The organism is Paenibacillus sp. NPDC058174 (assembly GCF_042883865.1).
GTDB lineage: Bacteria > Bacillota > Bacilli > Paenibacillales > Paenibacillaceae > Pristimantibacillus.
In genome coordinates this window covers 115,344-173,014 of record NZ_JBHVUY010000004.1, presented here as the reverse complement: position 1 = coordinate 173,014, position 57,671 = coordinate 115,344, and the positions used below count along the sequence as shown (strand labels likewise).

The following is a 57,671-nucleotide window of genomic DNA, read 5'->3' as shown; positions in this document are numbered from 1 at the left end:
CGCTCCAACACCTGATTGCTCACCATTCCAGACGAAGGTCGCAACAGCGCCAGCGGGGAGAGTGTACGTAAAGCTTTGCGTTCCCCATCTGGTTTTGAAGGTTTTGGACTGCTTGGCTGAATTGAGTACCAGCAGCGCCTTAGAGCCGTCCGGGTTGCGATACGCCACATTCTCAATGCTGCCTGCTCCATACGTATTCGATTTGATTCGAACCGCACCTGGCAGCACGAACCGGCTCGCCTGTCCGAATGCATAATACTCTTCATTGTACTTCACGGAGTCCGTCTCCTCGTCGATTGTGACGATGCCGCGGCAATTCGCACAGCCGCCTACTCTTGGGCCATGCTCATTATTAAGCGCGATGTTCCATTTCAGCGACGTTTTAGCCCAGTTTCGCGTAGCCCCAATAATTAGATTTTGCACATCCCATGCCACATTGGAGCCAAAATCCGGCGCAAACTCGCCGCCTGAGCTCTCTGTGAAATAGATGTCCTTATCCGGATGAAGATCATGCACCTGTGCCTGATTCTCCACCTTGCCTGCATAGCCGTGGAACGCCGAGCCGGCAATGTACTTTTTCGCCTCCGGATCGTTCAAGATGTTAATCGGGTAATCGGGTTCATCCCAGTTATGATCCCAAACCAAAATCTTGGTCGTGATGCCCGCCGCTTCAAAAGCCGGACCCAGATGCTTAGCTAGCTCCGCCTGATCCTCAGGCTCCATTCGCATGCCGGGATAGTTGGAAGCCTCGTGATGCGGCTCGTTCTGAAGCGTAACGGCGTCAATCGGAATGCCCTCCGCCTCATAAGCCTTAATAAACTTCACGAAGTAATCCGCATATACGCCGTAATATTCCGGCTTCAGCTTGCCCATGATCAAAGAACCGTTGTCCTTCATCCAAGCCGGTGCGCTCCATGGCGAGCCCATGATTTTGAGCTGCGGGTTGATGGTCAGCGCTTCCTTCAGCACCGGGATAATGTATGCGCTGTCATGTTCGATTGAAAAACGCTCCAAATTCAGATCCGTCTCTCCAGCCGGAATATCATTGTACGTATAAATGCTTCTCGCAAAATCACTGGCTCCCATCGGCAGCCGGACATAGCTCATGCCAATTCCGTCGTCAGTCCGGCCAAAAAGCTTGTTCATCAGCTCGCTTCTAGGCCCGTCTTCCATCCCGTGAATGAGCCAAGCCGAGGAATCGGTCAGCGAGCCCCCAAAGCCGTCTATACTTTGATAGCTTGTCCGCTCATCTACATTTACAGTGATCGGCTCCGCTTCACGGCCGCTGTCGGCTCCGAAAGCGACGTCCGGCTGCTGTGTCAACAAATTGGTTTTATCGCCAGTCGTCATCCATACGCTGACAGGCGTTTCCCCCGCCGCTGAAGCTCTCGGAGCGGCTGCGCCGCCAAATCCGGTGAACAACAAGCCCAAAACCAACGTGTTGACCGTGAATTTTTGCAGTTTCCCTGCTTTCATGACTGTTTGTACCCCTCTCCATTGATTGATTCTAACCGCCTGTTACTTCGAGTTTCCACTGCTGTACCGCGCACCTTCCGTTCAGGCAGGCCTATATCCGATGTCATCTCATGCAGAATTGTCTGAGTGGATAATATCACCTTTTGAAATCGATTTCAATAATTATTTGAAAACGCTTTATTGTTTATATCGTTAACAAAGTTAGTATAGTAAAGGGAATACGGCGTTATTCCTGCTTGATTAGAATCTATTCATTTTTGAAATCGATTTCTAAAATGGATGCACGAAGTCCTCGAGGTTTGACCGCCGACGTGCTACCGAGCCCCGCGTGCTGCGATGGCACCGGCGCTGGGTGATGCGTGTTTGTCTCTGACTTTGCAGCGGGGGTTGGCTATGCTTGAGCTGCCTGGCAGCTTGAAATGCATGCGGAAACCCGCAGCAAAGCGAAATTCGCTAATTGCGAGACATAGTTCACTATTAGCTATCTCGTGAGCTGCCTGGCAGTTGAAGACAAGTGAGGCCTCCGCAGCGAAGCTGCTTCGCTAAATAGCGAAGCGAAGTTCGCTGCGCAGCGTTTCAACATCGATGGGGAAAGCTACAGCGAATCTAGCTTCGTTAATTTGCGAACCAGCTTCGTTCACTTTTTTTCAGCAAGTAGAACGAAGAAAAACTAATAAACTCACACAAGAGCTCGCCCTGCTGCTGTGATATGTCCACGCACTTACCTCGTTGCGAAACATAGTTCACTGTTAGCCCTACTAAGCTGCATACCCTTTTTGAGATGGTTGCTACATTTCGCAACGAGGCACCGTTTAGTAATAGCTATTCATTCTTGAACTGACTGACCGCTTGAGACGAATATGAGATCCCGCAGCGAAGCTGCTTCGCTAAATAGAGAAGCGAAGTTCGCTGCGCAGCGGTTCACCATCAATAGGGAAAGCTACAGCGAATTTAGCTTCGCTAGTGGTGAACCTAGGTTCTCGACTAGCGAAAATTGGTTCGCTAAACTGAGAATATGGAGCTTCCCCCTTCAAACAGCGAACTTAGCTTCGTTAATTTGCGAAGCTGCTTCGTTCGCACCTTAACTGTACATTAGTGAAACAGCTTCGTTCGCTCCCTAACTGGACATAAGCGAAGCTGCTTCGTTCGATCACTAATGGACATAAGCGAAGCAGCTTCGCGCGTACTAAGCGCGCATTACCTTAAGTGCTGCCCAAATAACCGACGCGGCAGCAACGGCGGAGCTTCGAGCCAATGAGGTACTACAACTACAGCAACAACTCCGCGAGCTCGGCATAGCTCTTCACCGTATGATGCGGCTGATGCGCCGATTCCGGCTCCACCCCGCGGTGATTGAACCAAATGACCGTCCAGCCGGCCTCCGCCGCCCCAATCACATCATTGCGCCAGGAGTCGCCGATGTAGAAGCTGTTCGCAGCCAGCGTGCCCGTCGCTTCGTTGACATGGGCGAAAATCCGTCCATCCGGCTTGTCCCAGCCGACGACGCCCGAGACAAACTGATAGGCAGGCGGGATCAGCCCGTCCAGCTCCATTGCCCGGATTTTATTCATCTGATGCTCGCCCGTCCCGTTCGTAATGAGCCCCACCACATGACCTGCGCGGACCAGCTTCTCAATCAGCTCGCGAGCGCCTGCGAACATCTCAATCTCATACTGGCAGCCGATGTAGGCGGCCTGCATCTCCGCGGCCTGCTCCACGCTGAGCTCGATGCCAAACTCCGCAAGCGACAGCACGAACCGGTTCCGCCGCATCTCTTCCATCGCACTGCCCGTACCCATTGCACCTGCTCCGCCAAGCTCAAGCGACAGCAAATCACTGTAATAGCGCATCCGATGATACGCCGCTTCGTACGGGAAGGCATCGTTCACTCCCGCCACTGCCTCGACCGCCTTACGGAAAGGCGTTAAATGATCATAAAGCGTATCGTCCACGTCGAAAAAATAACCAAGCTGTCTCTCGTCCATCCGGCCCAACACTCCTGTCTCTCTATTCGTCTTCCATTCTACCATTCCGCCCCAAACAAAATAACCCTGACTGCATCCACACGCAAGAATACGCATGAACACAGCCAAGGTTTAGCGGCAACTAATTGCTTAGCATAAAAGGATTTAATCTAGGATTCGTCGTCTTGTTTTCTAGCCTCTTGAAGCGCATTCTCGTTATGGTGAAGCTTCTTCAGCATTGATTGATAGACATTGCTCTCGTACACACTAAGTCCCTGCCTGTTGTCCTTCAGAATCATCCGGCCGATGTTGCGCTTCAGAATCGCGCTTCTGCGTCCCAACACGTCTTTGTAAGTCATGTAACTCATGTCCATTCACCATCCTTTTTCATTCCCTATCTATTATATCGGAGATGAAAAAACATGGAAAACCGCATAACGGCGCGGGATTTCTGAAAATTCGCATGCTAGCAGGAGTACGGCGCCTGAATAGGAAAAATTCGGAGTGATACACCCGGATGCTCCCCGATACGCCGCGATATTGCCAAACCAAAGCTTACATCCCCCGGTAGCCCTCCGGCGTTACGCCTGCAAACTTCATAAATACCCGGTAAAATTGGCTCGGACTGGAGAATCCGACATTATAGCTAATATCCGTCACCGTATGCTCGCTCATCCGCAGCTGCCTTTTCGCTTCTTCAACCCGCAGCTGCAGCACGTATTGATAAGGAGTTACGCCTACTGCCAGCTTAAAGGAGCGGATAAAATGATACCGGCTTTGCAGCGCGATAGAAGCAAGCTGATCAATATCGAGCTGCTCAGTATAATGGGCGCGGATATATTCCAGCACCTGCAGCGCGTTCCGGTCGGATAGCCGATCTGCTAGCGCAGCCGGTTCCTCGCGGCGATGCCCGCCTGCCGCCAGCATGCCCTGAAGGTCCTCAAGAGCAAGCGATTGCGTCTCCTGCACAGCAAGCGGGTCCATATGCTCCAGCGCCAGTATATTCGACGCCCAGCGGTGGAAATAACCCAGCATATCTGCGGGATCGAACGGTCTCAGCTTCGCCGGGGTACTCTCGAATGCACGTCCGATCCGGTCATCCTTCGCAATGACGATGATGATGCTGGAATCGCTCCCCATATGAAAGGAATGACGGTCAGCGGGACTGAGGATCAGACCTTCTCCCGCGCCGAGCGCCATATCCCGGTTCTCGTAATTAAAATCGCAGCTCCCTTTGACCGGCACGGTAATCTGATACTGGCTGTCGTGGGAATGCGGTTTATTGTAAAACTCATTCTCTATTTTATGCAGCTCTAATTCCGGCAAAATAATTTGCATCTGCATTTGCATGGCGCTCACCCTGGCGTAATTATAGCAAATATTGCGCGAATAGAAAGCAATTTTCGCGTCGATAACCCTTCCAATATCGGCTAAGATGAATTCTAAATCTACAAGATAGGAAGTTGATATGCATGTCGCAAGCCGTAGTGGCCGGAAAGGCCAACCAGACCGCGATGACGATCCTGCTCGGCGTCAGCGCGGCGCATCTGCTCAATGATGCGATGCAGTCCGTCGTACCTGCTGTTTTTCCCATTTTCCAGCAGCAGCTGCAATTAAGCTTTGTCCAGATCGGATGGGTAGCGTTCACGCTGAACATTACCGCATCCATCCTCCAGCCGCTTATCGGCCTCTATACGGACCGCAAGCCGCTCCCGATTCTGCTTCCGCTCGGCATGGTGTTTACGCTGCTCGGAATGGTCGGGCTCGCGCTCGCTCCGTCTTACGCTGTTCTGCTGCTGGCAGCCGCATTAATCGGCGTAGGCTCCTCTGTGCTTCACCCTGAATCATCGCGTGTCGCCCATCTGGCGGCAGGCAAAGGCAAAGGCTTCGCCCAGTCCGTCTTCCAGGTAGGAGGCAATGCCGGTCAGGCACTCGCTCCGCTTATGGTCGCCTTTATTATCAGTCCAAGAGGACAGTTAGGCTTCCTGTGGTTCACGCTGCTAGCCGTCGCCGGCATTCTTATTCAATACCGGATCAGCAAATGGTACCGCGAGCAATACCGGGTCGCCGCCGCTGCCAAAAAAGCAGCCAAAGTGTCCGCCGCTCCTGCCGCCAAACGCTTCAGCAAGCCTTTTATCGGCTTCGTGCTGGGTATTCTCATTCTGATGCTGTTCTCCAAATTCGTTTATTTGGCCAGCATGACCGGCTATTATGCCTTTTACTACATGGACAGCTATAACTTGCCGCTTGACCGCGCTCAAATTGTTCTGTTCGCTCTGCAATTCGCCGGAATGGTCGGAACGTTCCTGGGTGGTCCGCTGGCAGACCGGTTTGGCAGACAAAAAATTATCTGGTTTTCCATTCTCGGCACGGCGCCGTTCTCTCTGCTTCTGCCTTACGCCGGACCTGTAGGCGCAATCTTCCTGTGCATCGCCATCGGTCTCATTCTCATGTCGGGCTTTTCGGTCATCATCGTCTATGCGCAGGAGCTGCTGCCTGGTCATGTCGGGACGATTGCCGGCTTGTTCTTCGGCCTGTCTTTCGGTCTCGCCGGACTTGGCTCCGTCGTAATGGGCTGGCTAATGGATGCGCATGGCGTTGAATTGATGGTCAAGGTTTGCGCTTTCCTGCCTCTGCTTGGCCTATTCGCGCTCTTCCTGCCGAAGGATTCGAAAATTATGGGACAGCAAGTCTAACGTTTGCTTGATTCAAAGAGCTATGCTACACTGTATTCAATTCAGGAAATGGAACGGAGGGTTACGTGTGGTGGACTTTATCCGAGTTAGAACTTTGCGCGGCTAATTAGCCATGAATAGCGACAAAGCTCTGCCTGTGGCAGAGGACTCAGGATTAGTCTGTCTACATGTTGACGTAACCCGCAGACTTAACGTATAAGTTAAGTCTTTGCAGCCCATGCTGGGGAACGGACTGCGGCTTGCCCGCAATGTCCGTCTCTTTCAGCTATGGGAGGATGCTGCGCCTTTTTTCACAGGCTGCGGTTAATGGCGTCGATTGGACTTTTTCCGCTGATATCCTCTCGCCAACACTGTGTACACAGGCAGATTTCTCTGGCCTGTGTTTTTTTGTTTTTTTAATATGTGTTTGGAGGATGATAGATCTATGATGGAAAACCAAACCTTGCTGCAGCAGCAGCAAAAAGCGATTATTGTCGGCGTTCAGCTGCAAGGTCAAACAGACTTTGCCTATTCCATGCAGGAGCTGCGCAATTTGGCGTCAGCCTGCTTTATTGAGGTTGTTGATGAACTGAGCCAGAAAGCGAGCCGCATCAACCCTTCCCACTATATCGGCACCGGAAAAATCGATGAGCTTCGTGCGCTTCTGCACGGTCATGAGGCGGATGTTATCATCTTCAACGATGAGCTGTCGCCTTCGCAAATCCGCAACCTGGAATCCGAGCTCGAATGCACCGTTATCGACCGGACGATTCTTATTCTGGATATTTTCGCGGAACGGGCCAAAACAAGAGAAGCCCAGCTTCAGGTTGAAGTCGCACGGCTGCAATATATGCTGCCTCGTCTCGTTGGCCTTCGCGCATCACTTGGACGGCAAGGGGGCGGCTCCGGCCTTAAAAACAGAGGTGCGGGCGAAACGAAGCTGGAGCTCGACCGCCGCAGAATCGAAGAGCGCATTACAGCGCTGCAAGCCGAGCTTGAGAAGCTCGTTGCCAGACGCCAAATTCAGCGGAAGCAGCGGAAAAAGAACGAAGTGCCTGTCGTCTGTCTCGTGGGCTACACGAATACAGGCAAATCCAGCATGATGAACGCGCTCATCGAGAAATTTCATCCGGAGAGCGACAAGTTTGTTTTTGCCCAGGATATGCTGTTCGCTACGCTGGAGACGTCGGTGCGAAGCATCGAGCTGCCTGACAACAAAAGCTTCCTGCTTACCGATACAGTCGGCTTCGTAAGCCAATTGCCCCACCATCTCGTCAAAGCGTTCCGTTCTACACTAGAGGAAGTCACCGAAGCTGACCTGCTCGTTCATGTCGTGGATTATGCGCATGAGGATTACGAGCAACTGATCACGGTCACCAATGACACGCTGAAAAGCTTGGGCGCGCTCGACATTCCGATGATCTACGCCTACAACAAATGCGACCTGACGGATCATCCGTTCCCGCAAACAGTCGACGGCAACATCTTCCTCTCCGTCCGGGAAGGCGCGGGGCTCGATGAGCTGATTGAATTGGTTCGCGGCGAAATCTTCAACGACTATGTGCAATGTGAGCTGCTTATCCCGTACACTCAAGGCCGGCTTGTGGCCTATTTCAACGAACATGCGCATGTGCAGTCGACGGACTATGAGGAAGAAGGAACCCGGCTCGTTATGGAATGCCGGAGAAGCGACTTCGAGCGTTACAAGGATGAGGTAACCGTGCTTCAAACCTCTTAATTGATAAGGTATATCAAACAAGGCACGCCCCTGCGGTAACTGATCCTCTTGTTTAAGAGAGAGTCAGCCCCCGCGGGGCGTGCCTTTTCTTGTTCACGTGCTAATCTCAAGGCTTCGCGTATGCCAAAATAGCGACAGCAGCCCGCTCCCTTCGCTCTGCATCCTCGCTGTACAGCGCTGCCTTCAGAATGTCCAGCGCCGCTTGGAGCGTGGCAGCGTCTACGGGCGCTTGATCTATTGCAGAAGCTGCTCCAGCTTCGCTGCCTGGCTCCGTTATTCCAGCTCCTGAAAGCCAGCGCTCCAGCGTGACCTTGTCTACGGGGCGGTCCAGCCAGGCGATGGCCCGCTCCTCGTGCAGCAAGCGCTGCAGCTCAGGCGCAACCAGGACCTCAGCGTGTACCGTCTTCAGCCACGTCACACCGCGCCGATGGCAGGTGCCGTCCTCCGGCGTATCGGCATCCTCCACATAGTAGTAGTCGCCGAGATCGCCGACATGGATATCCTTCCCGTCCTTGACGAGCACATAATCGCCATCTGCCATTCCATACGCAAACATACTGATTTCCTGCATCCGGTCGGCGAGTTCCTGCCCTTCAAGACGATACACTTTCGCCAGCGAAGCCATCGCTTCATCCGGCTCCATCCGCTCCAGATCGCCAATTCCCGGCCAGCCGATGCAAATATAATGATCCTCGAGAAAAGCCGACATTCTGCCAGCCTTGAGCAAATCCGTCTTTAAGGCAAACAGCTGCATGCTTCGCACTCCTTCTCGTTTTTACAGAGCTCCATAGTCATTGGGATTGGACAAAAGCTACCATTTGATCCGGCGCAGAAGCTCAAGCATCTCCATTCGTTCACCCGACCCGATGTTCCAGTCCTCTAGCTCGGAGCGAATGCGCTCCATGCTCGTATAGCCTTTCGCCAAGCCGTTAAGCCGGGCTGCGAGCGTTGAACCGTACAGCTCCTGCTTGTCTGGATATAGGGCTGTCAGCTTGTCCATCGCATCAGGGTATCTCTGCAAATAATATTTCTGATGTCTGTCCTCCGCCGGGTAAAACGCTGCATAAGCTGCTATCCGTGTCTCCGGCTGATCGTATCCCTGCTTAATCCGGTTCTCAATAACCTGACGGATGACTTCCTCTTGTTCCTCATCATGATAGAACAATAACGACATATACTGCGTTCCTTTATAGCCATTAATATTAATGGGGTTATGGCTTTGCCAGAACAACTCGACCAACTGCTGAAAGGCCAGCTGATTCGGATCGTACTGGAGCTGCACCGTCTCCGAATGATCGCCCATCTCCCGGTAAGTGGGGGCAGGCGTTGTCCCTCCGGCGTAGCCGACTGCCGTGCGAATGACTCCGGGCAAATGCCCAAACAAGGCTTCCGGACTCCAAAAGCAGCCCATACCTAAAGTTGCTGTCCGCAGCGCCGCATCCTTCATCTGGCTATTCAGCCTCCTTAAGAAGGCTGTACAAATAATCGACGGAACGCATTGCGTATTCAAAACGAACGGGCTCGCCGTCTTTCACCATCACAAGGCAAGGAACGCTAGTAATGCGCCATGCCTCGCGCAGCTTGGGCGAGTAGTTCATATTCATTTTATAAAGTGTGGCTGGAACTCCAGCTGTATCCGCGATTTCGAGCATTCGCTCAGCGACCTTGCACGTCCCGCAAAACGGCGTCGAGAACAGTATCGCATCCATTCCGGAACCAATCCGGTTCATGCGAAGCCAATCGTCTTCTGTAATAGGTTGAATAGCCATATCGATATTCCTTTCGCTTGCTCCTGTTGAGTGCCTCTCCTCTTAGTATAAGCGGAGCCGCCGGGCCTCACAACCTGAGCTGTGCTACACGGAAACAGGAAAGCCGAAGGAAAACTGCGCGCCGCCCTCACGGCGGTTATCCGCTGTAATCCATCCCCCGCAGCGCTCCACAATCGCTCTGGCAATAGCCAGACCCAAGCCAGAATCACCGTCTTTTCCTTTTACAAACCGGTGGAACAGGTAGGGCAGCAGCTCCTCCGGTATGCCTTTGCCGTCATCGCTAACCGTCAGACGGATCTGGCCTTTTTCCACACTAGCATGAATATAAATATTCCGGTCGGCATGACGAATGGCATTGGCAACTACGTTGATTAGCGCTTGCAGCAGCTTGTCGCGATCAGCCGTTATGCTCAACTGCTCCAGTTCATCGTATGACGCATGCAGTTGAATGTCTTTTTTCACCAGCTGCGGATTCATTCTTTCCGTCGTTTCCAGTATGAGCTCCTTTAAATTGACGGGAGACGCTTTATAAATGTCCTCCTCGCTGTCCAGCTTCGCCAGCAGTGTCATTTCGGTCACAATATTTCGCAGGCGGCCGCTCTCGCTCAAAATAATGTCCAGCCCCTTGCGTACGCTGTCCCCTTCAAACACGCCGTCCCGAATGCCTTCCGCATAACCCGCTATCGACATCAATGGAGATTTCAGTTCATGGGATGCGTTCTGAAAAAATTGCTTTTGCGCACTGTTGAACCGATTGAGCTCGCCTGCCATGTCATACACCGTCTGGGCGACGGAGCCGATTTCCCCGCTTGCCTTCACGAGCTTCACTTTGGAAAATTGCCGCCCCTTCACCTTCTGCAGCTCCTCTTTCAGCCGCATTAGCGGCTTGATCAGCTTTCTCGTAATGAGGAGGCTGAACAGCAGCATGAGCAGGCCGCCTACGCCAAACACGAGCAGCAGACGAACTAACAGCGCCTGCTCGATTTCTTTAATTTTGCTGACCGGCGTTAGCAACGTTAGCTTGCCTTGCGGCAGCGTGCTGACTTCTACCAAATACCGGCGGTCTGAGCCGGTCCACAGCTCCTTCAACCCCACGCCAGTCACAGGCTCTCCTTGAATGGATGTCACGGCTCCAGCTACCCCGGGCGCCTCGGTAAAGGACGTACTGATGTCCGTCCTGCCTGTTACCAGAGGTTTTGCAGCCGTGGTGCCTTCCAATGCCGTACCATTAGATACAATATTGCCGTTCTCATCACTGACAATCGCTTGAATATTGGCATAAGCAGGGGATAATTGCCGGATGCTAACAGGCAGGGCCTCGCTAACGGTCAGCGTGGGGGAGTGAACCTCTTGCAAATTCGCCGAAAGATAGCTGCCCATCGTCTTCATGTCCTGCTTCTGTGTCCCGATAAAATGATCCAGCAGTACATAATGAATCAGAACAGCCGTAATGGACAAGACGAGCACCATCGCCACTCCAAAAGCGATATTAATTTGATGGACCAATTTCATTCGCCTGCACGCTCCCTTCCGTTCTCATGCGGTAGCCATGCCCCCATACCGATTCGATGGGCAGCTGCTCCATTTTTTTACGTACACGTTTGATCAGGTGATCGACTGCGCGATCGCTGCCGAAATAATCATCACCCCAGATGAGTGTCAGCAGCTCTGACCGGGTGAACGCCCGGTTCGGATACTCGGCAAATACTTTTAGCATCGCAAATTCCTTGCTCGTCATATCGATCTCTTCGCCGTGCCAGAACACGCGCCGTTCATCCAGTATCAATTGCAGCTCGCCGCGCTCAATCCGTTCTGCAGGAAGCAGTGCTGAGGATACGCTGCTCTCATCCGCATTCCGGTATTTATACCAGCGCTGCAGCTGCCGCTTAATGCGGGCAACCAGCTCTCTCGGACTAAACGGCTTTACCATATAATCGTCGCTGCCAAGCTCCAGCCCTAATATTTTATCCACTTCATTATCTTTGGCGGAAATCATAATGATCGGCACGTCTCCTTCATTGCGGATACGCCGGCAGAACTCATACCCGTCCATTCCCGGAAGCATGACGTCCAGCACCCATAGATCGGGAGGGCTCGTCCGCCACAGCTCCCAAGCCTCCTCTGCGCTTTCCATGGCGATCGTCTCATAGCCTTCTCTGTTCAAATAAACCTCTACCAAATGCCGTATATGCTGATCATCGTCTACAATCGCGATGCGGTAATTGTTGTTGTTAGGCACGCCGAATACCTCCTGTACATTGCTGCTCTAAGTATACCAAGGCGGCAGGCGGTATGGGGGCGTGCCATCGTTTTTCCACAAATCAACCAATGTTCTGCCATACCTGTCCGGTAAAGTAGTCCCTGTAAGACAAAACAAACCGCGAAGGAGTGTGTTCCTAATGAACCACAAAACGATTATTTCCCGTGTAGCCCTGTCCGCCCTGATCATGTCCAGCATCGCTGGCGCAGCTATCGCCAATGCTGCAACCGACACAGACAAACCTTTTAACATTACTGGCAGATATGTGGCTTCGCAAGACGGCAAACTCGACTCGGCTAAAACAGTGTCCGTCGTAAACAGCTTCACCAACCCGCTTGAACTGGCGAAAAAATATGCACCGGAAACCGAAAATGACTGGAAATCGATTCTGGCTGCGTACGACAAAGCGATCAGCAATCGTTTTGCCAATGTTCAAGTTGGAGAAGCAGTTCCCGTAGAAGACGGTTCGGTCTCCGTAAGACTTCAAGCGGTGGACTCCGTAAATGTTAAAGATTTTGACCTCTCTAACGTTAAAGTTCTCGACGCGAAGGATCTGAAGGTTGTAGGCGAGGTGAAACGAGTTGAAGGAACTGCAGCTACAACGGCAGCTGCCGGTGATAAAATCGTCAAAGGTGAGTTTATTGAAGGCAAAGCGATCGATCCCGACAAGCTGGCCGAGCTTTCCAAAGACGGAGCAGTCTCGCTGACGCCAGCAGCTGCTCTGGAAGCAAGCGAAGCGGATCAGTCCTTCCTCCGTGCAGAAATCGCGCTGGCTAAAGCTGTTGAAAGCAAAGACGGAGCAGCAATCAAAGAATCGCTTGCGAAGCTGTATGAGCAATACAAGCTGCAAGTCGAACAGCTCGAAGCTGCTGCTGAATAATTGGGGCTGGTGATTGATCGATAGGCTCGTGACGTACAAACATAACTTTAACCCGGGAAGCTCCGCCCAACGAACCTGCGTCGTTAATTAGCCAAGTCAAGCTCGCTCTGAGCGAACCCCGACTTACGCTAATCGTGACACAAGTTCATCCAATAGCAATAGCGAACCTAGATTCGCTGCAGACTCTCGAACCTACACGAGCAGATCTGCAGCGAATTTTGGTTGGTTGTTGGCTGTTCGTTGTTGGTTGTTGGTTGTTGGTTGTTGGTTGTTGGTTGTTGGTTGTTGGTTGTTGGTTGTTCGCTATTCGTTTTTCGTTTTTCGTTGTCCGTTGTTCGCGGTTCGCGGTTCGCTGTTTGGCTGCTTCTGATGTACCCCTGTTATTTTAGTTCGTTAACTATTGTTGGATTTGCTCGACTTGATTTGTTCACGCTCCCTTATCGCAACCGCCCTCCATGCGCATAGTACAATCACGTACACCGTGCTCGGGCACACTTAGGGCGGTCAGACCTCTAAACTACTTTTTCAATTTATGTTACATGGGAGTGCTAACGATGTTTAGACGTGCTCATTTACTTTGGAGCGTTAACTGCATGCGGACGTATATAAGTTACTCTAGTAAACGAGAAACAGACAGTTACGACCGTTGTAAAGTTACTTTAGCGTATTAACGAAGCTGCTTCGTTAATTAGCGAAGTCAGATTCGTTGTGGGGTGAAGAGGAGAGCACCGCCGTTCCATTAGCGAACCTAGCTTCGCTATCCGTGAACACAGGTTCACCAATAGCGAAGCTGGATTCGCTGTCGCTTCGCAAAGCCATCACTGCGCTGCCTACAGCGAATTTCAGTTCGCTATTTTGCGAACCTGCTTCGCTCGGAGCTGCTCAGCCTCCACAGCACTGCCCACAACGAACTTTGGTTCGCTATTTTGCGAACCTGCTTCGCTCGAGGCCTCATCTCGTGAGTCAACACACAGTTAAGGCCGTTAAAAAGTTACTTTAGCGTATTAACGAAGCTGCTTCGTTAATTAGCGAAGTCAGATTCGTTGTGGGGCGAAGAGGATAACACCGTCGCTCCATTTGCGAACTTAGCTTCGCTATCCGTGAACACAGGTTCACCAATAGCGAAGCTGGATTCGCTGCGGCATCGCAAAGCCATCACTGTTCTGCCTACAGCGAATTTCAGTTCGCTAATTTGCGAACCTGCTTCGCTCGAGGCCTCATCTCGTGACTCAACACACAGTTAAGGCCGTTAAAAAGTTGCTTTAGCTAATTAACGAAGCTGCTTCGTTAATTAGCGAAGTCAGATTCGTTGTGGGGTGAAGAGGAGAGCACCGCCGTTCCATTAGCGAACCTAGCTTCGCTATCCGTGAACACAGGTTCACCAATAGCGAAGCTGGATTCGCTGTGGCTTCGCAAAGCCGTCACTGCGCTCCCTACAGCGAACTTCGGTTCGCTATTTTGCGAACCTGCTTCGCTCGGGGCCTCATCTCGTGAGTCAACACACAGTTAAGGCCGTTAAAAAGTTACTTTAGCGTATTAACGAAGCCTCTTCGTTAATTAGCGAAGTCAGGTTCGTTGTGGGGCGAAGAGGATAGCTCCGTCGCTCCATTTGCGAACTTAGATTCGCTATCCGTGAACACAGGTTCACCAATAGCGAAGCTGGATTCGCTGCGGCATCGCAAAGCCAGCACTGCGCTGCCTACAGCGAATTTCAGTTCGCTATTTTGCGAACCTGCTTCGCTCGGAGCTGCTCAGCCTCCACAGCACTGCCCACAACGAATTTTGGTTCGCTAATTTGCGAACTTGCTTCGCTCGGGGCTGCATCAGTCACCGCTGCGCTGCCTACAGCGAATTTTGGTTCGCTAATTTGCGAACCTGCTTCGCTCGGGGCTGCATCAGTCACCGCTGCGCTGCCTACAGCGAATTTTGGTTCGCTAATTTGCGAACCTGCTTCGCTCGGGGCTGCATCAGTCACCACTGCGCTGCCTGCAGCGAATTTCGGTTCGCTATTTTGCGAACCAGCTTCGCTCATGGCTCTTCAGCCTCCGCTGCGTTACCTAAAAAAAACAGAGCACCTGCCCGGTCCAACTGGACCAGGGCAAGCGCTCTGTCTCTTCAACATTCACACTGTCATTATTAAGCTGCCGCAGCAGAAGCGGTTTGGCGCTGATGGCGTCTAAACGCAAAAAACAGCACCGAAGCGATCGTACACAATCCGCTTAGAATCAAATACAAGTAATGGGCGCCCAAGCCGTCGACAATCACACCGCCGAGCGCACTGCCAATAATGCCGCCAAGCCCCCATGATATGGCCGTGTACAACGTCTGCTGTGTCGCCTTCGTTCCCTCCGAGGAAAGACTCTGCACCACCTCAACAGATGTGCCGGCAATGAATGCGAAGGCCACTCCGTTCAGCAATTGAAGGGCAAGCGTCATTGAGACGCTCTCGAAAGCAAACATCATAAAGTACTGCACGCCATATATGGCAGAAGCCAGACAGAGCAGCTGGTACCGCCCCATTCGTTTGCTGAGCTTAACTGCCACCCAGAACATCGGCACCTCGATCAGCGCCGCAATAGCGAACGCGCTGCCGATCCAAGTTTTATCGAAGTTCATTTCCTTGAAATACAACGGCAAAAACGTCATATTCATGTTCGCGGACATCATCATCAACATGCTGGTCACAACAAACACAATGTACGGCCTGTTCCGCATAACCTCCCCGATCTGGCCAAACAATGGCGCACGGCTGCGCTTCAATTTGGCTGAGGGCAGGAATACGATAACGACACAGATCAACAGACTGAACACCAAATAGTAGTTGAAAATGTTATCATAGCCGTATTTTTCGTACAAAATGCCTGTTGCGAATGTGCCAATAGCGTAACTAAGCGCTCCCCATAACCGGACGCTTCCGAATGAGAATCCGCGCTGGCTGGCGATTTCTACAGCGATGGCATCCCCAATAGGCCCGCCTGACGATTGAAACCAGGCAAAGAAGACAGACAGCACGAGTACAGCCGCAATACCGTTCGTCCACTGAAAGCCCATCCCCAGCAAAGGCGAAACGACTGCACATAGAATCATAATCGTACGGGGATTGCCGATCCGGTCATTAATAATCCCCATCACCGGCTGAGCCACTACGCTAACCATTGCCCATAGCGATAAAATCAGACCAACCTTCGTTGATGTGTATCCCTGTTCACTGAAGTATAGGCTCGTATAAGGAATCAGTACCGAAACCGCACAATACCAAACAAAATAATAAACTGCTAAAATTCTCACCGGCTCTTCTCCTCAGGCGCATGCCTATGTTGGCGCAAGACACTTCTTATCACTCAATTACTCTGTTGTTCTGTTGTTCTGTTGTTCTGTTGTTCTGTCACTCTGTCATTCAATTACTCTGTTGTTCTATCACTTTGTTGTTCTATTGTATTTCAATATCACTCTATTGTATTTCAGTATCATTCTACTATACTTCAACGCTGCTCTATTATTCTGCTGACTCATCCTCCACAATTTCGGCCGGCCAGCCAAGCTGCCTGCACATTTCAGCTGCCCGGCGCAGGTCGCGGCGTGCCTCAATGCGCGTTAACCCAAGTCGCGCAGCCGTCTCTGCCGCCCAGCGGAAAATATAAACCAGCGTATCCGCTTGCGCTTCCTTCGCCGCATAATCCAGCAGCACGAGCGTATCGCCTCTCACGCCCATACGCACGTAGCTCCAGTGCGTTCCTTCGAAGCTGCGCAAGCCGAACAGCTCACGGTCCTCCGTTGCGCCATGCGCTTGAAGCTGCTGCTGCAGGTAAGCCATCCATTCTTCACGATTGCTCGCATGCTGCTCGTATTGCGTAAGACTCCACTCCAGCGTCTGGTCGGCAAGCTCAGCAAGCTGCTCCTCGCTTTCCAGATAAGACCAGTGTTCGGTCGGATGATCTAGCTCCGCAGGAACTTCAATGGAGATGTTCCAGCTTCTGTAGTTCGCTTTTACGCCAATTGATTCCAATATAGCAGGAACTCCAACGCCCTCAAGCCCTTTCTGCTTGGCCAATCGGATTAATGACCGCAAGCCTTCAGGCGAACCGATCGCAATGTCATTGCTGTGCATGACGACAATCGCGCCTTTTTCGAGCTTAGGCTCAACTTTAGCGAAAATATTTTCCGCTGGAATGCCGGCCCAGTCACCGGAGTCAATGCCTTCAATATCTATATAATTACGCTCGGCAAGCCAGTCGAGATTTTCTTCCCGGAATGAACAATACGGAAACCGCATGAAAGTCGGACACGGAAGTCCGGTTGCATCTTGATAAGCCAGCTCGGTCAGCTTCAACTGCTCCAAAAATACAGGCTTCGGCACCTGTGCCATTCTGCGGTGATGATAAGTATGAGGAGCGAGCACATGGCCGCGGGAGAGTATCAATCGGGCGCGATCCGGATGGCGGTCCATCCACTCGCCGGTGAAGAAGAATGTGCCTACTGCGCCTTCCTCGTCCAATACGTCCAGCCAAGCTTCAATCGGAAGACGGGAAGGCCCGTCATCAAATGTAAATGCGCAAATATTTTCATTCTCATTGCCATTCCAAACTGCTTTAATCGTCATGCTGCAGCCCCATTTCCGTTTTGAGATAACAAGTATTATAAAGAGAAAACGCATACAACTCTACTACTGTTCTCCCCTTCTATAATACAATCTTACTAATCTATCCGATTTTTGGGACAAAATCCGGCTTTGCTGCCAGACAAACCGTTCACAAATGGACATTTCCAATAAAAAAAACGTCCAGATCCGACATAGCAATCCAATTTGTTATTGACTATAATGGGTGATAATGATTATCATTTTAAAGTAGAGAAGGGGAAACACAACATGCTTAAGGCTTGGAACAAACAATATTTGCTGCTTATTCTGGTGCTTATGGTATCGGTTCTGGCAGCTTGCGGAAACAGCAGCTCGAACTCGAATTCAAATGCGGCCAGCCCGTCACCAACAGCAGAGGCAGCGGCGGAAACTGCACCGCCAGCAGCTGAAGAAGCGGCTACGCGAGTATATAAAGACGGCTTGGGACGCGAGGTTACGATCCCAACTCATCCGAAGAAAATCATCGCGCTGCAATATTTGCCGGAAATGATGGCTTTGGAGACAAAACCAACAGGCGTTGCTTCCCACCTTCTGAACGGTTTCACTTATATGAAAGATCAAATTGCTGACATCCCTGATATCGGTCAAACGAATGAGCCGAATCTGGAGAAAATATTGGAGCTTGAACCCGACCTCATTATTACGGCAGAATGGAGCAAGGATCAGGTTGAAAGCTTGAACAAAATTGCTCCTACTATTGTGCTGACATGGGAAGGCCTGGATGCTGTTGCCCATTTCAAAAATGTAGCGGACGCACTCGGCCAAAGCGACAAAGCGGAAGCTTGGCTGCAAAACTTCAATAAAGAAGCCGAAGAAGCTAGAGCAACACTTGCATCTAAAGTTGAAAAAGGCGAAACGTTCGGCGCTGTCGTAATCGGCGGTTTCGCGAAAGGCCAGCTGCGCGTATATGGTGACGGCAACGTCGGCTATACCTTGTTCAACACGCTGCAGTTCCCGATGACGGATTTTGTGCAAACGGAGTGGAATAAAGGCGATAACGAGTTGGGCATCAACCTTTCGATGGAAAAGCTTCCTGAGTACGCATCTGCAGACCGCCTGTTCGTTGTCCGTTTCGACAATGACAAGGATTTCCTGAAGCAGATCGATGAAAGCTCGCTCTGGCAGAACCTTCCTGCCTACAAAAACAAGAAAATTTACACCGTTGATTCCAGCCTTTGGTTCTCTTATGACGTATTATCGTTCCAAGCTCAGCTTAAAGACGCTGTACGCTTGTTGTCCGAATAGTTTAATCCACAATATTTAACGCAAATACTTGCAGAGAATAGTTCTTCGACAGCCGTCGGGGAACTCTTTTCTGTTTTTAAGCAGGAGGTGACTGCCAATGATCTCATGGATGTATGTATGGAGAGACTCGCTTTGTTTTACATGCGAAGGCATGTCTGGGCAAGTGGAAAAGAAGCCGGAGCGCTACGCCCTCGTCATCGCTGCTGAGGGCGGCGGCTCGCTCTGGATTGACGAGAAGGAGTATACGCTGGCTAGAGGGAGATGCTTCATTATCAAGCCGGGAGCAGCTATGCGTATTGCCAACCGTTCGGATGACCAGACCTTTGTCCATATCATTGAATTCGACATATTGCCGACCCGTACAGACGCTGGCGGTCCAAGCAGCCTCGCTCCTGACAGCTTGCCCGAAGGAGCTATTCAGCCGCGTCCTTCCTCTCGTATCCTTCAGCTGGCGCAAACGCTTTATGACCATCGCAAAAGAAACAACGAGCTGGAGGAATACGAGAATCATCTCTGGTTCCAAGAGCTGATTTTCAAATTAATGAAAGCAGCAGACGAGAACAAAGAGCTGCAGGCGATACAGGCTGTAGAGCAAGCTATCCAGCAGATGCGGGATTCGCTGAATGATGATTTTACGCTGGGGCAGCTAGCGGAGAAGGCGGGCTTGTCGCCGCGCCATTTTTCGCGTATTTTCCGATCGCTAACGAATAAGAGTCCCATCGACTACCTCATCGAGCAGCGAATGAGCAAAGCGAAGCAGCTGCTTCTGGACTCCAAGGATACGATTCACGAAATCGCCAGCACTATCGGCTTCCGTGATCCGTTCCATTTCAGCCGCAGCTTCAAACAGCATACGGGCGTATCTCCCCGGCTCTATGTGCACATGCGCAAGCAGCCGCCGCGAGTCGCTTCCCTGCAGTTTCTGGGCGAGATGCTCGCCCTCGGCATAAAACCTGTAGGAGCACCCAGCCAGTTGCTCACCAGCCGATATTACCAGACACAGGTTGAGGGAATCCAGATCGTTGGCAGCACCGTCGTAACCCCTCACCTAGAGAAACTGAATGAGTTGAAGCCTGATGTCATCGTAACCTTTGACGGCTATCACTACTCCGAATATTCGAAAATCGCGCCTACACTGGACGTATCTTGGTCGCTCCCGTTCTTTGAGCGCTTTCGCTACATTGCACAGTGGATTGGCCGCACCGACGAAGCCGAGCAATGGATGGACCGTTACCGGATTGTCGCGGAGCAATCCAAGGAACTTATCTCCCATTCCGGCCACGAGAAGGAAACGGTATCCTTCTTCTGGCTGCGCGGACTGCCCCAGCAAGTTGAAGTGTATTATGACGTCGGCGTCTTGTACCGGGATTTGGCTTGCCAGGCACCACCCGCTATTGCCGCCGGACAAGCCCGTGAAGGGCATCCGTTCAAAGAACGCATTGACGCGTCGGAACTGCCCTTGTACGCTGGCGATCATATGTTTGTCGTTGTATCGTCCGATCCGGAATCAGAAGCCAAATTTCGGGAGCTTCAAAGCACCCCGATGTGGCAAGAGCTTCCTGCTGTCAGGAACAAACTCTGCTACAGATTGAATGAGGATTGGCTGCGCGAAGATCCTGTCTCCATGATGGGACAGCTGGTTGATGCAGCAAACACGATTCGCCGTTCAGCCTCGCTATAAAAGGGAAAAAGAGGTATCCCGGTTCATCGGAGATACCTCTTTCCTTTTTCAGCGTCTGCCTGTCGGCTGCGCTAAGCTCCAGCGCCCGCGCTCTCCAGCATCGCGCATGCCTGCTCCTCCCTTTCCGCAGCCGTCATGCGGGGACAAGTATAGCATTTTACGCCATTCTCCCGGCGGTCGTACATGCAGCAGGACGATTGGATCTGCCACTTTTCCTCCGGATTTAGCGGATTCTCCGTATAGCGCGGCTGATGCACAAACGGATTGCGTCTGCGCTTGAACCATTCCGGCTCTATCTGTTCAGCCAGTGTCCGGCTGTCCTCCTCAAACTTGCGCAGCACATCTGCTCGTGGTTCATGTTCACTCAGAAACTCTTTCAACAGCGTCAGTTGGCCGCCGAATTGCTGCCATATCGCCTCTGCCTTCAAGCCTGCTCCAGCAGCTATCGCTTCAACCGATGGCGTAATAAATTCCCCAAAGAAGGATTGCCAGTGCGCGATCCAGAACGCTTCACGCTGCTCCAGTGACGAAGGGATCGGAGCAGAACGCAGCTCCTTGATTTTGTAGCCCAAGTGCGTGTGATCGCCATGCCTTTCTATCTGATAAATCAGATTGTCCGCCGACAAGTCGATAAGCCGGTCATACTGGGCAGCAAACAACAATTGAATATTGCCAAGCTTGCATAGCGAGGTTCCGATGAAAGATCCGGGAAGCGCGTTCGATATCGCTTGAACCGTTTGTCCGCTTGTGTGCAGTGCCGCCAGCAAATCTTCCGGGTTCATAAAGCGGGCCGCCGGAAGCTCATAGATCGGACTATCCGCACCTTCCGGAGAGATATGATAATACCTTTTGACAACTGTAAAATCGAATTCCGTATCCACAAGAGCTCCCCCGTCCTAATGCCGTTTCTGTTAGATCCTATGGATCAAGCAAGACCAGCCTCTACGGCCTGTATCCGGCTTCTCGTTTATCCTTTGTCCAAGCTATTGACGCAGGGGCAGCCCGAGAATAACTCGTGTGCCCTTGCCCAGCTCGCTTTCAAACTTCAAAAAGCCTTTATGATGCTCCATTATATTGAGACACATCATGAGACCAAGCCCCGTCCCCTTCTCCTTGGTGGAATAGAACGGCTCCGTCAGCTTCGCAAGCTGGGCGGGCGTCATGCCCTCCCCTTGATCAATCACCTCAACTTGAATTCCGTCCCCGTTAGACTGAACGGCCCGGACCGTAATTTGTCCGCCGTGATCCATCGCTTCAATCGCATTTTTCACCACATTAATAAATACCTGCTTAATCTGATTGTCATCGCATTCAATAACAGGGTTGTCAACAATCTCCGTCACGATCTCGATGCTCTTCATGACAGCCTGCGTCTGCAGCAGCGCGATAGCGTATTCAATAATGGCACTGACTTCGGTTTTAATAATGCGGTCATTATGAGGCTTAGCGACGCCGAGCATTTCATTCAGAATAAGCTCAATCCGGTTGAATTCATCATTCATAATCTCAAAATAATGCTTGCTCTCGATATTCGCCTTCAGCTCGATCAGCTTGGTGAAGCCTTTGAGTGACGTGAGCGGATTGCGTATCTCGTGTGCAACGCCTGCGGCTAATTGGCCAATCATCGACAACGCTTCCGAGCGATTTAACGAGGATTGGGCTGATCTTAGCTGGCTAATATCTTTAATTACAACACCGTATGTAGTTATTGTCTTCGTTAGAGGTGTTACAGACACCAGAATAGGCAGCTTCCTCCCATCCCGGGTCACCCCTTCCATTTCAAAATTACGGACTACACTTGCTCTCATAAATTGCTCGATCAGCTTTATTTTCATTTCTTCCGTCACGATCGGAATATTGTAATAAGGCGCGCCCTGGAGTTCCTCAAAGCTATAGCCGAAAATCGCCTCGACAGATTTATTCATTTTGAGCAGACAGCCGCTTTCATCGAAAAAAGCAATGCCGTCTGAATTGTTCTGAATGAAAATGTCCAGCTCTTCCTGATTGGCGATAAGCCGCTCCTGATCCTGCTTCTGGGCAGTGCGATCAGCCACGACAATAATCCAGCTGTCTACGTGGTTTCGATCATTGTAAAAAGGAGTTACCGACAGCATAACGTTTAGCGTTTTGCCGGATTTCGTCTTGCGGACACACTCAATAGCCGACAGCGCTTCACCGCGCATCACCATTTCATGCAAGGACAACAAATTGCGCAATTCTTCCTCCGGAAGGAATTCGCAATGGATAGCCGACTTTCCCTCAACCTCCTGCTTGCTGTACCCCAGCATCTTTACGAAGGCCGGATTCACACGTGTAATAACACCTGCAATGTCCAGTACCAGGATCGCGTCAAAATTGTTGTCGATAAAAGAGTACAATCTCCGCCGCGCGGATCGCGCAGATCGGAACAAGAAATACATAACCGTCAAACAGGCAAGAAGTCCCGACGCATACATCCAAAACAAGTTAAAATCCCACCCCGTCTTTAGGATATAACTCCCTTTAACCGGCCAGCAGTAAACCATATTGTATGTCAATTTCTACATATTCCGTTCGATTCCTTCTGCCTCGCGTCTTTTGCACTATATTTAATGAGTACGGGCAATTTTAAATGCGTGGTTCGGTAAAAAAACCGCAAGGAGATGGCTCTCGATGCGGTTAGTTGGCGGGCTATTCTTCAATCGGGGACGGCCCTGCGTCGAGCAAGATTATTTCCGTATGCGCGATTTCCCTTCCGTTGACCAGAAGGACAATCCGATGCAGGCCGGGATAATGGCGTCTCGTTGTCAAATCCGCCCATTTATGCGTCCGGGTGCCCGTAAGCCGGGACCCGCCGGGTACCGTTTTGTCCGACCACAGAAACAGCTTGCGCGATGTCTTGCCCTTCGATTTAACGAAATCGATGCCGTATTCGACGCGAATACGAACCGGTTCGCCGTCGCGGATCTGAAGCACATAAGCCAGCTCGCCGCTTTCGCCGATGCGGATTTTTGCCGGGTCAGCGAGAAGATTCGCCTGCACGGCAAGCGAAGACTCCTCCGAGGCTTCGGAATAACCAAACAGCGCCAGCGCCTCAGGGATAGCCTTCCGGACCAGCGTCCGGCAGCCGTGGCGAATAATCCAATCGGTATGAGGATCATTGCCTTGCCAGCGCCGGGCGGTCTCCAGCACGAGCTCAGGATGGTCCTTGGCAATATCATTCAAATTATTCGCTACGCTCTTCCTTACATAAAGCGAAGGATCAGCCTTCAACCGCTCCAGTATCGGCATAATCGGAGACGGGTCCTTCTTAAAGAGCGGGAGTGCCTGTCCCCACGGCAAGCGGGGACGGCAGCCTTCGCTCGCTAGACGTCTGACATGCTCGTTCGGATGCTCCGACCAGATGGCCATCTGCTGCATCCCTTTCTCCGGATTGCGAATAAGGAACCATCTGATCGCAAATTCAGCGGAGGAGCTTTGCGTAAATTTCTCCAAGGCATTCATCGACAGCTCCCAGTGCTCGTCCGCTCCGCCATATACCTCTACAAAATCAGGGAAAAACAAATACGGAAAGCCGGTGCATGTGCCGTACAGCTTCAACAACACGTTCAGTGCATCCTCATACTGTTCCGGCAAATATTGCCCCAGTACGGTAGAAATCCGCCTCGTCCGCCCTTTCAGCTCCAGGCCGTCCCAGCTCTCGTCCATCACTTTGCTGACAAAACCCGTTGAATCAAATGAAGGATGTACACGTTTAACCTTATCGCCGAAGCCTTCTAGAAAGGCCTGATTATATAAATCCTTTAAAGGTTCCGCCATTATGAATCTCCTCTTTCTAACTAGACTCTGCTGCTAAAGTTAAGTATACAACAAACCCCGGCCGTCTTGCGGCCGGGGTTGCAGCATTTTCTACTTTGCTTCTAGTCTTCGAAGGAGGTCACAGCGATGCTGGCGATGCGCAGCTCGCCGTTGCCGCCGGTAAGCTTAACACTATTGACGGCACCTGCTTTGAAAGGAACCGTAAGGTTGGTAATGCCTGTATAATCGGACAGGCTTCCTGTCGACAAAGCATTCAGCAAGGAGAAATCTTCACCGTTAACCGTCAGATTGATTTTCGCCAGACGCTCTTCCGTTGCATAGCGGATTTCGATCGAGGTTCTTCCGCCGCCTAAGCCGTCCAATTGATCAAATTGGCAGTACGCGCCTTCTCCGTTCAAAGACCCGATCACGGCATTGCCCTGATCGTCAGACAGAAGGGCAGCGCCCCCGTGTACAGAAGCTTGGTCCGCTGCATAAACGATTTGGTTCGGATTAGCCGCTGGGCTTGTTCCTACCGGCTTAATTCCGCCCTCTCTCGTCTGTACAACAGTCTGAATTGTACCGTCTTCATTGAAATGCAAGTAGTCGATGCACACGCTTCTGAGGTTGCCTTGGTCGGAAATGTCCTGATTATGATAGAACAAATACCATTGCCCTTTGAACTCAGCGACAGAGCCGTGGGAAGTCGAACAGCCTGTCGGCTCCAGGAACACGCCTTTATACGTCCAAGGGCCAAGCGGATTGTCACTGATCGCATAGCGCATCTGGTTTAGACCGTCCAGGTTATCTGAATACGTCAAATAGTAAATCCCGTTTCTTTTGAATACCCAAGTCGCTTCGTGGAAGTCTTCCAAGCCTTCCATTTCAATGGCATCATGCTTCATCGACATCATATCGTCGTTCAGCTCGCCGCCCGCGCATTTGCTGCCGCCGCCATAATACATATAAGCGCGGTTGTCGTCGTCAACGAAAACGCACGGATCGATCATTGCAAAGCCGCCAAGTCCTGTAATATAGCCTTGATCGGTAAATTCGCTTGCAGGCTTCTTGCTTGTCGCCACCCCGATTTTCCAAGTGTCATTCCAGTCGGAGCCGCTTGGATGCGGGTAGTAGAAATAATATGTGCCATTCCGGTAAGCTGCGTCAGGCGCCCACATAAAGCCGCCCTCCGGCCGGCCCCAGGATACATCGTCGGAGCGCAAAATTTCACCTTCGTCTACCCAATTGACCATATCCTCAGAAGAGAATACATGGTAGCGGTCCATTAGATCGCAGCCTCTAGCCGGATCCATGTCATGAGAGGCATATATATAGACCTTTCCATCCTCCCATACGTGGGCGGAAGGGTCAGCTGTAAAAATCGAAGTAATAATCGGGTTTTTCATATTATTATAAACCTCCAATAGCAATTCATTTTCGGACGGATGCGTCCGGTCAGTTTAGCATAACCGGAATGTTGGACAATAACTATGAGGCGATATTAACGTATGCAGGCGATCTTTATCGCATTCGGGGGACAAACAACAAAAAACCGGCCTATTGAGGCCGGGTAGTTAGTGATGATGGATTTCGCAGCGAGCTGATGAGCAGAATCAGCCTGGAAATACCGAAGGCTAGAAGCATGATCGAAGCGATTAGCAGCAAATGACTGATGCCGGGCATAAAGGCCAGCGCAATTTCCCATGTCACCTGGAGCAGATTAGGCGCTGCAAAGAGCAGGAACAGAGGGAGTGCCAGATGCAGAATACCTATGGATAGCGAGTGTACAATAATCGAACGCCGCTCTGGCCGGACGTCTCGTCTCCAGCGCACTGTAACATAAATAGAACGAAGAACAAACAAGAACACCAGCAATGAAATGACCCGGACCAGCCAGTCGCTGCCGCTTTCGGACGGAATGGACGGCGGCTCTTCTCCTTTAAGAATATTGCGGATCCCCTCCGTTATGACGCCTACGGATGACCCGTTTTTATTCAGCAGCAATACGATACCGGTGTCACCTTCAATCAGCATGTTGGAGCTGAAGTTTTCCACGCCTCCATCATGCGTAATGATATGGCCGACAGCAATCCAGCCCATTCCGTAAGTTGCTCCCTTCCCCATCGGAGCGCCATCCTGCCCATGCATGAGAAGCGCGCTTGCTTCCGATACGACCCGCTTCTCGTTATAAACGCCATTATTCATTTGTGCAATTAAATAATGCGCCATATCCTCAGCGCTGGACATGATGTAGCCAGATGGCACATCAACCGGCCGCTCCGGGGGGTTAGCCGTCCTCACCCATCCAAAAACCGACTGATGCCCCTGCGACAAGCCATTTTGCTCGGCCAATGCTCTTGAAGTAAAGCTATGCTCCATACTTAACGGTGTGAAAATATGCTTCTGTACATATTCGCCATAGGTTTGCCCCGATACGGCCTGAATGAGTGCTCCCAGTACATTATAGTTGGTATTTGAATATTCGAATTTAGCACTGTCCGCTCCTCTGAGCTTCATGTCTTTCAATGTGGCTGGGTATTGCTTGAGCGACAAGTCTGAGCTGTGCAGCTTCAGCCCGGCGATTGCCGGAATGCCGCTCGTCTGGTTCAGCAGCTGGCGGACGGTAACAGCCGCAGCGCCTTGGGCATTAGCTGCCGTAAACTCCGGCAAATACGTTTGCACAGGCGCATCCAGGTCAATTTTACCTTCATCGGCCAGCTGCATAACCGCCAGCCCCGTGAACGATTTGCTCGTCGACCCCAGAATAAACGGCGTCTGAGGCGTAACTGCCTTCCCGTTTGCATTCGTCTTGCCGTAGCCCTTCGTGTAAATCTCTCCGTCCTTGCTAACAATTCCGATAGCTGCTCCCGGTATATGAAGTCTGTCAATCGCCGTCTCCATGAAACGGTCGATTTTCTCGCTGTCCTGTTGCTCCAACAAAGCCGCAGTCGAATGATCCGGGAGTGTCGGGCTAGCCAGGGCCAATGTTGTATATTCAGAGTTTGTTTGACCTGCGAGCGCCATTGCTGCACGCTCCGGTACGAGGCCATAACTGACAAATCCTGCGGCAATCGTGCATAACAATACCGACATGCAAAATGCTTGCCTCGTCTTTGATCTCATCATCATCATTATGGATTCACCTGTTTCCTTATCATTCACCTGACTCTCATTATAAAGCGTATAAATGAGGGGGAAAACGGCCGCGGGGTTGAGGAGAACACTAGACCTTGGTCGGGTAGATGCTATGCATGGCGCGAAGAACATAACGGGAGATAGTTTAGAGCGGTCTTCTTTTACCCATGCTGGCTAATGAGGTGAACTTAGAATGACAATAATCATCGGTATCCTGTTAGCCGTGGCGTCCTTCGCAGCAGGGTGGATCGGATACCTCAGCGCAATAGCCCGCATGGTGCTAGGCGTTCTGGCTTCCATCGCGCTATTCCTTGCTTCTACTGTAATTGGAGCAGCGGCAACCCGCACGATCATGGATGATACAATCTTCATGACAGAGATTCATTCCGTGCTGCAATCCGCCACATTTTTAATAAGCGTCGCATATTTAATGGTGTACGGGCTATCCCGAATCGCCCTTCAAGCCGTTCGGCCGAACGCAGGCCGCTAGCCAGGCACATACAGACTACTTGTGGCAACATTAAATGCTGTATTGCATTGCACCACTACATCGTCGGTGGAACCATTTTGGCTGTATAGTAACAATTGAACCCGATTTAACACCATATAACACTCTTCCGCAGTAGTTGTGGTAACATCCAAAGGTGACAAAATGCAAAAGTACAGTTTGTTTCCCCAAAAATAGCCCAAAACCGCCATCAAAATGCAAAAGTGCAGTTGGATTTGGCCAAATCGGCCTTTTTGGACTAAAAACGGCTTCTCAAAATGCACTTTTGCATTTTGAGCCCGTTTTACAGCGATTTCTCCAGTTTCAAAATGTACTTTTACATTTTGAAGCTGGCGAAGCGGGATGAGAAGAGATTTTCAACTATCCACCAACAAGTCGGAAGGTTAGCTATCTGTTTTGAACAACAGCAGGCAGAATGCAGAAGGCCCGCCAACTATGCGGCCGACCACCGCCATGCTGCAGAAGCTGGAAACATATACCTATCTCAGCTTACAGCCATTTCCGCCTGTTAACCGAGCTAACGCCCACTCACGCGTAACGGTCCACTGCTAGCATTCCCAGGCCATCTTCGCCCACCATTAGGCGTAGCTTCTTCTTGGCGCGATGCAGCTTGGATTTGACCGCACTGACTGTTGTATTCTGATACGCCGCGAGCTGCTCATAAGTAAAGCCTTGCTCATAAACGAGCAGCAGCGATTGCCTATATTGCGGCTCCAGCGTGTAGAGCAGCTCATGCAGCGCACTTTTTTCAGCTAAGCTATCCGTCTCATCCTCAACAACGCCTATGCTTTCGATCAGATCATCCAGTATTTCATTGCGGACCGCTCTTCTCCGGTAGTAGTCGATCGCTTTGTTTCTTGATATCGTTTTGATCCAGGCGGCTTTATTCTTCTGCTGACGGATCGTATGCAGGTGGCTGTATACATTGATGAACGTTTCCTGAACGACATCCTGAGCCATGTAGGCGTCATTGAGCACCTTGTAGGCGGTATAGTAAACGAGACTATAATATTGATGGTAGATACGATTAAACGCTTCTTCCTGATCACGCTCCAGCACCATCATTCCACTCCTTCAAAATATTGCTTCAGTCCGTCCACAATAGCCTGAGCCGCCTTGATCTGCCCTTTTTCACTCAGCAGCACCGCTTCCTCCGCTCCATTGGTTAAGTAACCTGTCTCTACCAGAACAGCCGGCATCTCGCTGAGAGACAGCACCTTCAAATGATTTTCCCGTACCCCCCTGTCCTCGAAGCCCATCGCTTCCACAACCTTCTGGTGAATAGCCATCGCTAGCGGTATACCGTTCTCATAGCGGTAGTAGGTTTCCGTCCCTGAAATATTTCCGCTTTCGTAGGAATTTCCATGAATCGAGAGCATTACATCCGCCTTCCATTCATTAGCCATCGCCGCCCGTTCGTCCAGTTCCACAAAGGTATCGTCGCTTCGGGTCATCCGGGGATCAAACTGCGGATCCTTGAGCAGCAATTCATATACTTTTTGCGCGATGGCAAGGTTGCTGTGCTTCTCTTCAATGCCGCTCCGGCCCTGTGCGCCAGGGTCCTTGCCTCCATGTCCAGCGTCGATCATAATTCGATAACCATTATTGGATGAGGTCAGACGAATATTTCCCTTTTCCTCCGCACTGCTGGACAAAGCCTTAGTCATCATTCTAGAGTCTTTCGTGTAGTGGCCTACCAGAAAAATAACCGTTCCTATTATAACGACTAGAAATAGCGGCAGTACCGCCATATTCGCTAGTTTTCTTGTTTTGTAACGCCGGTTCATGATCATCCTCCTTGAAGTAGAATCAATATTAACTACCTCTTAGTTATAACGTCCGGACATCACAACCACGTCTACAACTTGTCACCAATTTGTCTCTAAAACTAGCAAACAGGATTTACAAGAATCGCCCGCATAAAAAATAACGGTCGAACCGTCTACGCCGGCCCAACCGTTATTTTCAATAGCGTACACGCACCCCGTCGATAACGGGCTCGCTGCTGCTGACAATTACATTCTGCTGATCGAACAGCCCTCCGCTGACGGCTGTCGTTGTCTCATTGGCATCGGCAATTTCAATGGGCGTCCGCTTCACATAATAGGCATTGCCCAGCGGACCCTGATGTTCTTCGACTGTGTACACATAAGCACCATCGACGTCCTTGTGGACAGCATCATTCGGTACCAGAATAGCTGCTTCGCTCTTCACTTTGGAGAGGTTCAGCAAGGCACGCTCGCCGCCCTTCACCCCTTTGCCCTCGACACCTAACGTAACCACCGTGGTCGAGCCCACTCCTTGTCCCAGCCCTCCAGTACCCCCACCTGCAAGCTCACCAGTATTGCCGCCTGCCGAATCGGATTTCATCCCGGTAATTTTGCCTTCCATGATTCGCCCTTCATCACCAGTCAGCTGCAATTCCAGCTTATCTCCCTCGCTCAACAATTCGGCAATCGTCGAAGGAATCTGCATCTCTACTCGAAAACCCTTAGCCGCATTCGTCAATTTGATATCGGGAACGACAGAAGACCCCAAGCCTTCCGTCGCCCCAATTTCTGCTACGACCCCGTCAAAAGGCGCAACCAGCTGCCGATTCTCCGCCCTGCCTGCTTGCTGAAGCTGTATGCGCTGCTTCTGATCGGCGATATCCAGCTTAGCCGTTTCAATCGCCAGTTTGGCGCTTAGCTTGGCGGATTCATCGCCGTCCGTAACGGCCTGAATATAGCTATGCTCCAGCCCTTCCATCGACAGCTGCAGCTTCTTCAAAGCCGACTGAGCTTCGGCAAGCTGCTGCTTCGCCTCGGAATCGTCGTATTGTACGAGCGCCTGCCCTTTGCTGACCCGATCCCCCTGCTTCACAAGCACCTGAGCAACCTTCCAGCCTGCCGGATTTACAAGTTCCCTGATCTCGGCCGGAACAATTGTCCCCGAGCCTTTAAAAGCATGGGCAAGCTCGCCCTTCTTCGTCTGAGCCGTATAAACCTTGGGCATCGTGAGCGCCTGCAGCGTATTGCCTGTCAATGTCAACACGATGAGCAGCCCAAAAAACAGGGCGGCGATCAGGCGAATCCTTCGTTTCCGCGATCGTGCTGCCGTCTCATCCAAATCCACTATCATCACTCCTGTACTATCCTTTAATGCCCGACAGCTGCACGCCCTCGATAAAATAAGATTCCGCATACAGGAACAGCAGTACCATCGGCGTCATGTAAAGCGCTGAGGCAGCGAAACCAATGCCTCGTGCTTCCTTGTCGATATAAGCGAGGTACAGCGACAACGGCTGCATGGCGGCATCCTGCAAAAAAATAAGCGGCTGCTCGATCATATTCCAGTAATCGACGAAGAGCAGCACCGCCAATGCAGCGAGCCCTGGCTTGGCAAGCGGCAATATAATACGTGTAAAAATTGTCCAAGACCCCGCACCGTCGATCTTCGCCGCTTCGGTGTAAGCAAACGGAATATGGGCCATAAACTGCCGCAGCATAAACACGCCAAACGCCCCGAAAATACCCGGAAGAATGATAGCCGCAGCGCTGTTCATCAAGCCAAGCTTATCAACGACCATGTAGTTCGGAACGAGCGTCACTTGAAAGGGCATCAGCATCGTCATCAGATAGAGCAGGAATAGCTTGTCCCTTCCGAAAAACCGCAGCTTCGCAAAAGCATAGGCGGCAAGAGCAGCGACGGCAGTCTGTCCGGCAATAATCGGCACAACCAGCGCCACGGAGTTCCAGAACATCCGCAGAAACTTCGGAGCCAGCACAAGAACGTGCAAGTATTGCTCCAGTGACAGCCAATCAGGTAAAACCTTCAAATTCACAAAAGCATCCTTGCCGCCCGCCGCAGCGTCCGTCATCTGTCCGATCAGGTCATAATTCAATCCAATCTCCTGCTCCGTCATCAGCGAGTTCGTAAACGTAAGCACGATGGGCACCAGCATAATCGCGGCCAACACCCCAAGCCCAACCGTCAGAAGCAGCTTGGATATCCATCCCGGCCTCTTCATATCCGATTCTCCTTCCCGTCACTCCATATTGTCACGGAACCGGCGCTCCGCCCGCAGCAGCCCCGTCACGAAGAGAACAATGCAGCCAACCATCAGCGCAGCGGCTGCCGTCAGCTTCTGAATATCGAGTGAAAAAAACATATTGTTCATATAGTGCTGAAGCATATAAATGCGGTCATACGGATAATCGCCGGCCAGCAAATACGTCTCCCTGAATACTTTGAAGGAATTAATAATGGAAATCAGGACGACGAAAAACATCGTAGGCGTCAAATAGACGAGCGTAATATGAACCAGCTGGCGCAATCGGCCAGCCCGATCCTTGCCGTCTCGTAATAGTCCTGCGGAATCGATTGAAGTCCGGCCAGAAACAGAATCATGTTATAGCCGATGTTCTTCCATAGATACATGACGACCAGAATGCCCATCGACCAGTCCGACTGCAGCCAGTCGACCCGCTCCTTGCCCCAGTGATGCAGCCAAAGATTAAGCGTGCCGTTCCAGTCAGCGAATATTTGCCAGATCAAGACGATGGAAGCGACCGGCACAACCAATGGCATAATAAAAGCCGTTCGCAGCCCATTGCGGAAAAACATCGGCCGGTTCAGCAGCAATGCCAGCGACAGCGACGCCGCAATCAACAACGGAACGCTGATCCCGGTAAACAGCATCGTATTCGCCGCCGCCTTGCGGAAGGAGCCGCTAGCGAGCAGCTCCTTGTAATTGTCAAAGCCGACAAAAGAGCCGCCTAGCGTACGATCCGTGAACGATTCATAGACCCCCATAAGAAACGGGATAATGTAAAAGATTGCAAACCCGATCAAGCTCGGCGCCAGAAAGAGCAGCGCCAGCATGCCCTCCCTGCCGAGCCAGCGCTGCAGCCGGTTTCTACTCATTGATATAAGTCGTCACTTTGTTCTGAATGAGCTTCGCCACAGCCTCCGCTGTTTTTTGCCCGCTGAAGAACGCCAATGACTCGTTATAGATGATCTCTTCGACTTTGCTCGATTGATACGCGACCTGATGAATGGCCCCATTGACATAACCCGTCAGCTGCTGAATTTTCGCATCGTCTACCGGAACGGAGGCCCCGTGCAGCGGCCCGTCCTCATGCCCCTTGACTGAGCCCATCTTCTTCAATTCCTCCAGCTGGTTGGCATAAGCCTTCTTATTGATTGGGAAGCCAGCGGACAATGGGGATGATGCAATCTCCTCCGACATCATAAATTTAACGAAATCCCAAGCCTCCTGCTTCACCTTCGAGTTGGCATTTAGCCCGATCGTACGATAAGAGCGGAAGTAGCCTCCGGGAGACGTATCCTTCGTGTGCGGCTTAGCGTACAGGTTCATGTTTTTAGCAAGATAACCCTTTAATGTAGTCAAATAATCGCCGGGTGAATTAATTTGGGTCGGGAAGAAGTAAGGGCGTTCTTGCCCGATCACGCCGTCATCGGCCATCGTTTTCACTTGCTTCATCAGATCCGTGAAGGCAGCCGTCTCAAAGCTCGCTTTGCCTTTCTTCACATCGATGTAGGTCGCGTAGTTATCCGTTACCATCATGGTCAAAATACTGCCAGGCATGCTGGCGATCACATTCGGATAATCGCCGTCCTTGACCAGCTTCTTGGAGATTTGCGCAAAATCATCCCATGACCATGACTTGTCGTCGATCTGTACACCAGCCTTCGCTATTGCGTCCACATCCCCCGCAAAGCCCATCAGGAAGAAGGATAATGGCATGCCGTAAAGACCGTCTCCGATCCCCGCATTATCCAAAATATTTGTGAAATAGTCGGCTTTATTGAAGCCCTTATCCTGCTCCATCATCGTATTGAAATCGGCTAGCAGCCCGCGTTTTACGTAATCCTCAATAGGCAGCTTGTCCATTTCCAGCAAATCCGGCCCTTTGCCTGCCAGCATCGCTGTATTGGTCGTAGTAGCGAACTTCTCCAGATCCGCTTCCACATGCGCGTTGTCCGTATCGATGTGCTGCAGCTTGATCTCGATATTCGGATGCAGCGCTTCATACTTTTTCTTCGCTTCCTCGAACCTGTCATCTGGCCAAAAAGTTGAGAAGACGATCGTCTTCTTCCCCTTGTCCGTCGTTGCCGTCCCTTCCTCCTGATCGCCATTGCCCGGTTTGCCCGCCGGGTCACCAGAGCCGCTGGATACGCTGCCGCTCCCGCTTCCATTTCCGGAAGAGCCTTCTGTATGATTGCCCGATCCATTCGCAGCGCTGCAAGCAGCAAGCGTGAAAACAAGAAGCAGGCCGGTTAGTATGATCATCATCTTTTTCATCCCTATATCCCCTTTCTGTCTGATCGCGTCCATGCGGATTCGACTTCTTTACTTTAGGGGAATGATGTCATGAAAGAATCTTGGAGTTGTAAACAAGTTGTCACCAAACACCAAAAAACATCTTCCGCTGCCGGAAGATGTCCTAGTGTCGTCTATCGCTGAAATGTGGCGATAATCGATTGCAGATTATAGCTGTCATACAGCTCCACTTTAGGAGCAGCAGGCTGTGCGGCACTTACCCCGTCATAGGGCTTCCGTCCTTGAATGAGCAGCGCGCCGTTGTCAGGACTCCAAGCCATCTGAGAAGCAACGAAGCCGCGATAAACCGATTTCTTATTCAACAGATTGTTGCCTTGCAGCTTCGCCACATCGACCGTCGCTTCCTCCGTCGTATAGGCAATGTATTGCCGGTCCTTAGACAGTGCAAAGCTGCCAGCTTGATCCAGCAGCACCGATACGCCGGCATTGCGCCGGTCATATGTAAACAAAGTGCCGTCCGTGCCGACAAAAGCAATCCGGTCCTTATCGAGCCAATCGACCTGAAGGTTATCGTTCAGTGTATGCTCGTATTCACTGACGAACTGGCTGCCCTTCCATCTGCCCAGCACGAAGCTCGTAAGCTTGCCCTTCTCCGCCTTCACGATTAAGGCGCTGCTGCCGTCGTCGGACAGCTTGATGGAATAGAAATAAGCTGTTTTATTCAAATCTGGCATCGTATAGCTTTTCTTCGTCCGGCTCTCTGCATCGTACACATTAATTTCGGTCTCGTCCTGCTCTGACAATGAAAAGTAGGAAAGGAACCTGCTGTTGTCTGACCATGCCAGTGACCTCGGACCTTGTCTTGCCACAGAGTGCACCGTATTGATCACCTGAACCGTGCCGTCAGACAACGTGACCAGAGAAAGTGAAAACTCCCCCGCATCCACATCATTCTTACTATAGCGAAGTCCGGCGAAATACCGGCCGTCCGGCGACAAGCCGGTCAAATCCGTCGTATAGAAATCTAAGTCCAGAAGCTTTTGCGACTTCTCGTATGGCGTGGCATATTGTTCAATCGTCTGATTCCCCTTGTCCCCCCAGTACACCCGGACCAAGGACTCCGGGCTGCTCCAGCGAAACTCGCTCGTGCTTTTCTCATGCATAAAGGGAAGCCGGTACAGCGTACGAATCTCGAAGGCCTCCCCGCCCCGATCCTCAGGCACTTCTTCGGCAGTGTCCGGTATGATGATCGTCTCCGGACGAAGCCTGCTCATGCAGCCGGACAAAATGAGCAGCATGAAGCCCAGACACAAGCCTATACGTATATGCTTAATGTTCATGCCATCTCTCCGCTTTCGTTAAAGGTAGCTCCACGGTAACCGCCGTCTCCCCGTTCTCGCTTCTCATGCCAATACTTCCGCCAATATCATCTACAATAGACTTCGCGATGTTAAGGCCAAGCCCGACGCTGCCCTGCTCCTTCACCCGGTTTTCGCCCAAATAATAGGGTTCGAAAATTTGAGCCAGCCGCTCCGGAGGTATCGTCTCGCTTTCATTAGCAAACACAATTCGGACCGATTGGCGGCCGGCACTCGCCTTTACCGTTATTTCCGAGTGGGCGTGACCATACTTGATCGCATTATCGACCAGATTAATGAACAGCTGCCGGAGCTTGTCCGGCTGTGCGCCAACATACAGCCCGCTCTCCGCCTTAAAATCAATGGTCTTCTTATATCTTTGCGCCTTGAAGGCCATCGCCTCGCACACATCCTTCAGCAAAGGCCCGATTTCGATCCGCCCTTTGTCATCCCAGCTGTCCTGCTCCTTCGAAGCCTCCAGCAGCGAGATGACCATTTCGTGCAGCCGCTGGCTTTCTCCTACGATATGCTTCATTCCTTTGCGGAAAAAATCAGGATCGCTTTCCCCATTCTCTCTGATCATCTCTGCATAGCCCAGAATAGAGGTCAGCGGCGTCTTCAGCTCATGCGTTACATTGTCGTAGAAATGCTTGCTTTGCAGATGCAGCTTCTCCAGCCGGTCGCGGTCCCGCTCAATTTTCCCGATCTGGCTCTTCAGTTGCTCAATCATGTCATTGAAGTTGCTGGCCAGCCGGCCGATTTCGTCATTGCGCCGCATCGTCAGGCGGACATCGAGATTGCCCTTTGTCACTTCATTCGAGACATTGGCGAGCTTCGTCAATGGAATCGATATGTGGCGGGAGAGCAAATAGGAGAACAGGAAGGCTGCTCCGAAAATCGCCAGCGCGATATAAAAAATCGCGTTCAATATTTTCCCCGACTGCTCATACAGTGAGCCGAACGTCTTGGAGTAGCGAAGAATGCCCACCTTCACGCCGTCGATAATGACGGGGTAGGAATAGAGCACAGCTGCTGTTCCGCTGTCGTAAGAAATCGTATAGGCGGTTGAGCCGCGAAGCGCCTGCTTCAGATCATTGTCCGAGGAACCCGCGAACACGGCTGGGTCGGAGGCATAAAGCAAGCTGCCGTCTATGGAATAAGCGCTCACTTCGCTGGAGGTGGCATAGAGCAAATCGCCAATCATTTCCTCCGCGATTTGGCCGAAATACACCTCGTTATTCGTAAAATGATTAATCAGAAATGCCTGACGGACATAGCTGTTGCCCGTTTTTTTCAGCCCGAGCAGATCATCCGTAATAATCTTCTGATTGCTTGTCTGAATGATGCTCGTAACCGTCTGGTTCAGCAGCAGGAAGGAGACTAGAAAAATCAGAAAAAAGCCGACGATAAATTTCGAGCGGATGGAACGCAGCTGAAGAAATCGCATCATCGTTAATCAATATCCTTCTCGAATTTATAACCGATGCCAAATACCGTCGTAATGAAATCGTTGGCATCCAGCTTTTTGCGCAGCCGCTGAATATGATTGTCGACCGTTCGCGTTTCCCCGACATAATCATAGCCCCAGACCAGCTCCAGCAGTTCTTCTCTTGTGAAAATCCGCCCCCGGCTGCTGCATAGCTTCACAAGCAAATCGAACTCCTTGGGCGTCATATCGACCGCATCCCCGGACTTTCTAACGAGACGTTCGCTGCGGATAATCTCAATATTCTTGAAGCGGATCACTTCGTTCTCCGGCTCTTCGCTGCCGCTGCGGTTCGCCTGCGCCATGCGGCGGAGAATCGTGCGAATGCGGGCGATCACCTCGCGCAGATCGAACGGCTTCGTAATATAATCGTCGGCGCCAAACTCTAAGCCGAGTATTTTATCCGTAATATCGGATTTCGCTGTAATCATGAGAATAGGGATGTTGTAGCTGGCAGTCACTTTCTTGCACACCTCAAGGCCGCTTTGGTCGGGAAGCATCCAGTCGAGCAGCAGGAAATCGGGACGGAACCGTTCCATTTCCCGCAGGCCGTCCGCTCCGCTCGCCGCCGTCTGCGTCAGATAGCCTTCCTTGGTTAAGCCGTATGCAAGAAGATCGGCAATCGCTTCCTCATCTTCGATTATAAGAATTTTAGTCTTCTCCATCTTGGTCCCCGATCTTATCCTGACAATTTATTGGTATACAGCAACATCATAGCATGACCGCTTGCCATTTATAAAACAGGTGCAGGAAAAAGCAAAAACCCGACCTCTTGCGGTCGGGTTTAACATGGCGAAGAATTGTTGCCTATTATTTGTTTTTAACCCAGCTTGGGCTGGTATTCGTTACAGCGGTAAGCATTTTTTCGTTCTTAACCATCGGAGACTGGCATTGGGGGCATACGGGAACCATATTGAACACAAAGTTATCCCTCATCCAGCCTTTGCAAGCCTCGTTCGAACAAGACCAAATGACGGTTAATTCAGTAGGGAGATCTTCTACATTCTTTTTCCGAGAATTGTACATGCACACATCCCTCTTTCTTGAATTCAATTATAGGTGCAGCTGTGATAAAAAATCGCCCCAAACGTCAGTCTGGGGCATAATTCTCCGCTAATCCTACAGCTTTACAACGTTCTCAGCTTGCGGTCCGCGGTTGCCTTGCACGATGTTGAATTCAACGCGTTGACCTTCGTCAAGCGATTTGTAGCCGTCTCCAACGATTGCGCTGAAATGCACGAATACGTCGTTGCCGCCTTCAACCTCGATAAAACCAAAGCCTTTTTCTCCGTTAAACCATTTCACTGTTCCTGTTTCCATTCTGAATAACCACCTTTTATCTGATTTACATGACCTTCTTACTTCTTTGCCGAGAAATAAAAATTCACATAGCGTACAAGGTTATTGCTTCATAGAATAACCCTCTACGCTATGTGAATTCGTTAGGCCGCTATTTCGATAAATCAATTATAACACAAATAAGTACGAATAAGAATTGGCATTGGCTGTAAATGAATGACAATCGGTAAAAAAGGCGGATTCTTAGCTGCCTTAGGCTGAACAAAGCCCGCCGTTACGCCAATCCGCCAAGCTTGCAAGAAATTTGCGCTGCCGCTGCCTTCACATCTTGAATGAGCTTCGGCATCTCCTGTTCGTTCAACCGGTGGACAGGGCCTGCTGCAGACAAGCTGGCAACGATACGCTGCTGGGGATCAAAGATCGGAGCAGCAACCGCGAACACATCTGTATCCACTTCGCCTAGCGTCATCGAGTAGCCATTATCCCTGATCTGCTGAAGCTCCTTGAGCAGCGCAGTCTTGTCTGCGCTTTTATCCTCTTCGAACACTTTGGTCATTTCCCCGATTATTTTATCACTTTCGTAAGCGAGCAAAATTTTTCCCGAGGCGCCCGAGTTAAGCGGCAGTATTCTGCCGTTCTCAATCGTCAGCCTGACCAGTCTTCGGCTTGTTACGTTTTCAATGCAAATGGCTTTGGAGCCTGAACGGACAAACAGCACCGTCGTTTCATTCGTCAGACCCGTCAGGTCTTCCATAATAGGCCGGGCGATCGTCAGGAGTTCCTTCTCAATCTGCTGGGACAAGCTTCTTGCCAGGTCAAAGATTCGAAGTCCCAATCCGATTTGACCCCTGCCCTTGCGTTCAACGAAACCATTCTTAATGAGCGTCTGAATAAAACGGTAAGCTGTACTGTCGGGAATGCCCACCTTCTCCGCAATCTCGCTAACCGTCAGTGTAGATCCCGATTCTGCAAGTACGAATAAAATGTCGATAGCACGTCCCAATGTTTGAGTCCCATTCATCTCTACACCTCAAGTTAACGCAATAGTCACACTCTGACTATTATATCATATTCGCTGTTCGCCGCGGGATCTGCGCAGCGTCGTTTTTTCAATTTCCAGCAGCACGGTATTGGCCGTCAATGCAAGCAGCGAGACGAGCAACGTTCCCCAAACCATCTTCGGAAGGGAATTCTGATACAGTCCTTGGAATAAAATCGTACCCAGTCCGCCGGCATTAATCCATGCCGCAATTGTGGTAATCCCGATTACGGATACCGAAGCGATCCGAAGGCCGCCAATAATGACCGGCAGTGCCAGCGGCAGCTCAATCTTAATGAACAGCCTCCAGGCACCGAAACCCATCCCTTTGCCCGCCTCGATAATCGCCGGATCGATGGATTGGAAGCCCGAAATAACGTTGCGTACAAGGATAAGCTGGCTATAGACGACCAATGCGATGATCGCCGGCTTTGCGCCGAGACCCACCAGCGGAATGAGCATGGCGAACATGCCTAAGCTCGGAATGGCATAAATGATTCCTAAAACCGATAATACGGGTATCGCTATCCGCCGGTGTCTGGACAGCCAGTAACCGATCGGCAGCGCAATGATCAGCGCGATCAGCAAAGATACGGCCGTTATATAAATATGCTCCAGAAAGGCGGTCAACAAATCGCTGTAATAGCGGGTGAAGTACTCGATGATCCCGTTCATTTGCCGTTACCCGGCTTCAACTGCTCCAGCGTCAGCTGTCCCGCAGGCTCGCCGCCGCTGTTCACTACGACAACATAAGGAACATTATGCTGCAGCAGCGTTTGAAGCACCGTCTTCAAGCTGTCTCCCGCCTGTACGCGCGGAATGTCCGTCCCAATTGGTTCCTGCGGCAGACTGATCATATGCTCGCCGGCCCGCATCAGGTTCAACTGCTGGAACAAATCATCCGCTTGAATCAATGTCGAGACGAATTCATTGCTTGGGTTGGACATAACCGCAAGCGGCGTATCGTACTGCTGAATGGTGCCTTCATTCATGACGATCATGCGATCGCCAAGCTTCATCGCCTCTTCCACGTCATGCGTAACGAATAGTACGGTTTTGCCAAGCTCCTGTTGGATACTCTTGAAGTCATCCTGCAGCTTGGTACGCGTAATCGCGTCGATCGCACCAAACGGCTCATCCATGAGCAGAATCGCCGGGTCGCCGGCCATCGCCCGGGCAATGCCGACACGCTGCTGCTGGCCGCCCGACAATTGGCGCGGATACAGCTTCTTGTAGTTTTCCGGCAGATGAACGAGCTTCATTAGATAATCGACTTTCTCTGCCGTTTTCTGGCGCTCCCAGCCGAGTATGTTCGGTACGGTGGCGATATTTTGCTCAATCGTCAAGTGCGGGAACAGCCCCACCTGCTGGATGACATAGCCGATGCTTTGGCGCAGTTCGGTCACAGGCGTGCTCCGGATATCCTTGCCGAATACGGAGATCGTGCCGGTCGTCGGTTCGATAATGCGGTTGACCATTTTCAGCAAGGTCGTCTTGCCGCAGCCGGATGCGCCTAAGATCGTGACGAAAGAGCCTTGCGGCACAATGAGACTCGTCTCATGAACGGACGGTCTAGCTGCCTTGGGAAACGTTTTGGACACCTGCTCGAACTTGATTGCCTCTTTGCTCATTATTATCAGCTCCTGTAGGAAGGGGGCTCCCCCTCACTCGGAGAAACCCCTTTGCATCTTGCTTCGATTGCCTATTTCAACAATCCTTGCTCTTGCAAGAACGCTTTAGCCACTTCGGCGTATTCTTTCTTGTCGATATCGACTTGGGCGTTCAGCTTTTGTACCGTCGTATTGTCGAGCTTAGCCGAAACGGCGTTCAGCACTTTAGCGACTTCCGGGTCCTGCTCGTTCAGCTCGCCGCGAATGACTGGAGCTACGAAGTAAGGAGGCCAGAATTTTTTGTCGTCTTCAAGCAGGACAAGATCCGGGTTCGTCAAATCGCCGTCTGTTGTGAAGCCAACCGTTACATCCGCTTCGCCATCCAGCGTTACGCGGTATTTGATGCCGTAGTCAAACAGCTTGATGCTTTTGAATTTCATTTCGCCGTAGAACGCGTTCAAGCCTTTCAAGCCGTCCTCACGCTCTTCAAATTCCGGCACAGCGCCCAAGTTCAGCTCAGGAGCCAGCTTGACCAGATCGGAAATTTTGTAGAGGTTGTATTTCTCCGCCACTTTCTTCGTCGTTACGAGACCTTGCGAGTCATTCGCGTTCGTCGGCTCCAGCCATACGAGGTTGAACTTCTCTTTGTAGCCTTTCGCTACTTCGTCATATACAGCTTTGGCATCCGATTGCGGAGGCAGCTCCAGTACGTTGATCAGACCTGTGCCCGTATATTCAGGATAAAAGTCGATGTCGCCTTTTTTGAGCGCTTCATGAGCAACGAGCGTACCGCCGAGGTTCAGCTTGCGGTCGACTTTATAGCCGGCATTCTCAAGCGCAAGAGCATACATTTCTCCGAGAATCAGTGACTCGGTAAAGTTCTTGGAGCCTACCTTAATGACCTTTTTGCCGCCGGAGCCGCTATTGGATGAGCAAGCGCTGACGACCAGAATGATACTAATAAGCAAAGTTGCCAATACAGCTAATCTCTTTTTCATTGAAAGACCCTCCTCCATTTATGAACGCTGATATTTGACTGCCGCTCTTTCGATTCCTGCAAAGCCGATTTCTGATAGAATGGCGAGCAACGCCACCGGCAATGCCCCAACAAGCAAAAGAGAGAACTTGTACATTCCGAGTCCGTTAATGATGAACGTTCCAAGCCCGCCTCCCCCGATAAATGCCGCCAAGGTGGCGCTGGCGACTACCTCCACTGCGGCCGTCTTCATGCCGGAAATCAGCAGAGGCGCTGCAAGCGGCAGCTCGATCTTCCGCAGCAGCATACGCGGCCCCATGCCGAGGCCGGAGGCGGCTTCTATAATGGCGGGCTCTATGCCCCTAAAGCCCATATAAGTGTTAATGAGAATCGGCGGACAAGCCAGCAGCGTGAGCGCAATTAGAGCCGGTGCAAAGCCGGTTCCCATAATCGGCAATATAATGACCAGCACAGCCAGACTGGGAATGACCCGCAGCGAATTGAACAAGCCCATAATCGGCCCCGTCAGCCATTGCTTCTTGGCGCATAAAATGCCAAGCGGGATACAAATAACGGCAGCGATAAGGAGCGCGTATAGGCTTAGAGACAGATGCACCCGAACCGCCTCCCAGAAACGGTCACTGTTCGCTACTATATAATCGTAGGCACCGAGGAAAACATTCACTTGAAATCGTCCTCCCTTCCTATTGATTATCAATTATCAATAATTAGTTACCAATATTATTAATCCATATTTCCTATCATGTCAATCGGAATTATACTATTATATCATTGGCAAGCCGGATTAACGTATGAAGCAAAACGTTTGCGCCAGCTTCACAATCATCAAGACTGCTCCACTCCTGCGGATGATGGCTAATTCCGTCTTTGGAGCGGATCAAGATCAACCCCATATCCGTTATGCCGCTCATCACCACGGCATCATGCCCTGCTCCGCATATCATGCGATGCTCGGGTATATTCAGCTCCCCGCAGCCGGCGGCTATCGCGGCCATAACCGACTCGGCGGACTGCACGGGGTCCGCCCCGTCTATGATCCGAATAGCTGCTTCCAGCCTCCGTTCATCAGCCACCTGATTAACGGCGGACTCTATCGCCCGCGCCATCTCCGCTAGCGAATCCAGCCGTTCGTGGCGTACATCGAGCGTGAATATCACTTCGCCGGGGATGACATTAATTGCTCCCGGGCTTATTTGAAGCGTGCCTGCAGTTGCAACACCGCCAGCCTGCAATGCAATCCGCTCCGCCGCAAGCATGGCTTCGGCTGCGGCAGCCATCGGATCGCGGCGCAGCTTCATCGGCGTGGTGCCGGCATGGTCGGCTCTTCCCTGCAAGCGTACCTCCAGCCAGCGATGGCCATAGATTGCAGTAGCGATGCCTACGGGGATCTCACGATCCTCCAGCACGCGGCCCTGCTCAATATGCAGCTCGACATAGGCTTTGATCTCTTCACCGCTGCGGGCGGCTTGCGACGCCTTATGCGGTTTCAAGTTTGCCCGTTCCATAGCCTCTTTAAGCGTGATGCCGGAAAAATCAGTCAACTCCAGCCAAGCTTCATCCCAGCTGCCAGCCATTGCCCGGCTGCCGAAGTAGCCTGCCCCAAAGCGGACGCCTTCCTCATCGGTGAAACAAATGACCTCCAGCGGGCGCGCATGGCGAATGCCTTGCTCCTTCACGGTGCGAAGCGCCTCGATTCCGCTTAATACGCCAAGCGGCCCGTCGAATCGTCCCGCCTGAATGACTGAATCGATATGCGAGCCGGTCACCACCGCTCCCGGGAGTTCACCTTCGAGACGGCCAATTAAGTTGCCGGCCTCATCCTGCCTCACGTCCAGTCCCGCTTCCTTCATCAAACAGACGATGAACTGCCGGGCTTCCAGCTCAGCATCACTTAGCGACAAACGCGTAACACCGCCGCTGCTGGCATCCGCTCCAATCTCGCCTAACTGCTGCAGCGAATGCCACAGCCTCTCGCCGTTAATCCGCGGGATAGCCGTCTCACTGCTCATTCAGCCACCCGCTCGCCATGCGCATCAAAGGCCAGCAGTGCGGTGCCAAGCGCCTCCGTGCCGGCTGCAACATCGGCATAATCCGTCCATTCCTCCGGACAATGACTTCTGCCATCCTTGCTTGGCACGAAGATCATCCCGATCGGCGCAATTCGGGCCAGCTGATTGGCATCATGGCCCGCTCCGCTAGGGAGATACACGGAAGGAGCAACAGCGGCACAGGCTTCCATGATCTGCTCCAGCACAGCTGCTTCCACTTGCACGGCATCCGAGCGCGACAAGATTTCAATCGTCAGCTTGAGGCCCCGGTTTGCAGCAATGACGGCTGCTTCCGCAGCAAAAGCGTCATACACAGCTTCAACGATGCTCCGCTCCAGCGAACGGATCTCGAGCTCGAATCGGACGAGTCCCGGCACAACATTGGAGGCGTTCGGTTCATTGGCGATCTTGCCGATGGTGCCAACTGCATCCTTCGAATGACTTAGGCAGTGGCGTTCGAAGGCCAATCCGATTTCGCAAAAGCCCGCGAGCGCATCATTGCGCATATTCATCGGCGTCGTGCCGGCATGGTTTGGCGCGCCCTCCAGTGTCACCCGGCAGCGTTGAATGCCTACAATGCCCTGCACTGCACCTAGACGATGGCCCGTCTGCTCCAGCACAGGCCCTTGCTCGATATGCAGCTCCAGATAGAGCGCGACATCGCCCGGTTTTCTTGCTTGCTCCGCAAGCGCGGCAACGTCGCCTCCCTGCCGGTTAATCGCATCCGCGAGCTTCAATCCGGTATGGTCGCGAAGCTCCAGCATCTCGGCGGACAGATTGCCGACCATTCCGCGGCTGCCAATCGTTGAGAGACCGAATTCACTTGGCTCCTCCGCTGTAAAATCTACGACCTGGAGCGGATGGCGAAGGCGAATGCCCGTTTCTTGCAGACGGCGCGCGATTTCGATTCCTGCCAGAACGCCGATGATTCCGTCAAAACGCCCGCCCCCTGTAACCGTATCGGTATGGGAGCCGATCAGAATCGGCGGCAAATCGGGATCGCTTCCGGGCAGGCTTCCAATCAGGTTGGAGGCGGCATCAATTGACGTGGACAAGCCCGCTTGCTGCATTTGCTCGGCCAGCCATGCTCGCCCGCTGTCGTAATACTCGGTAAACGGCCGCCGGGTCCAGCCCGGCTTGGAAGCATCCCGGAACTCAGACAACCGCTCAATGCTCGCCTGAAGTCTGGATACATCAGGAATCAATTTATCGCCCATTCCAATCGCTCTCCCTTCGAATGTTGTTAACGCTGATGCTCCGCTTTGATGAATTGGCCGAGGCCAGGCTTGCCGGTCACAGCGCCAGCTTCATAGACTGCCGTTCCTCTTACGAAGGTATGCGTAACCTTCCCTTGCATTTCCATACTGTTGTAAGGACTCCAGCCTGCGCTGGAATGAAGCTCCCGCTCGTCCATCGTCCAGGCAACCGCCGGGTCGATTATAACGAAGTCGGCGTCATAGCCTTCTTTCACGCGGCCTTTGCGGTGACCGAGACCAAACACATCGGCAGGCCGTTGACACAGCAGCCGGACCAGATCAGTCAGCGACAGCTTGCCCTTCGCTACACCCTCGCTGTAGATGACGGGCAGAAGATTCTCGACACCAGGCGCACCGGAGGAGTTATTGAAAATATCGGCGTCTGATTTGCGCTCCAGCAGCCACGGCGCATGGTCGGACGTAATCATATCGATTGCGCCGGCTTTCGCAAGCTCCCACAGGCCGTCCACATCCTGTTTTGTGCGAAGCGGCGGGTTGATCTTGCCCTTCGCCTTCAAACGAGGCATATCATCCTCGCTGAGCGTCAAGTAATGCGTACATGTCTCTGCCGTTACCTTCACACCGAGTGAACGGAAATAATCCGCCAGCTGGAAAATACGCGGGTACGTACAGTGGTAGAGATGCAGCTTCACGCCTGTCTCGTACGCCAGCTCCATTACCGTTAGTGCAGCTACTGACTCGCTCACCTTAGGACGGCTGCGGTTATGCGCGCGGGGGTCGTTGCCCTCCGAACGGTGCTTGTCGATGTAGCGCCGGACGATTTCATCATTTTCACAATGAACGCCTACCGGACAGCCTGTCTCTGCAATAACGGCGAACGAGTCAAGAAGCTGCCCGTCGTCAATGCGCGGAAAGCGAAACGAGTCGGTGTTGAACATCGACACTTTGAAGCCGCAGGCTCCCGCCTCCGCCAGTTGACGGATATGCTCATAGCCGTCCTGCTTGTGAATCGTCACCAGCATGGCCATATCAACGACAGACTGCTGCTCCAGCAGCTGGCGCTTCTCCTCGAACTGCTCTAACGTGCAGATCATTCCCGTCGCATCGTAAGGCATTTCGATAATCGTCGTCACGCCGCCTGCCGCTGCCGATTCGCTCGCCTTCTGGAAGCCTTCGTCCAAGGAGCTGTAACAGTGAACATGGGCATCAACAGCGCCGGGAAGCACGAAGCTTCCCTCCGCATGAACGACTTTGGCTGCTGAAGCTTCGGCAAAGGCGGCATCACCGATTTTGCCAATGGTGGTAATCACACCGTCCTTCACGCCCACTGCCGAGTCATAAGATACACCTTCGGGCAGTACAATGTTTCCGTATATAAGGAGATCAAAGGATGGATTCATTGCGTTCTTCTCCTTCCGTATTCAAGCCTTGGCGAACGAGCGCATAGACGGCGCTAATATCCGGAGTCAATGGCCGGTCAACTGTCAATGCAGGCACGACGCTGCGGATTTGCTCATACAAGGCGGTGGAGGCCGTGCTCAAATCCGCCTGGGAGCCGCGCAGATCAATCGCCTGTGCAGCATGCATCGCTTCAATTCCGAGAATATAGTATAAATGATCGATAATTTCGGCCGTCTTGCGAATGACAAGTGGCGTATTGTTCGCGTGATCCTCGATATCGCCTGCAATGGCGAAATAGTCAGCCGATACCGGATTGGAGAGCAAACGAATCTCTGCATCCAGTGAAGTATATGTTTTCTGCAGCGTGCCGAATGCTATTGTTCCCGGACTTGGCGCCAGAAAACGGCCAAGGCCAGTGAAGGATGGCGTGCCCAGCTTTAGCGAGCGGTAGCAGGAAATTTTCGACACATGGCTAAGCGCAATCGCGAACGATTCGAATGCAATCGTCCATGATGTCACGTCGAAATTGGAGGAAGGAACGACTCTTCTCTCATCAATCAGCACGCAAGGATTATCATCGGAGCCATTCAATTGAATGAGCAGTTGATTGGTCGCAAAAGCCAGCGCATCCCGCGCAGCCCCGTGCACATGGCAGGCGCTGCGGAAGCTGAGCGGATCCTGAATACGGTCGGCGCGATCCATCGCCTCTAGAGCCCCGCCGCGCAGCTGCCTTCTAACGTTGGCTGCGCTTATTGCGGCGCCCTCGAACGGCCTGACCCGGAACAGCCCTTCCTCAAACGGGCTTGTGCAGCCCTGCAGCGCTTCCAGCGACAACGCAAATATCGCATCGGCCGTATCAAGCAGCCGGAGCGCCGATGCCGCAACAAGCGCCGCCGTTCCCGACGAAAGCGCGTTGGAGCTGACGATCGCAAGCGCATCCTTAGGACCAAGCCGGCTCATCGGAACGAGGCCTGCCGCTTGAAAGGCTGCGGCAGCCGTTGTCGTCGTGTCCTTGTAAATAACGTCGCCTTCGCCGAGTATGGCCTGCCCGATATGGGATAACACCGAGATATCAGCAGCGCCTACCGACCCGCGAAGCGGAATTAGCGGATGGATGCCGGCATTCAGCATTTCGCGGTACATGAAGACGATTGCTGGCTGCATGCCTGTGCAGCCCACCAGCAGCGAGTTCAGTCTGGCCGTCATAATTGCACGGACTTGCGCTACGGACGCAAACGGTCCGACAGCGGCGGAATGGGAATAAATTAAGTTGCGGTTAAACGTCTCATACATCTCAGGCGTAATCTCGCAATCCTTATTCAGCCCGACCCCGCGATTCAAGCCGTATATCGGCATGCCTCCGGCAGCAAGCTCATGGATTAAGCGATGCGCTTCCTCCACCCGCTTTACAGCGGAATCCGCCAGCTCTACGCGATAATGATCAACGGCTATCTGCTCCAGCTCGTGAATCGAAAGATGCTGTCCGTCCAGCACGATGACCCGATCCGTCTCCGGCGTGCTGTTGTCCTGTTGTTTCCCCTCTGCTATGTCGTTCATTCGAGACACCTTCTTCGTTGAAGTCAAAAAACCGGCTAGCTCACTCTGCCCTTTATTCGATGCCCTTCAAGCCATATTCCGCAAGCGGAATGCCAAGCGCTTTCTCTACCTCCGGATAAACAGTCGGGTCCTTCACGCTGGAGCTCAGCGGTACAAATTGCTTGTCGATGGCAAACAAAGCCAGCTCCATGCCCTCTTGCACGCCGCCAACGCTAATTGGAAGCCCTGTAGCCGCTTCGAAGGTCGTAATAACGTCCGGATAAGTCGTCAAACGATTGCCCTCAACATCATCTACTGCCATATATTCATTCATGACATGCAGCGTCAACTGCCCGCCCTGTCCGTCTTCCATCGTAATCGTGCCAATATCGAAGGCGCCAGAGTAATGAACGCCCTTCTTCAGCACTTTGCCGCGTCCGATGATGCGGCCGTTCGTCTTTTTACATACCGTATCTATAATCGCTTCAGCGCCTTGCGCCTCCGCCTCAATCATGGCGAAACCCAGCTCCAGCGCCAGTGTAATGCCTCCAATCGCAGCGTGCTCCTTCACATAGGAAGCCGGGATCGGATGACGCGCAGAGGCAATGAAGCCGCCCGACATATCGGATGCTGTCCGCAAAATATTGGACGTCTTGGCCGGAGTGCCTTTCACGACAAGCTCCAAGTAAGAGCCGGTATCTCTTCTGCCGCCTACGACAACTTGAATCGTCTCGTAATCGGTGCGGGAAGCAAGCCCCATGGAACCCATCTTGCCCGTCGGATGCGCGCGAATATCGCCAGTGGCATCAACAACGACCAAGCCAAGCGCCGCTGCAGGCAGCCAGCCGTTAATCGTGCTGGACATGCCGTTCTGAGGGGTCATTATGCCAACAACTTTGCCGTCAAAATTGTCCATGAGCAGCTGTACCGCTTTAATATAATCGACACCCCACATTTCCCACTCGTTGCCTGCAGGCGCGCCAATTGCTGTCGCCGTTACGATAATCGCATCGTCTGGAAGCTCATCAACCGATACCAGCTTCGGCCGGCCAATGCCTACTGCCGCTCCGCCGATTTCGAGGCCGTGATCAACCCAGCCGCCGCCGCCGGAAGCGAATACCGCCCCTCCTCTTACTGCTGCCTGTACATCCTTTATCGTTAACTCGCGCATTACGCATTCCCCTTTCGATTCGTGTCGATCCGTCTAATTCCTTTTTTATTTACCTCATCAAGAGACTCTTCATAGCCTGCATCCGCATAGCGCAGCACGCCAAGTCCCGTATCGTTATCAAGCGTCGTCTTCAATCTCAGCTCAGCGTCTGAGGTGCCGTCGGCAACCAGCGTCACGCCGGCACTTGTCATATAGCCGCTGTACCCGCCGCCGCCGGAATGAATGGCAACGAGATCAGCCATCGAGGAGCAGTTGATCATCGCGTTGAGCAGCGGCCAGTCGGATATTGCGTCACTGCCGTCCAAGAGATTCTCCGTCATAATGTTCGGATGAGCCATCGCCCCTGCATCCAGATGGTCACGGGAGAAGGCAATAGGGCCGCTCAGCTCGCCTGCTGCTACCATGGCATTCACCGCCAGCGCCAGCTTGGTACGGTCACCATGGCCGAACCAGCCGATCCGTGCCGGCAATCCTTCTACCGGAACGTACTTATTCGCCAGCCGGATCCAATTGACGGCGATCTCATTGTCGCTGAACTCTTTCAATATATATTGGTCAATCTTGCGGATATCTTCTGCATCTCCGCTCAATGCGACCCAGCGGAACGGGCCAATGGCGCGGGCGAACAACGGACGGAGAAAAGCTTCTGTAAATACGGCGATGTCAAACGCATTCTCCACGCCGTATTGCACTGCTTGCGAGCGGATGTTGTTGCCGTTGTCGAAGACGACAGCGCCGCGGCGCTGGAATTCCAGCATCGCTTCCACTTCGATCGCGATGGAAGCTCCGGCGTCGGCACGGAGCTGCTCCGGCGCCGTTTTACGGAACTCTGCCGCTTTCTCCAGACTGTAGCCGTTCGGAATATATCCGTACATCAGATCGTGAGCGGAGGTTTGATCCGTTACGACATCCGGCTGAATCCCTCTGCGTACCAATTCCGGATATACGTCGGCAGCATTGCCGAGCAGACCTACGGACAAGCTTTCCTTCTTGGCTTGCGCCTCGGCAACCCATGCAAGTGCTTCATCCAGACTCGCTGTTTTCTTCTGCAAATAGCCGACCTCAATCCGTTTATCGATACGAGCCTCGGATACTTCCACGCACAGGATAACGGCTTCTGCCATCGTACCCGCAAGCGGCTGCGCGCCGCCCATCCCGCCTAGACCTGCTGTCAGAATGAATTTCCCGGCAAGACTGCCGTCGAAATGCATACGAGCGATCGATTGGAAAATCTCATACGTGCCTTGAATAACGCCCTGCGAGCCAATGTACTGCCAAGCGGCAGCCGTCAGCCCGCCCCAGACGATCAAGCCTTGCTCTTGATATTTATAAAAGTTGTCGCTCGTCGCCCATCTGCCAACAATGTTGCAGTTCGCCATTACGACGATCGGGGCGTATTTATGCGTCCGCATAATGCCAATCGGTTTGCCCGACTGGATGACGAGCGTCTCGTCTTCTTCTAATGATTTAAGCGTGCTGACAATGGCATGATAAGAATCCCAATTGCGGGCCGCTTTCGCGAGCGCGGCGTAAACGGTAAGCTCCTTTTGATTTTCACCATTTTCGAGAACGTTTTCGAGCATGCGCAGCAGCGCCTCTTGCCTCCAGCCCTTGCAGCGAAGCTCGTCGCCCCGGGCTGCCATGATTCTATCCATTTCAGTCACTCCTTATTATCAATATTTAATAATAATTTTCTATCTACCAATAAATTAACAAACGATTACCAGCTAGTCAACAAAAATCGTGAGACATGCGTCAGTTTAAGTAACGCACTGGGGATTGACGGTTATTTTCACAAAATAACAGCATTCCAGTTAAACCCAAGTACATCACTAAGAATAGTTGATTACGACCGCTAAAACAACCTAAAAACGAGCCTCCAGCTTCACCGCTGCGGCTCGTTTTCTCTCATTATCATTATTCGTCATTTGTTCTGCGATATTCCAATTGCCGGGTTACAATTTGCGATACTCCGACACCTGGGCGCCTTTCTTTTTCTCAAAACTCTCTTTATACTCTACAAGCCCGATCTCACAGCCGGGACCGACTGTGATCCGATTGCCCCGCACAACTGCCGCTTTCGTATGCTCGATGTAAATATCGTCCCCTTCAATAACCGTCACAGATAAAGACGCCTGCCGGTGAGGACGGAAAAAGAAATAGTTAAGAGGGTTGCTCAGACTCGCTTTACGAATGGAGATATGCTCCCCGCCAATTTCCTGCACCTTGGAGTCTTGGTATAGCCGGATATCGATCTCCCCTGCGTTTAGCAGCCCGCCGATCTCGAACATCCCTTGAAGATTGAATTTATCGGCTGCGCAGTCTCCTCTGGCTAGCAGCTGCCCCGCTAGCTTTAATTGTTCAGCGCTCAGACTCCCCTTCGTTTCAACAGAACCGGAGCCGCGCAATTTATTCATTCTAGCATCGCCGCCAACAGCAGCTGTCCCCGTCAACTTCATCTGCCCGGTACAGACGTCTCCCGAGAACGAACCCGTACCAATCAATGCGATCTGTTCCGAATTCAGGCTGCCATTCAAAGCAATAGTGCCTATGCACTTTAAGCGGCTGCAATCGACATCTCCATCCACGACACCTTCCCCAACCACTTTTACTCGTTCATAGCGGCCTCCGGGTGCTGATGAATTGCCTGTAATGCTCAAGCTCCCTTTCAGGGACTCTATTCCGGATAATCCCATCATACATCCCCATCTCCTTTTACTTTATAATCGTTCAGCCCGTTCCACCTTGGCGCTCTTCTCTTGTTCAAACTTCGTTTTGTATTCCACCAGACCAATCTTGCAGCCTGGACCGATTACGATATTCGTTCCTCTGACGACTGCTGCAGTGGTAAACTCCAGGTAGATGTCGTCGCCTTCTACGATTTGCGTGGTCAATTTGCCGGCAGGAGAAATCTCAGGCGTCTTCAGCCAGTCTGTCAAAGAGACAGCAGGCTGTTTCTGAATATGAATCTTTCCGCCAACGATTTCTTCAATCTGACTATTGCCATTCAGCTCAATATGGGCGCTGCCTGTGTTGAGCACTCCCATTCGCAATTTGCCGGTTGCATGGAGGCTCTCCGTTTCACATCTGCCGTCTACGATGACCTTAGCGTCTAGCCTTAGATCCTCCCCGATCAGATCACCCTTCACTTCCAGCTTGCCTTTGACAACAATGGAGTCTGAACGAAGATTGCCTCCAATGAAAGCCACACCGTCCATCTTCACTTTCTGGGCGCTGACGCTTCCATCCACCTTCACTTTTCCTTCAAGCTTGAAATTCGTGCAGACTATGTCGCCATCCACATCCCCGACACCTTCGATTTTAGCCTCTTGAAAAACACCGCCTTTTAAGGCCCCAATGCCTGCTATGGACAAATGACGAACGTGTTCTTCCTCTACCATTCCTATGCCTCCTTTATAGTATGGAAATTTTCAGCTTCAATTCCTCTACGTATTTAGCTACAGAAACTCGAAACACCATTTTTGTCCCGCCATCGAAAAAAATCTCACTGCCCGCTGACAGCATCATAAAAACGGACATCCCCATTTTTCGAATCATCAGTAAGTCGCAATTTTTCCCCTCGAACTTTCCGTAGTGATCCATGAGCGTACGCAGAAGATGCGGCCCCTCTTCCAGGCTCATCTCGCCTGACAGCAGGCTCTGATCGAGAATGTAGAGATATAAGGTTTGTTCAAAATTGTAGAGCTCGGTTTGGCCGACATAAGGTTTCGCTAATTCAACTGAAGATCGTGAAACAATGTTTTGTTGTAATATATCAAGCACAGAAATCGATTGGCCGGACGGAGTCGGCGAGAACATTTCTGCCAAATCATCCAGTGACAAACCGTCTTTCATATGAAGGATTTTATCAATTCTGGCGAGCATGAGCTGCTTCGGAAAAAACGTTTCTTGTCCCGTAAATGCTGACTTCCGAATAAACCACTCTTCGGGTATGATCCCTTTGCGTTTCCAGCGGTACAGTTGACCGTATGATATGCCCGTCATATCAAGCAGCTCTTTCTTAGAGATTAGTTCCTCTTCCATGGTAACGCCCCTCTCTCCATTCAATGTAACATAACATTGTTACGCAGTAAAGTCGGTTTGTTATAGCTAGTTGTTGTATCATGTTTCAACGCGGCTATACCGTTAAGGAAAGGCTCTCCCTGAAACACAAATAGCGCACCCTGTCAGGTACGCTCCGGATTTTTTTTGCTATCGAGCTAGACCCGGACTCGCTGCGCGTTTTGGTTCATGCTGCCATGCTTTATTCCATTGTCTTCATCGCCTTCCCGCTGATCAATGGATAGAACCTGCACAAAGTCAGCCTGAACTCAAAACGCTCCGCTCATCCCATACGTGCAAACTACTCCCGCCTAAGCTTGCTCGCGGTTCATTATTTTATATCCTCCAGCGGCTGCGCTGGTATCGCGTGCCGGGAGGTGCGCAGAGTTATAATGGCAGGCTGCAACGAATCAAAATGCAAAAATACAGTTTGGAAGCCGCTTTTTCGGCGATTTACCGGCTCAAAATGCAAATATGCAGTTTGTTTGGCCGAAAATGCCCCTATATCGTGAAATAGAGGGATTTCAAATGCACTTTTACATTTTGAACGCTTTTTTGGGCCATTTAGGGCTGATCAACCTGCACTTTTGCATTTTGATTCCCGTTCAGATCAAGAGAGGCTGGCATAAGGAGTTTATTTAGCACAAGGGGAGGCTAGCATGGTCGAGTTTATGTGGCACATAGGAGGAGGATTTTCCTTATCGAATTGTCTGTCGCACCTGCGCAGCCATACGACCGCCGACGTGCGACCGAGCACCGCGTGCCGCGATGGCGCAGCGCAGCCATACGATCCATGCAGCTTCCCGCGAACAGTGTCATATAACATTACACTGCTCGCCGGGAGAAGCGCACGTAGTCCATTACCGAATCACCTGACTTACTTGCGCTGCCATTCGGTCCAAGATGCCGGTCAGCATGGCATGTGATGCGATGCTGCGTTCTATTTGCGCAGTAATGATGGGTGCTGGTTGGATATACGGTGCATCTACGAGCTCATGCGACCAGACGTCGAGCATCGTTGCGATGCAAGGCGGGGTCGCCTCCAAATGAAATTGCAGCCCGACAACGTTCTCGCCATAGGCAAATGCCTGCTCCCCGCAAGCTTCGGAATAGGCAAGACGCTTCGCTCCGTCCGGCAGCGTAAATGTATCGCCATGCCATTGAAAGCTGACGAAGGATTGCGGGATCCCTTCAAAAGCCGCATGCGCCTCCTCCGTACGCAGAACCTCATGCCAGCCGATCTCCTTCTGAGCATTGCGGCTTACGGTGCCGCCGAGCACCTCGGACAGCAGTTGTGCGCCGAGACAAATGCCTAGAACGGATTTGCCGGCATCGATACCGGCACGTATGAAACGCTTCTCCGCGGCCAGCCACGGATACTTTTCCTCCTGATAGACACTCATCGGACCGCCTAATATCACAAGCATATCGTAAGAAGCTGCTGACGGGAGCTCCTTACCTTCGGAAGGATCGAGCACGCGCAACGTAAAGCCCTGCTTACTAGCCCAGAACGCGATGGCGCTCTCATCGTCAAATGAAAAATGTTTCAGCGCAATGATGTTCATTTCATTTTCTCCTTCCAAACGTTCGCATGAATACTAAAGATTCCATATCGATAATAAAAGCTTTGTGTAAGGTCTGCTAAAGGTTATGACCGTATTTTATTAAAAATAGAGTTTTACGTCAACTAATCTTACATAAGAATTCGAGAAAGCCAAAAACGAATTTTACCCAGACATTATACAATTTTCCAGTATATGATTATCTTCTTTACGAAAATGGATTGTTGCTTGTCCAGTCCCGGTGATAGACTACTAGCGTACCATAAATTTACAGTTTTTAGGGAGGGGGCGTCCGGACGTACTAGCAAGGTTGGCAGAAGTCTTATTGCAATTTAAAAACTAATGAAGAAGGATGTGGATCACATGCAAGCTCGTTTCGTTAAAAGAATGTCAGTATTCGTTTTGGTATTCCTCTTGGTTATCCCCGCTTTCGCCGCCCATGCCGCGACAAACGCCCAAGCAACGGCCATCACTTCTAATTCGCTGGTACTCAACTGGACAAAGCAGGCTGGCGAAGGCAGCGTTCAAATTTATAAAAATGGCGTCTTGCTAGCGTCGTCTTCCGGCACGAGCTACAGTGTAACGGGTCTGAGCGTCTGTACCGCCTATACGTTCGACATCGTCGGAAGCGGTTCGTTTGGCAGCACATCCGTACAAGCCACTACGCTTGGCTGTCCTTCTGCTCCGGTCATCTCCTACACCACTACCCACTCTTCCATCAGCCTGTCTTGGAGCGCCTCCAATGCCGTCAGCTATGATATTTATAAAAGCAACACATATATAACGACCACGTCCGGTACAAGCTATACACTCTCGGCAACCCCAAGCACTTCCATCGAAGTGAAAATTGTTGCCCGCAACAGCACGGGTCAAACAGCAAGCTCCACCGTATGGGCAAGCACGCCTGGCTACTCCGACAGCTACACCGGAACGGCCTACGGCAATATCCAAGTAGGCGGTACATTCAAAAACACGAACTCGACTTACAGCACTACGATGTACCTGACGCTTTACCGTGTCACAAGCTCAGGTGATCAGTATGTTGGCAGCACATCCTTCTCCGTTGGAGCAGGCCAGACGATTAACGGCTACTATCCGATTGCGACAAGCCAGCCATATGGCACCTACAAAGTCACATTCAGCTCTCCGTACATTACAGCTTCCAGCGTCTCGTTCAGCACGTTCTAACGCCCTCGAAATTAACGATTATGAAACAACCCCGGCCTATAACGGTCGGGGTTGTTTGCCAGAGCCAGGATTAACGCCGGGGTCGCTAATTTTGTCCGCTGAGACAGCCAAAGTCGCACCACTACTACAAGACAGGACAAGACGCTTATCTCCTACTTTCCTTCCCCGCTGCGCGAAGCGGCAAGAGCTGCATCCAGCGCATTTTGCCCCTCGTGCTGCGCCTCCCGAAATGCTTGATCAAGCGTGAGCTCCGCGGTTTGAACCTTTTGCAGCTTGCTGCTCATCACAGCATAGAAGTCATTGTAAAATCGGGTAGGAATTTTGCCGTAGGAAATTCTGTTATTGATATTGAAGTCGAGCTTATAAAATGAATCAAGCGAATGTCCGTTAAACTCCGTCATATACCCTTTGCGGGAAAGCAGGCTGTAGGAGCTTCGCGACTTGATCTTCGCCACTTCGTCGCTGCTCATATAGCTGATCAATTTCCACGCCGCTTGGACGTTGGCCGATTTCGCGTTGATAGCATAAATAGTACCCGCGTTCAGTGAGCTGGCGTAGGCCGGATTTTTCGGATCGACCGGCTCCGTCACCAGCGACCACTGCATGCCCTTCTTCTTGAAAGCCTCGTCCACTTCATAAATGAAGGAGAATGGAGCCAGCGTCATTGCGGACTCTCCTTCGAGAAACGCCTGTTTTTTCCACGCGTCCTCTGTCATTTCCTTCATATCAATTGGCTTGATACTGCCTGACTGAAATGCGGCTAGTGCTTGGGCTGCTGCCTGTTTCCAGCCTTCGCTGTCAATCTGAACCTGCATCGTCTGCGCATTCACTTCACTTAACTGGTTAGCGCGGCCGATTTTGTACATCAAGCCGACAGGCGACGATTCCCATGGCATTAGAGATAAGCCGTACACCTTCGACTCTGGGGATTGGGCGGCTTCGCCTCCAAACCGTTCTGCCAGCGCCAGCACTTCCTGCCATCCCATCTGATCCGCCGGATAGGCAACTCCATGCTGATCAAACAAATCCTGATTGTAAAACAACCCCGCTGCCATAAAGCTCGGCGGCAAACCGTAAATACGGCCGCCCCCTTTCACCTTCAGCAGCTCAATTATACTGGGCAGAAAAGATTCCATCGGGTATTGATCCTTCTGAATTAACGGCTCGAGATCGAGAAGCACGCCTTCACCCGCCAGCCTTTCATAATCATCCTGAGTCAGTTCGAGTATGTCAGGCTGCTCCTTATCGATCCACTCCTTCAGCTTCCGTTCCCGGTCGTCTGTCTCATGGTATAGATTATTCGTCTCCGCAACCGTGACACTCACATCCGGATATTTGGATGCAAACAAATCGCCATACTCTCTAAAAAACGAATCTTGATACGTATACATGATTTTAACCGCTCCGGTAATAGCCTCTTGCTTGGATTTCCCGGTACAGCCAGCCGCCAAAAAAAGCAGCATAAGTCCGCATAAAGCAAATAAGAGCAGCTTGCTCGTTCCCCTGCGCATACGAAATGCATCCCCTCTCCCACAAAACATGGAGTTAGCGTCCATAATAACCGATTTATGGAATTAAGTTAAGGGGCATTACTACGGCAACCATGGGTTTTATTGCGTAATCTGTTTTTAGTATTGTTGTAATTTGCAGGTACGCCAGCTCAC

The 57,671-nt window shown here is 51.7% G+C and carries 50 protein-coding genes and 1 pseudogene (1 of these 51 only partly in view); 7 read left to right on the top strand and 44 right to left on the bottom strand.

Translation table 11 applies throughout. The features are described from left to right. The 4 genes from ACFVVF_RS20020 to ACFVVF_RS20005 all read right to left on the bottom strand — a co-directional run. On the bottom strand, positions 1-1,476 hold the 5' end (the start) of the coding sequence (locus ACFVVF_RS20020) for an S-layer homology domain-containing protein (RefSeq protein ID WP_387813518.1). 3,219 nt of this gene lie to the left of the window's left edge; the window shows 1,476 of its 4,695 coding nt (coding positions 1-1,476); it begins with the start codon at positions 1,474-1,476; its stop codon lies off the left edge, out of view. 1,268 nt (positions 1,477-2,744) lie between these two features. Next, positions 2,745-3,461: an HAD family hydrolase gene (locus ACFVVF_RS20015; protein WP_387814280.1), complete on the bottom strand. Its 717-nt coding sequence runs from the start codon at positions 3,459-3,461 to the stop codon at positions 2,745-2,747. Positions 3,462-3,610: 149 nt separating this feature from the next. Beyond that, a complete protein-coding gene (locus tag ACFVVF_RS20010) occupies positions 3,611-3,808 on the bottom strand; it encodes a hypothetical protein (RefSeq protein WP_387813515.1) in 198 nt (65 codons plus the stop codon). Positions 3,809-3,995: 187 nt separating this feature from the next. Continuing rightward, the gene (locus tag ACFVVF_RS20005) at positions 3,996-4,790 is read right to left on the bottom strand and encodes a helix-turn-helix domain-containing protein (RefSeq protein ID WP_387813512.1); all 795 of its coding nucleotides are present in this window, start codon (positions 4,788-4,790) and stop codon (positions 3,996-3,998) included. Between the two features lie 122 nt (positions 4,791-4,912). Here ACFVVF_RS20005 and ACFVVF_RS20000 point away from each other — a divergent pair, with 122 nt between their 5' ends. Both ACFVVF_RS20000 and hflX read left to right on the top strand, forming a co-directional pair. Further along, positions 4,913-6,136 (top strand): MFS transporter, encoded by a 1,224-nt coding sequence (locus ACFVVF_RS20000; protein WP_387813509.1) that lies wholly within the window; start codon positions 4,913-4,915, stop codon positions 6,134-6,136. A 427-nt stretch (positions 6,137-6,563) separates the two neighbouring features. After that, entirely contained in the window at positions 6,564-7,853 is a 1,290-nt protein-coding gene (gene hflX, locus ACFVVF_RS19995; protein ID WP_387814279.1) for a GTPase HflX, read from the top strand. A 106-nt stretch (positions 7,854-7,959) separates the two neighbouring features. Here hflX and ACFVVF_RS19990 read toward each other — a convergent pair whose 3' ends face one another. The 5 genes from ACFVVF_RS19990 to ACFVVF_RS19970 form a co-directional block, all read right to left on the bottom strand. Continuing rightward, positions 7,960-8,607, bottom strand: a complete 648-nt coding sequence (locus ACFVVF_RS19990; RefSeq protein WP_387813506.1) for a hypothetical protein — start codon at positions 8,605-8,607, stop codon at positions 7,960-7,962. A 57-nt stretch (positions 8,608-8,664) separates the two neighbouring features. Then, on the bottom strand, positions 8,665-9,300 hold the full coding sequence (msrA, locus tag ACFVVF_RS19985; protein ID WP_387813503.1) for a peptide-methionine (S)-S-oxide reductase MsrA: 636 nt from the start codon (positions 9,298-9,300) through the stop codon (positions 8,665-8,667). Positions 9,301-9,304: 4 nt separating this feature from the next. Further along, positions 9,305-9,622, bottom strand: coding sequence for a thioredoxin family protein (locus ACFVVF_RS19980; RefSeq protein ID WP_387813501.1), 318 nt, complete (start codon positions 9,620-9,622; stop codon positions 9,305-9,307). An 84-nt stretch (positions 9,623-9,706) separates the two neighbouring features. Continuing rightward, on the bottom strand, positions 9,707-11,134 hold the full coding sequence (locus tag ACFVVF_RS19975) for a sensor histidine kinase (RefSeq protein ID WP_387813499.1): 1,428 nt from the start codon (positions 11,132-11,134) through the stop codon (positions 9,707-9,709). After that, positions 11,112-11,861, bottom strand: coding sequence for a response regulator transcription factor (locus tag ACFVVF_RS19970; protein WP_387813497.1), 750 nt, complete (start codon positions 11,859-11,861; stop codon positions 11,112-11,114). The genes ACFVVF_RS19975 and ACFVVF_RS19970 overlap by 23 nt, the downstream gene beginning before the upstream one ends. A gap of 160 nt (positions 11,862-12,021) precedes the next feature. Between ACFVVF_RS19970 and ACFVVF_RS19965 the strand changes: the two genes are divergently transcribed. Then, positions 12,022-12,762, top strand: a complete 741-nt coding sequence (locus ACFVVF_RS19965) for a hypothetical protein (RefSeq protein WP_387813495.1) — start codon at positions 12,022-12,024, stop codon at positions 12,760-12,762. A 1,711-nt stretch (positions 12,763-14,473) separates the two neighbouring features. Here ACFVVF_RS19965 and ACFVVF_RS19960 read toward each other — a convergent pair. The 3 genes from ACFVVF_RS19960 to ACFVVF_RS19950 all read right to left on the bottom strand — a co-directional run bounded on the left by ACFVVF_RS19960 (position 14,474) and on the right by ACFVVF_RS19950 (position 17,362). Beyond that, positions 14,474-14,794 carry a hypothetical protein gene (locus ACFVVF_RS19960; protein WP_387813493.1) on the bottom strand — a complete coding sequence of 107 codons (321 nt, stop codon included), beginning with the start codon at positions 14,792-14,794 and terminating at the stop codon, positions 14,474-14,476. 104 nt (positions 14,795-14,898) lie between these two features. After that, positions 14,899-16,050, bottom strand: a complete 1,152-nt coding sequence (locus ACFVVF_RS19955) for an MFS transporter (protein WP_387813490.1) — start codon at positions 16,048-16,050, stop codon at positions 14,899-14,901. 208 nt (positions 16,051-16,258) lie between these two features. Continuing rightward, positions 16,259-17,362: a polysaccharide deacetylase family protein gene (locus tag ACFVVF_RS19950; protein ID WP_387813487.1), complete on the bottom strand. Its 1,104-nt coding sequence runs from the start codon at positions 17,360-17,362 to the stop codon at positions 16,259-16,261. Between the two features lie 267 nt (positions 17,363-17,629). Between ACFVVF_RS19950 and ACFVVF_RS19945 the strand changes: the two genes are divergently transcribed. Next, positions 17,630-18,646: an ABC transporter substrate-binding protein gene (locus tag ACFVVF_RS19945; RefSeq protein ID WP_387813485.1), complete on the top strand. Its 1,017-nt coding sequence runs from the start codon at positions 17,630-17,632 to the stop codon at positions 18,644-18,646. Positions 18,647-18,743: 97 nt separating this feature from the next. Then, complete coding sequence (locus tag ACFVVF_RS19940; protein ID WP_387813482.1) at positions 18,744-20,327, top strand: helix-turn-helix domain-containing protein; 1,584 nt, start codon at positions 18,744-18,746, stop codon at positions 20,325-20,327. A gap of 71 nt (positions 20,328-20,398) precedes the next feature. Here ACFVVF_RS19940 and ACFVVF_RS19935 read toward each other — a convergent pair whose 3' ends face one another. The 5 genes from ACFVVF_RS19935 to ACFVVF_RS19915 form a co-directional block, all read right to left on the bottom strand. After that, complete coding sequence (locus tag ACFVVF_RS19935; protein WP_387813479.1) at positions 20,399-21,208, bottom strand: (2Fe-2S)-binding protein; 810 nt, start codon at positions 21,206-21,208, stop codon at positions 20,399-20,401. Positions 21,209-21,310: 102 nt separating this feature from the next. After that, positions 21,311-22,783 (bottom strand): PAS domain S-box protein, encoded by a 1,473-nt coding sequence (locus tag ACFVVF_RS19930; protein ID WP_387814278.1) that lies wholly within the window; start codon positions 22,781-22,783, stop codon positions 21,311-21,313. Between the two features lie 214 nt (positions 22,784-22,997). Then, positions 22,998-24,125, bottom strand: a complete 1,128-nt coding sequence (locus tag ACFVVF_RS19925) for a DNA alkylation repair protein (protein WP_387813477.1) — start codon at positions 24,123-24,125, stop codon at positions 22,998-23,000. A 101-nt stretch (positions 24,126-24,226) separates the two neighbouring features. Beyond that, positions 24,227-25,510 carry a family 43 glycosylhydrolase gene (locus ACFVVF_RS19920; RefSeq protein ID WP_387813474.1) on the bottom strand — a complete coding sequence of 428 codons (1,284 nt, stop codon included), beginning with the start codon at positions 25,508-25,510 and terminating at the stop codon, positions 24,227-24,229. Between the two features lie 151 nt (positions 25,511-25,661). Continuing rightward, a complete protein-coding gene (locus ACFVVF_RS19915) occupies positions 25,662-27,197 on the bottom strand; it encodes a serine hydrolase domain-containing protein (protein ID WP_387813471.1) in 1,536 nt (511 codons plus the stop codon). Between the two features lie 235 nt (positions 27,198-27,432). On the opposite strand from ACFVVF_RS19915, the gene ACFVVF_RS19910 reads away from it, so the two are divergent. Then, entirely contained in the window at positions 27,433-27,729 is a 297-nt protein-coding gene (locus ACFVVF_RS19910; protein ID WP_387813468.1) for a hypothetical protein, read from the top strand. 546 nt (positions 27,730-28,275) lie between these two features. Here ACFVVF_RS19910 and ACFVVF_RS19905 read toward each other — a convergent pair. From ACFVVF_RS19905 to ACFVVF_RS19780, 26 genes and pseudogenes are all read right to left on the bottom strand, one after another. Then, positions 28,276-28,812 (bottom strand): RNA polymerase sigma factor, encoded by a 537-nt coding sequence (locus tag ACFVVF_RS19905; RefSeq protein WP_387813465.1) that lies wholly within the window; start codon positions 28,810-28,812, stop codon positions 28,276-28,278. Then, positions 28,809-29,534, bottom strand: coding sequence for an N-acetylmuramoyl-L-alanine amidase family protein (locus ACFVVF_RS19900; protein ID WP_387813462.1), 726 nt, complete (start codon positions 29,532-29,534; stop codon positions 28,809-28,811). Before ACFVVF_RS19900 ends, ACFVVF_RS19905 begins: the two co-directional genes overlap by 4 nt. Before the next feature lie 178 nt (positions 29,535-29,712). Then, positions 29,713-30,861: an efflux RND transporter periplasmic adaptor subunit gene (locus tag ACFVVF_RS19895; protein ID WP_387813459.1), complete on the bottom strand. Its 1,149-nt coding sequence runs from the start codon at positions 30,859-30,861 to the stop codon at positions 29,713-29,715. Positions 30,862-30,877: 16 nt separating this feature from the next. Continuing rightward, on the bottom strand, positions 30,878-31,756 hold the full coding sequence (locus ACFVVF_RS19890; RefSeq protein WP_387813456.1) for a carbohydrate ABC transporter permease: 879 nt from the start codon (positions 31,754-31,756) through the stop codon (positions 30,878-30,880). Between the two features lie 18 nt (positions 31,757-31,774). After that, positions 31,775-32,652 (bottom strand): annotated as a pseudogene (locus tag ACFVVF_RS19885) (carbohydrate ABC transporter permease). Then, positions 32,645-34,054: an ABC transporter substrate-binding protein gene (locus tag ACFVVF_RS19880; RefSeq protein ID WP_387813453.1), complete on the bottom strand. Its 1,410-nt coding sequence runs from the start codon at positions 34,052-34,054 to the stop codon at positions 32,645-32,647. The pseudogene ACFVVF_RS19885 and the gene ACFVVF_RS19880 overlap by 8 nt, the downstream one beginning before the upstream one ends. A gap of 152 nt (positions 34,055-34,206) precedes the next feature. After that, positions 34,207-35,373 carry a hypothetical protein gene (locus ACFVVF_RS19875; RefSeq protein WP_387813451.1) on the bottom strand — a complete coding sequence of 389 codons (1,167 nt, stop codon included), beginning with the start codon at positions 35,371-35,373 and terminating at the stop codon, positions 34,207-34,209. Further along, positions 35,363-36,841, bottom strand: a complete 1,479-nt coding sequence (locus tag ACFVVF_RS19870; RefSeq protein ID WP_387813448.1) for a sensor histidine kinase — start codon at positions 36,839-36,841, stop codon at positions 35,363-35,365. Before ACFVVF_RS19870 ends, ACFVVF_RS19875 begins: the two co-directional genes overlap by 11 nt. 2 nt (positions 36,842-36,843) lie before the next feature. Further along, positions 36,844-37,542, bottom strand: coding sequence for a response regulator transcription factor (locus tag ACFVVF_RS19865; RefSeq protein WP_042168540.1), 699 nt, complete (start codon positions 37,540-37,542; stop codon positions 36,844-36,846). A 145-nt stretch (positions 37,543-37,687) separates the two neighbouring features. Beyond that, positions 37,688-37,903 (bottom strand): cold-shock protein, encoded by a 216-nt coding sequence (locus ACFVVF_RS19860; protein WP_387813445.1) that lies wholly within the window; start codon positions 37,901-37,903, stop codon positions 37,688-37,690. Positions 37,904-37,996: 93 nt separating this feature from the next. After that, positions 37,997-38,197 carry a cold-shock protein CspD gene (cspD, locus tag ACFVVF_RS19855; RefSeq protein ID WP_042168546.1) on the bottom strand — a complete coding sequence of 67 codons (201 nt, stop codon included), beginning with the start codon at positions 38,195-38,197 and terminating at the stop codon, positions 37,997-37,999. 253 nt (positions 38,198-38,450) lie between these two features. Beyond that, on the bottom strand, positions 38,451-39,197 hold the full coding sequence (locus ACFVVF_RS19850) for an IclR family transcriptional regulator (RefSeq protein ID WP_387813442.1): 747 nt from the start codon (positions 39,195-39,197) through the stop codon (positions 38,451-38,453). Between the two features lie 45 nt (positions 39,198-39,242). Beyond that, complete coding sequence (locus ACFVVF_RS19845; protein ID WP_387813439.1) at positions 39,243-39,890, bottom strand: ABC transporter permease; 648 nt, start codon at positions 39,888-39,890, stop codon at positions 39,243-39,245. Continuing rightward, complete coding sequence (locus ACFVVF_RS19840) at positions 39,887-40,846, bottom strand: ABC transporter ATP-binding protein (protein ID WP_387813436.1); 960 nt, start codon at positions 40,844-40,846, stop codon at positions 39,887-39,889. The genes ACFVVF_RS19845 and ACFVVF_RS19840 overlap by 4 nt, the downstream gene beginning before the upstream one ends. A 71-nt stretch (positions 40,847-40,917) precedes the next feature. Continuing rightward, a complete protein-coding gene (locus ACFVVF_RS19835; protein WP_042168555.1) occupies positions 40,918-41,823 on the bottom strand; it encodes an ABC transporter substrate-binding protein in 906 nt (301 codons plus the stop codon). Positions 41,824-41,841: 18 nt separating this feature from the next. Then, the gene (locus ACFVVF_RS19830) at positions 41,842-42,486 is read right to left on the bottom strand and encodes an ABC transporter permease (protein ID WP_387813433.1); all 645 of its coding nucleotides are present in this window, start codon (positions 42,484-42,486) and stop codon (positions 41,842-41,844) included. Between the two features lie 91 nt (positions 42,487-42,577). Continuing rightward, positions 42,578-43,831 carry a Zn-dependent hydrolase gene (locus tag ACFVVF_RS19825; RefSeq protein ID WP_387813430.1) on the bottom strand — a complete coding sequence of 418 codons (1,254 nt, stop codon included), beginning with the start codon at positions 43,829-43,831 and terminating at the stop codon, positions 42,578-42,580. Next, the gene (locus ACFVVF_RS19820) at positions 43,828-45,087 is read right to left on the bottom strand and encodes a Zn-dependent hydrolase (protein ID WP_387813427.1); all 1,260 of its coding nucleotides are present in this window, start codon (positions 45,085-45,087) and stop codon (positions 43,828-43,830) included. The genes ACFVVF_RS19825 and ACFVVF_RS19820 overlap by 4 nt, the downstream gene beginning before the upstream one ends. Before the next feature lie 26 nt (positions 45,088-45,113). Then, complete coding sequence (locus ACFVVF_RS19815; protein WP_387813424.1) at positions 45,114-46,487, bottom strand: dihydroorotase; 1,374 nt, start codon at positions 46,485-46,487, stop codon at positions 45,114-45,116. Then, positions 46,471-48,045: an HAL/PAL/TAL family ammonia-lyase gene (locus tag ACFVVF_RS19810; RefSeq protein WP_387813421.1), complete on the bottom strand. Its 1,575-nt coding sequence runs from the start codon at positions 48,043-48,045 to the stop codon at positions 46,471-46,473. The genes ACFVVF_RS19815 and ACFVVF_RS19810 overlap by 17 nt, the downstream gene beginning before the upstream one ends. Before the next feature lie 52 nt (positions 48,046-48,097). Continuing rightward, entirely contained in the window at positions 48,098-49,195 is a 1,098-nt protein-coding gene (locus tag ACFVVF_RS19805; protein ID WP_387813418.1) for a thiohydantoin desulfurase, read from the bottom strand. Then, entirely contained in the window at positions 49,195-50,850 is a 1,656-nt protein-coding gene (locus ACFVVF_RS19800; protein ID WP_387813415.1) for a thiourocanate hydratase, read from the bottom strand. The genes ACFVVF_RS19805 and ACFVVF_RS19800 overlap by 1 nt, the downstream gene beginning before the upstream one ends. Positions 50,851-51,150: 300 nt before the next feature. Then, a complete protein-coding gene (locus ACFVVF_RS19795) occupies positions 51,151-51,894 on the bottom strand; it encodes a hypothetical protein (protein WP_387813413.1) in 744 nt (247 codons plus the stop codon). Positions 51,895-51,915: 21 nt separating this feature from the next. Next, the gene (locus tag ACFVVF_RS19790; protein ID WP_387813411.1) at positions 51,916-52,596 is read right to left on the bottom strand and encodes a bactofilin family protein; all 681 of its coding nucleotides are present in this window, start codon (positions 52,594-52,596) and stop codon (positions 51,916-51,918) included. Between the two features lie 13 nt (positions 52,597-52,609). After that, positions 52,610-53,239: a YhbD family protein gene (locus ACFVVF_RS19785; RefSeq protein WP_387813409.1), complete on the bottom strand. Its 630-nt coding sequence runs from the start codon at positions 53,237-53,239 to the stop codon at positions 52,610-52,612. 878 nt (positions 53,240-54,117) lie between these two features. Then, positions 54,118-54,822 carry a type 1 glutamine amidotransferase gene (locus tag ACFVVF_RS19780; protein WP_387813406.1) on the bottom strand — a complete coding sequence of 235 codons (705 nt, stop codon included), beginning with the start codon at positions 54,820-54,822 and terminating at the stop codon, positions 54,118-54,120. 384 nt (positions 54,823-55,206) lie between these two features. On the opposite strand from ACFVVF_RS19780, the gene ACFVVF_RS19775 reads away from it, so the two are divergent. Beyond that, positions 55,207-56,007 carry a hypothetical protein gene (locus ACFVVF_RS19775; protein WP_387813403.1) on the top strand — a complete coding sequence of 267 codons (801 nt, stop codon included), beginning with the start codon at positions 55,207-55,209 and terminating at the stop codon, positions 56,005-56,007. Between the two features lie 152 nt (positions 56,008-56,159). Here ACFVVF_RS19775 and ACFVVF_RS19770 read toward each other — a convergent pair whose 3' ends face one another. Next, complete coding sequence (locus ACFVVF_RS19770; protein ID WP_387813400.1) at positions 56,160-57,518, bottom strand: ABC transporter substrate-binding protein; 1,359 nt, start codon at positions 57,516-57,518, stop codon at positions 56,160-56,162. Positions 57,519-57,671: the final 153 nt, after the last annotated feature.

Coding starts and splice junctions, on each gene's coding strand:
- hflX (WP_387814279.1), top strand. CDS start 6,564: ATGGAAAACCAAACCTTGCTGCAGCAGCAGCAAAAAGCGATTATTGTC.
- ACFVVF_RS19825 (WP_387813430.1), bottom strand. CDS start 43,831: ATGAGCAGTGAGACGGCTATCCCGCGGATTAACGGCGAGAGGCTGTGG.
- ACFVVF_RS19870 (WP_387813448.1), bottom strand. CDS start 36,841: ATGATGCGATTTCTTCAGCTGCGTTCCATCCGCTCGAAATTTATCGTC.
- ACFVVF_RS19945 (WP_387813485.1), top strand. CDS start 17,630: ATGCTTAAGGCTTGGAACAAACAATATTTGCTGCTTATTCTGGTGCTT.
- ACFVVF_RS19960 (WP_387813493.1), bottom strand. CDS start 14,794: ATGAGCGAAGCTGGTTCGCAAAATAGCGAACCGAAATTCGCTGCAGGC.
- cspD (WP_042168546.1), bottom strand. CDS start 38,197: ATGGAAACAGGAACAGTGAAATGGTTTAACGGAGAAAAAGGCTTTGGT.
- ACFVVF_RS20015 (WP_387814280.1), bottom strand. CDS start 3,461: ATGGACGAGAGACAGCTTGGTTATTTTTTCGACGTGGACGATACGCTT.
- ACFVVF_RS19905 (WP_387813465.1), bottom strand. CDS start 28,812: ATGATGGTGCTGGAGCGTGATCAGGAAGAAGCGTTTAATCGTATCTAC.
- ACFVVF_RS19865 (WP_042168540.1), bottom strand. CDS start 37,542: ATGGAGAAGACTAAAATTCTTATAATCGAAGATGAGGAAGCGATTGCC.
- ACFVVF_RS19880 (WP_387813453.1), bottom strand. CDS start 34,054: ATGAAAAAGATGATGATCATACTAACCGGCCTGCTTCTTGTTTTCACG.
- ACFVVF_RS20010 (WP_387813515.1), bottom strand. CDS start 3,808: ATGAGTTACATGACTTACAAAGACGTGTTGGGACGCAGAAGCGCGATT.
- ACFVVF_RS19840 (WP_387813436.1), bottom strand. CDS start 40,846: ATGAGCAAAGAGGCAATCAAGTTCGAGCAGGTGTCCAAAACGTTTCCC.
- ACFVVF_RS19805 (WP_387813418.1), bottom strand. CDS start 49,195: ATGCGCGAGTTAACGATAAAGGATGTACAGGCAGCAGTAAGAGGAGGG.
- ACFVVF_RS19920 (WP_387813474.1), bottom strand. CDS start 25,510: ATGAAAAACCCGATTATTACTTCGATTTTTACAGCTGACCCTTCCGCC.
- ACFVVF_RS19770 (WP_387813400.1), bottom strand. CDS start 57,518: ATGCGCAGGGGAACGAGCAAGCTGCTCTTATTTGCTTTATGCGGACTT.
- ACFVVF_RS19940 (WP_387813482.1), top strand. CDS start 18,744: ATGATCTCATGGATGTATGTATGGAGAGACTCGCTTTGTTTTACATGC.
- ACFVVF_RS19975 (WP_387813499.1), bottom strand. CDS start 11,134: ATGAAATTGGTCCATCAAATTAATATCGCTTTTGGAGTGGCGATGGTG.
- ACFVVF_RS19990 (WP_387813506.1), bottom strand. CDS start 8,607: ATGCAGCTGTTTGCCTTAAAGACGGATTTGCTCAAGGCTGGCAGAATG.
- ACFVVF_RS19785 (WP_387813409.1), bottom strand. CDS start 53,239: ATGGAAGAGGAACTAATCTCTAAGAAAGAGCTGCTTGATATGACGGGC.
- ACFVVF_RS20000 (WP_387813509.1), top strand. CDS start 4,913: ATGTCGCAAGCCGTAGTGGCCGGAAAGGCCAACCAGACCGCGATGACG.
- ACFVVF_RS20005 (WP_387813512.1), bottom strand. CDS start 4,790: ATGCAAATGCAGATGCAAATTATTTTGCCGGAATTAGAGCTGCATAAA.
- msrA (WP_387813503.1), bottom strand. CDS start 9,300: ATGAAGGATGCGGCGCTGCGGACAGCAACTTTAGGTATGGGCTGCTTT.
- ACFVVF_RS19780 (WP_387813406.1), bottom strand. CDS start 54,822: ATGAACATCATTGCGCTGAAACATTTTTCATTTGACGATGAGAGCGCC.
- ACFVVF_RS19845 (WP_387813439.1), bottom strand. CDS start 39,890: ATGAACGGGATCATCGAGTACTTCACCCGCTATTACAGCGATTTGTTG.
- ACFVVF_RS19875 (WP_387813451.1), bottom strand. CDS start 35,373: ATGAACATTAAGCATATACGTATAGGCTTGTGTCTGGGCTTCATGCTG.
- ACFVVF_RS19790 (WP_387813411.1), bottom strand. CDS start 52,596: ATGGTAGAGGAAGAACACGTTCGTCATTTGTCCATAGCAGGCATTGGG.
- ACFVVF_RS19800 (WP_387813415.1), bottom strand. CDS start 50,850: ATGGATAGAATCATGGCAGCCCGGGGCGACGAGCTTCGCTGCAAGGGC.
- ACFVVF_RS19980 (WP_387813501.1), bottom strand. CDS start 9,622: ATGGCTATTCAACCTATTACAGAAGACGATTGGCTTCGCATGAACCGG.
- ACFVVF_RS19850 (WP_387813442.1), bottom strand. CDS start 39,197: ATGAATGGGACTCAAACATTGGGACGTGCTATCGACATTTTATTCGTA.
- ACFVVF_RS19820 (WP_387813427.1), bottom strand. CDS start 45,087: ATGGGCGATAAATTGATTCCTGATGTATCCAGACTTCAGGCGAGCATT.
- ACFVVF_RS19950 (WP_387813487.1), bottom strand. CDS start 17,362: ATGACGATTAAAGCAGTTTGGAATGGCAATGAGAATGAAAATATTTGC.
- ACFVVF_RS19890 (WP_387813456.1), bottom strand. CDS start 31,756: ATGAAGAGGCCGGGATGGATATCCAAGCTGCTTCTGACGGTTGGGCTT.
- ACFVVF_RS19900 (WP_387813462.1), bottom strand. CDS start 29,534: ATGAACCGGCGTTACAAAACAAGAAAACTAGCGAATATGGCGGTACTG.
- ACFVVF_RS19915 (WP_387813471.1), bottom strand. CDS start 27,197: ATGTCGGTATTGTTATGCACGATTGCCGCAGGATTTGTCAGTTATGGC.
- ACFVVF_RS19925 (WP_387813477.1), bottom strand. CDS start 24,125: ATGGCGGAACCTTTAAAGGATTTATATAATCAGGCCTTTCTAGAAGGC.
- ACFVVF_RS19835 (WP_042168555.1), bottom strand. CDS start 41,823: ATGAAAAAGAGATTAGCTGTATTGGCAACTTTGCTTATTAGTATCATT.
- ACFVVF_RS19930 (WP_387814278.1), bottom strand. CDS start 22,783: ATGTATGCGTCGGGACTTCTTGCCTGTTTGACGGTTATGTATTTCTTG.
- ACFVVF_RS19910 (WP_387813468.1), top strand. CDS start 27,433: ATGACAATAATCATCGGTATCCTGTTAGCCGTGGCGTCCTTCGCAGCA.
- ACFVVF_RS19775 (WP_387813403.1), top strand. CDS start 55,207: ATGTCAGTATTCGTTTTGGTATTCCTCTTGGTTATCCCCGCTTTCGCC.
- ACFVVF_RS19815 (WP_387813424.1), bottom strand. CDS start 46,487: ATGAATCCATCCTTTGATCTCCTTATATACGGAAACATTGTACTGCCC.
- ACFVVF_RS19965 (WP_387813495.1), top strand. CDS start 12,022: ATGAACCACAAAACGATTATTTCCCGTGTAGCCCTGTCCGCCCTGATC.
- ACFVVF_RS19810 (WP_387813421.1), bottom strand. CDS start 48,045: ATGAACGACATAGCAGAGGGGAAACAACAGGACAACAGCACGCCGGAG.
- ACFVVF_RS19795 (WP_387813413.1), bottom strand. CDS start 51,894: ATGATGGGATTATCCGGAATAGAGTCCCTGAAAGGGAGCTTGAGCATT.
- ACFVVF_RS19860 (WP_387813445.1), bottom strand. CDS start 37,903: ATGTACAATTCTCGGAAAAAGAATGTAGAAGATCTCCCTACTGAATTA.